Source organism: Micromonospora chokoriensis (assembly GCF_000718555.1).
GTDB classification, from domain to species: Bacteria; Actinomycetota; Actinomycetes; order Mycobacteriales; family Micromonosporaceae; genus Micromonospora; species Micromonospora chokoriensis_B.
Window position 1 is genome coordinate 681,942 of the sequence record NZ_JOAN01000001.1, and the last position, 57,472, is coordinate 739,413.

52 protein-coding genes, 1 tRNA gene and 1 pseudogene (2 of these 54 only partly in view) are annotated in these 57,472 nt (G+C 72.0%); 33 read left to right on the top strand and 21 right to left on the bottom strand.

The window, feature by feature from the left end; all coding sequences use genetic code 11:
* The 10 genes from IF46_RS0103220 to IF46_RS0103265 all read left to right on the top strand — a co-directional run.
* Positions 1–151, top strand: partial view of an HAAS signaling domain-containing protein gene (locus IF46_RS0103220; protein ID WP_030486743.1) — the end only. 875 nt of this gene lie to the left of the window's left edge; the window shows 151 of its 1,026 coding nt (coding positions 876–1,026); its start codon lies beyond the left edge, outside the window; it ends in the stop codon at positions 149–151.
* A gap of 130 nt (positions 152–281) precedes the next feature.
* Entirely contained in the window at positions 282–842 is a 561-nt protein-coding gene (locus tag IF46_RS0103225; protein ID WP_084597731.1) for an LppU/SCO3897 family protein, read from the top strand.
* A gap of 199 nt (positions 843–1,041) precedes the next feature.
* Complete coding sequence (locus tag IF46_RS0103230; RefSeq protein WP_030486745.1) at positions 1,042–1,728, top strand: dienelactone hydrolase family protein; 687 nt, start codon at positions 1,042–1,044, stop codon at positions 1,726–1,728.
* Complete coding sequence (locus IF46_RS0103235; protein WP_030486746.1) at positions 1,721–2,461, top strand: uracil-DNA glycosylase family protein; 741 nt, start codon at positions 1,721–1,723, stop codon at positions 2,459–2,461. Before IF46_RS0103230 ends, IF46_RS0103235 begins: the two co-directional genes overlap by 8 nt.
* 22 nt (positions 2,462–2,483) lie before the next feature.
* Entirely contained in the window at positions 2,484–3,269 is a 786-nt protein-coding gene (locus IF46_RS0103240; protein WP_030486747.1) for a DUF4129 domain-containing protein, read from the top strand.
* The gene (locus IF46_RS0103245; protein ID WP_030486748.1) at positions 3,266–3,850 is read left to right on the top strand and encodes a hypothetical protein; all 585 of its coding nucleotides are present in this window, start codon (positions 3,266–3,268) and stop codon (positions 3,848–3,850) included. The genes IF46_RS0103240 and IF46_RS0103245 overlap by 4 nt, the downstream gene beginning before the upstream one ends.
* Positions 3,850–4,857, top strand: a complete 1,008-nt coding sequence (locus IF46_RS0103250) for an AAA family ATPase (protein WP_030486749.1) — start codon at positions 3,850–3,852, stop codon at positions 4,855–4,857. The genes IF46_RS0103245 and IF46_RS0103250 overlap by 1 nt, the downstream gene beginning before the upstream one ends.
* Entirely contained in the window at positions 4,857–6,299 is a 1,443-nt protein-coding gene (locus IF46_RS0103255) for a DUF58 domain-containing protein (RefSeq protein ID WP_030486750.1), read from the top strand. The genes IF46_RS0103250 and IF46_RS0103255 overlap by 1 nt, the downstream gene beginning before the upstream one ends.
* A 111-nt stretch (positions 6,300–6,410) precedes the next feature.
* Complete coding sequence (locus IF46_RS0103260; RefSeq protein WP_030486751.1) at positions 6,411–6,971, top strand: hypothetical protein; 561 nt, start codon at positions 6,411–6,413, stop codon at positions 6,969–6,971.
* A 102-nt stretch (positions 6,972–7,073) separates the two neighbouring features.
* On the top strand, positions 7,074–8,405 hold the full coding sequence (locus IF46_RS0103265) for an NAD(P)/FAD-dependent oxidoreductase (RefSeq protein WP_030486752.1): 1,332 nt from the start codon (positions 7,074–7,076) through the stop codon (positions 8,403–8,405).
* A gap of 67 nt (positions 8,406–8,472) precedes the next feature.
* Here the strand turns inward: IF46_RS0103265 and IF46_RS0103270 are convergent, their stop codons facing one another.
* A complete protein-coding gene (locus tag IF46_RS0103270) occupies positions 8,473–10,332 on the bottom strand; it encodes a hypothetical protein (RefSeq protein ID WP_030486753.1) in 1,860 nt (619 codons plus the stop codon).
* A gap of 103 nt (positions 10,333–10,435) precedes the next feature.
* Here IF46_RS0103270 and IF46_RS0103275 point away from each other — a divergent pair.
* From IF46_RS0103275 to IF46_RS0103290, 4 genes are all read left to right on the top strand, one after another.
* Positions 10,436–10,519, top strand: a tRNA-Leu gene (locus tag IF46_RS0103275).
* A 103-nt stretch (positions 10,520–10,622) separates the two neighbouring features.
* Positions 10,623–11,438 carry a Bax inhibitor-1/YccA family membrane protein gene (locus IF46_RS0103280; protein WP_030486754.1) on the top strand — a complete coding sequence of 272 codons (816 nt, stop codon included), beginning with the start codon at positions 10,623–10,625 and terminating at the stop codon, positions 11,436–11,438.
* Between the two features lie 137 nt (positions 11,439–11,575).
* Entirely contained in the window at positions 11,576–12,334 is a 759-nt protein-coding gene (locus IF46_RS0103285) for a Bax inhibitor-1/YccA family membrane protein (protein ID WP_030486755.1), read from the top strand.
* 46 nt (positions 12,335–12,380) lie between these two features.
* Entirely contained in the window at positions 12,381–12,701 is a 321-nt protein-coding gene (locus IF46_RS0103290; protein ID WP_030486756.1) for a hypothetical protein, read from the top strand.
* A 2-nt stretch (positions 12,702–12,703) separates the two neighbouring features.
* On the opposite strand, the gene IF46_RS0103295 is transcribed toward IF46_RS0103290, so the two are convergent.
* The 3 genes and pseudogenes from IF46_RS0103295 to IF46_RS0103305 all read right to left on the bottom strand — a co-directional run.
* Positions 12,704–13,966 carry an acetyl-CoA C-acetyltransferase gene (locus IF46_RS0103295; protein ID WP_030486757.1) on the bottom strand — a complete coding sequence of 421 codons (1,263 nt, stop codon included), beginning with the start codon at positions 13,964–13,966 and terminating at the stop codon, positions 12,704–12,706.
* A gap of 78 nt (positions 13,967–14,044) precedes the next feature.
* On the bottom strand, positions 14,045–14,857 hold the full coding sequence (locus tag IF46_RS0103300) for an SGNH/GDSL hydrolase family protein (protein ID WP_030486758.1): 813 nt from the start codon (positions 14,855–14,857) through the stop codon (positions 14,045–14,047).
* A pseudogene (locus IF46_RS0103305) lies at positions 14,843–15,906 on the bottom strand (SGNH/GDSL hydrolase family protein); the annotation flags it as partial. The gene IF46_RS0103300 and the pseudogene IF46_RS0103305, both read right to left, overlap by 15 nt.
* 150 nt (positions 15,907–16,056) lie before the next feature.
* Here IF46_RS0103305 and IF46_RS0103310 point away from each other — a divergent pair.
* On the top strand, positions 16,057–16,413 hold the full coding sequence (locus tag IF46_RS0103310) for a YkvA family protein (protein ID WP_030486760.1): 357 nt from the start codon (positions 16,057–16,059) through the stop codon (positions 16,411–16,413).
* Between the two features lie 72 nt (positions 16,414–16,485).
* On the top strand, positions 16,486–17,856 hold the full coding sequence (locus IF46_RS0103315; protein ID WP_030486761.1) for a cystathionine beta-synthase: 1,371 nt from the start codon (positions 16,486–16,488) through the stop codon (positions 17,854–17,856).
* Between the two features lie 40 nt (positions 17,857–17,896).
* Here the strand turns inward: IF46_RS0103315 and IF46_RS0103320 are convergent, their stop codons facing one another.
* The 4 genes from IF46_RS0103320 to IF46_RS0103335 form a co-directional block, all read right to left on the bottom strand.
* Complete coding sequence (locus IF46_RS0103320) at positions 17,897–18,406, bottom strand: GNAT family N-acetyltransferase (protein ID WP_030486762.1); 510 nt, start codon at positions 18,404–18,406, stop codon at positions 17,897–17,899.
* Positions 18,403–19,332 carry a ribonuclease Z gene (locus tag IF46_RS0103325; RefSeq protein WP_030486763.1) on the bottom strand — a complete coding sequence of 310 codons (930 nt, stop codon included), beginning with the start codon at positions 19,330–19,332 and terminating at the stop codon, positions 18,403–18,405. The genes IF46_RS0103320 and IF46_RS0103325 overlap by 4 nt, the downstream gene beginning before the upstream one ends.
* A 368-nt stretch (positions 19,333–19,700) precedes the next feature.
* The gene (msrA, locus tag IF46_RS0103330; RefSeq protein WP_030486764.1) at positions 19,701–20,363 is read right to left on the bottom strand and encodes a peptide-methionine (S)-S-oxide reductase MsrA; all 663 of its coding nucleotides are present in this window, start codon (positions 20,361–20,363) and stop codon (positions 19,701–19,703) included.
* 76 nt (positions 20,364–20,439) lie between these two features.
* Positions 20,440–20,862 carry an HIT family protein gene (locus tag IF46_RS0103335; protein ID WP_084597732.1) on the bottom strand — a complete coding sequence of 141 codons (423 nt, stop codon included), beginning with the start codon at positions 20,860–20,862 and terminating at the stop codon, positions 20,440–20,442.
* 102 nt (positions 20,863–20,964) lie between these two features.
* On the opposite strand from IF46_RS0103335, the gene IF46_RS0103340 reads away from it, so the two are divergent.
* The 3 genes from IF46_RS0103340 to ilvA all read left to right on the top strand — a co-directional run bounded on the left by IF46_RS0103340 (position 20,965) and on the right by ilvA (position 24,828).
* Complete coding sequence (locus tag IF46_RS0103340; protein WP_030486766.1) at positions 20,965–22,107, top strand: cystathionine gamma-synthase; 1,143 nt, start codon at positions 20,965–20,967, stop codon at positions 22,105–22,107.
* Positions 22,108–22,119: 12 nt separating this feature from the next.
* Positions 22,120–23,529 (top strand): amidase, encoded by a 1,410-nt coding sequence (locus IF46_RS0103345; protein ID WP_030486767.1) that lies wholly within the window; start codon positions 22,120–22,122, stop codon positions 23,527–23,529.
* Between the two features lie 78 nt (positions 23,530–23,607).
* Entirely contained in the window at positions 23,608–24,828 is a 1,221-nt protein-coding gene (ilvA, locus tag IF46_RS0103350; protein ID WP_030486768.1) for a threonine ammonia-lyase, read from the top strand.
* Between the two features lie 61 nt (positions 24,829–24,889).
* Here the strand turns inward: ilvA and greA are convergent, their stop codons facing one another.
* Positions 24,890–25,387 (bottom strand): transcription elongation factor GreA, encoded by a 498-nt coding sequence (greA, locus tag IF46_RS0103355; RefSeq protein WP_030486769.1) that lies wholly within the window; start codon positions 25,385–25,387, stop codon positions 24,890–24,892.
* A 156-nt stretch (positions 25,388–25,543) separates the two neighbouring features.
* Positions 25,544–25,984 carry a DUF4307 domain-containing protein gene (locus tag IF46_RS0103360; RefSeq protein WP_030486770.1) on the bottom strand — a complete coding sequence of 147 codons (441 nt, stop codon included), beginning with the start codon at positions 25,982–25,984 and terminating at the stop codon, positions 25,544–25,546.
* Between the two features lie 203 nt (positions 25,985–26,187).
* Between IF46_RS0103360 and mca the strand changes: the two genes are divergently transcribed.
* The 6 genes from mca to purE all read left to right on the top strand — a co-directional run bounded on the left by mca (position 26,188) and on the right by purE (position 34,033).
* Positions 26,188–27,069: a mycothiol conjugate amidase Mca gene (gene mca, locus IF46_RS0103365; protein WP_030486771.1), complete on the top strand. Its 882-nt coding sequence runs from the start codon at positions 26,188–26,190 to the stop codon at positions 27,067–27,069.
* Between the two features lie 48 nt (positions 27,070–27,117).
* A complete protein-coding gene (locus IF46_RS0103370; protein ID WP_030486772.1) occupies positions 27,118–27,411 on the top strand; it encodes a hypothetical protein in 294 nt (97 codons plus the stop codon).
* 179 nt (positions 27,412–27,590) lie between these two features.
* The gene (locus tag IF46_RS0103375; protein ID WP_030486773.1) at positions 27,591–30,122 is read left to right on the top strand and encodes a bifunctional diguanylate cyclase/phosphodiesterase; all 2,532 of its coding nucleotides are present in this window, start codon (positions 27,591–27,593) and stop codon (positions 30,120–30,122) included.
* Positions 30,123–30,174: 52 nt separating this feature from the next.
* Positions 30,175–32,211: a thioredoxin domain-containing protein gene (locus tag IF46_RS0103380; protein WP_030486774.1), complete on the top strand. Its 2,037-nt coding sequence runs from the start codon at positions 30,175–30,177 to the stop codon at positions 32,209–32,211.
* 122 nt (positions 32,212–32,333) lie between these two features.
* Entirely contained in the window at positions 32,334–33,509 is a 1,176-nt protein-coding gene (locus tag IF46_RS0103385; protein WP_030486775.1) for a 5-(carboxyamino)imidazole ribonucleotide synthase, read from the top strand.
* A gap of 32 nt (positions 33,510–33,541) precedes the next feature.
* Positions 33,542–34,033 (top strand): 5-(carboxyamino)imidazole ribonucleotide mutase, encoded by a 492-nt coding sequence (gene purE, locus IF46_RS0103390; RefSeq protein WP_030486776.1) that lies wholly within the window; start codon positions 33,542–33,544, stop codon positions 34,031–34,033.
* A gap of 79 nt (positions 34,034–34,112) precedes the next feature.
* Here purE and IF46_RS0103395 read toward each other — a convergent pair whose 3' ends face one another.
* Both IF46_RS0103395 and IF46_RS0103400 read right to left on the bottom strand, forming a co-directional pair.
* The gene (locus IF46_RS0103395; RefSeq protein ID WP_030486777.1) at positions 34,113–39,008 is read right to left on the bottom strand and encodes an SCO7613 C-terminal domain-containing membrane protein; all 4,896 of its coding nucleotides are present in this window, start codon (positions 39,006–39,008) and stop codon (positions 34,113–34,115) included.
* A gap of 150 nt (positions 39,009–39,158) precedes the next feature.
* A complete protein-coding gene (locus IF46_RS0103400; protein ID WP_030486778.1) occupies positions 39,159–40,586 on the bottom strand; it encodes a UDP-glucose dehydrogenase family protein in 1,428 nt (475 codons plus the stop codon).
* 250 nt (positions 40,587–40,836) lie between these two features.
* On the opposite strand from IF46_RS0103400, the gene IF46_RS0103405 reads away from it, so the two are divergent.
* A complete protein-coding gene (locus IF46_RS0103405; RefSeq protein ID WP_030486779.1) occupies positions 40,837–42,003 on the top strand; it encodes an acyl-CoA dehydrogenase family protein in 1,167 nt (388 codons plus the stop codon).
* Between the two features lie 44 nt (positions 42,004–42,047).
* Here the strand turns inward: IF46_RS0103405 and IF46_RS0103410 are convergent, their stop codons facing one another.
* The 5 genes from IF46_RS0103410 to IF46_RS0103430 are packed head-to-tail and all read right to left on the bottom strand — an operon-like array spanning position 42,048 to position 46,210.
* Positions 42,048–42,662, bottom strand: a complete 615-nt coding sequence (locus IF46_RS0103410) for a hypothetical protein (protein ID WP_051723590.1) — start codon at positions 42,660–42,662, stop codon at positions 42,048–42,050.
* Positions 42,659–44,047 carry an ABC transporter permease gene (locus IF46_RS0103415; RefSeq protein WP_051723591.1) on the bottom strand — a complete coding sequence of 463 codons (1,389 nt, stop codon included), beginning with the start codon at positions 44,045–44,047 and terminating at the stop codon, positions 42,659–42,661. Before IF46_RS0103415 ends, IF46_RS0103410 begins: the two co-directional genes overlap by 4 nt.
* Entirely contained in the window at positions 44,044–44,844 is an 801-nt protein-coding gene (locus IF46_RS0103420) for an ABC transporter ATP-binding protein (protein ID WP_157562545.1), read from the bottom strand. The genes IF46_RS0103415 and IF46_RS0103420 overlap by 4 nt, the downstream gene beginning before the upstream one ends.
* A complete protein-coding gene (locus IF46_RS0103425) occupies positions 44,844–45,662 on the bottom strand; it encodes a zf-HC2 domain-containing protein (RefSeq protein ID WP_198041334.1) in 819 nt (272 codons plus the stop codon). The genes IF46_RS0103420 and IF46_RS0103425 overlap by 1 nt, the downstream gene beginning before the upstream one ends.
* On the bottom strand, positions 45,659–46,210 hold the full coding sequence (locus IF46_RS0103430; RefSeq protein WP_051723592.1) for an RNA polymerase sigma factor: 552 nt from the start codon (positions 46,208–46,210) through the stop codon (positions 45,659–45,661). Before IF46_RS0103430 ends, IF46_RS0103425 begins: the two co-directional genes overlap by 4 nt.
* A gap of 256 nt (positions 46,211–46,466) precedes the next feature.
* On the opposite strand from IF46_RS0103430, the gene IF46_RS0103435 reads away from it, so the two are divergent.
* Positions 46,467–47,759, top strand: a complete 1,293-nt coding sequence (locus IF46_RS0103435; RefSeq protein ID WP_030486785.1) for a multidrug effflux MFS transporter — start codon at positions 46,467–46,469, stop codon at positions 47,757–47,759.
* Positions 47,760–47,821: 62 nt separating this feature from the next.
* On the opposite strand, the gene IF46_RS0103440 is transcribed toward IF46_RS0103435, so the two are convergent.
* Complete coding sequence (locus tag IF46_RS0103440) at positions 47,822–48,493, bottom strand: hypothetical protein (protein WP_030486786.1); 672 nt, start codon at positions 48,491–48,493, stop codon at positions 47,822–47,824.
* A gap of 23 nt (positions 48,494–48,516) precedes the next feature.
* Here IF46_RS0103440 and IF46_RS0103445 point away from each other — a divergent pair, with 23 nt between their 5' ends.
* Positions 48,517–49,035 carry an acyl-CoA thioesterase gene (locus tag IF46_RS0103445; protein ID WP_030486787.1) on the top strand — a complete coding sequence of 173 codons (519 nt, stop codon included), beginning with the start codon at positions 48,517–48,519 and terminating at the stop codon, positions 49,033–49,035.
* A 143-nt stretch (positions 49,036–49,178) separates the two neighbouring features.
* On the top strand, positions 49,179–51,212 hold the full coding sequence (locus IF46_RS0103450; protein WP_030486788.1) for an acetoacetate--CoA ligase: 2,034 nt from the start codon (positions 49,179–49,181) through the stop codon (positions 51,210–51,212).
* 31 nt (positions 51,213–51,243) lie between these two features.
* Here IF46_RS0103450 and IF46_RS0103455 read toward each other — a convergent pair whose 3' ends face one another.
* Entirely contained in the window at positions 51,244–51,933 is a 690-nt protein-coding gene (locus IF46_RS0103455; RefSeq protein WP_030486789.1) for a TIGR03089 family protein, read from the bottom strand.
* A gap of 154 nt (positions 51,934–52,087) precedes the next feature.
* Between IF46_RS0103455 and IF46_RS0103460 the strand changes: the two genes are divergently transcribed.
* Both IF46_RS0103460 and IF46_RS0103465 read left to right on the top strand, forming a co-directional pair.
* The gene (locus tag IF46_RS0103460) at positions 52,088–53,233 is read left to right on the top strand and encodes a glycosyltransferase family 4 protein (protein WP_030486790.1); all 1,146 of its coding nucleotides are present in this window, start codon (positions 52,088–52,090) and stop codon (positions 53,231–53,233) included.
* A 63-nt stretch (positions 53,234–53,296) separates the two neighbouring features.
* On the top strand, positions 53,297–54,388 hold the full coding sequence (locus IF46_RS0103465; RefSeq protein ID WP_030486791.1) for a mannose-1-phosphate guanylyltransferase: 1,092 nt from the start codon (positions 53,297–53,299) through the stop codon (positions 54,386–54,388).
* Here the strand turns inward: IF46_RS0103465 and IF46_RS0103470 are convergent.
* Positions 54,357–54,962, bottom strand: a complete 606-nt coding sequence (locus IF46_RS0103470; protein WP_420063544.1) for an NUDIX hydrolase — start codon at positions 54,960–54,962, stop codon at positions 54,357–54,359. The genes IF46_RS0103465 and IF46_RS0103470 overlap by 32 nt on opposite strands.
* A 39-nt stretch (positions 54,963–55,001) precedes the next feature.
* On the opposite strand from IF46_RS0103470, the gene IF46_RS0103475 reads away from it, so the two are divergent.
* On the top strand, positions 55,002–56,036 hold the full coding sequence (locus IF46_RS0103475) for a hypothetical protein (RefSeq protein WP_030486793.1): 1,035 nt from the start codon (positions 55,002–55,004) through the stop codon (positions 56,034–56,036).
* Positions 56,037–56,313: 277 nt separating this feature from the next.
* The gene (locus IF46_RS0103480; protein WP_030486794.1) at positions 56,314–57,312 is read left to right on the top strand and encodes an ArsR/SmtB family transcription factor; all 999 of its coding nucleotides are present in this window, start codon (positions 56,314–56,316) and stop codon (positions 57,310–57,312) included.
* 16 nt (positions 57,313–57,328) lie between these two features.
* Here IF46_RS0103480 and IF46_RS0103485 read toward each other — a convergent pair whose 3' ends face one another.
* Positions 57,329–57,472 carry the end of a coenzyme F420-0:L-glutamate ligase gene (locus tag IF46_RS0103485; protein ID WP_030486795.1) on the bottom strand. The gene runs 942 nt beyond the window's last position, so only the last 144 of its 1,086 coding nucleotides appear in the window; its start codon lies off the right edge, out of view; its stop codon occupies positions 57,329–57,331.

Sequence of the window (57,472 nt, forward strand, 5' to 3'; positions counted from 1 at the left end):
GACGAGCACGCCCGACCCGACGAGCACGCCGGACCCGACCAGCACGCCCGACCCGAGCGGCACATCCGCGCCGACCGGTACGCCGTTGCCGACTGGTACGGCCACCGGCCTGCCGCCGAGCGGCACACCGACACCCACCCCGACGAGCTGAACCACGGTGTGAATTGGATCATGCAGGCGATGCTGGGAAATAACTGAACGGACGAGGCGAGCGGGACGACACCGGAAATCAATGATCGTTACGGTGTCGTCTGCTCATCAACCCCTCGGAAGGAACCCCCGTGCCAGAGCAGGTCGCACCGCCCCCCGCGCCCGACGCCGCAACCCCTGAGCCGGCCGTCGAGACGCCGCAAGCGGCCGCGCCGCAGCAGCCCGAGTCGCAGCAGACCGAGTCGGACCCGGCCGAGCAGGAGGCGGCCGAGACTCCGCAGGCGACCGAGCCGAAGGCGGAGAAGTCCGGTGCCAAGAAGGCCCTCGGCATCGTCGGTGCGATCCTCGCCGTAGTCGTCATCGCCGGTCTGAAGTTCGGCGTCGCCTCGGCGATCGGCGACTACTTCAACAAGGACGAGACCGCCGATGCCAAGACCGGCGACTGCATCGCCGAGCTGCCCGAGGTCAAGGGCAACGAGCAGGAGGAGGTCGACGGCGCCAAGATCGTCGATTGCACCTCTACCGAGGCGGCGTACAACGTGGTCGGTCGGGTGGACGGCCAGACCGCGGCTCAGGCCAAGGCCGACACCGCCTGCACCCAGTTCTTCAAGGAGGGCGAGGAGGGGTACATCTTCTCCAGCATCGAGCCGGGCAAGACGGGCTACCTGCTCTGCCTGACCAAGAAGGCCTGAACCAAGCGGTAGATCGGCATCGATGGCGGCGGGAGCAGGCCCCGCCGCCATCGGCGTACCTGGAGTCACCAGAGGGCGAACAGGAGGTGAATGCCACTGTTCCGGCGTCTTCCCGAGGGCCGCGTGGCGTGGCAGGCTACCGGCACGTAGGACCACTGGGCGACCAGCCAACGATGACTGACCGCTAGGAGGACGGCCCATGGGCGAAATGGTGAGCTACCGCAGCAACGGGGGCACGAGCGAGGGGTATCTCGCGATACCCGCCCGCGGCACGGCCAGCCCCGCCGTCATCGTCATCCAGGAATGGTGGGGCCTGGTCCCGCACATCCGGTCGGTGGCAGACCGGTTCGCCGAGGCCGGTTTCGTGGCCCTCGCCCCGGATTTCTACCACGGTGAGACGACAAGCGAGCCGGACGAGGCGCAGCGGCTCCTGCTGGCGATGCGGATGGACGAGGCGGCGAAGGACATCGCTGGAGCGGCCGACTATCTCGCCGGGCGGCCCGAGGTCACCGGCAAGGTCGGCGCTGTGGGCTTCTGCGCCGGCGGCAGCCTGGCCCTATGGTCGGCCACCATCTCCGAGCGGATCGTCGCCGCCGCTGGCTTCTACCCCGTGCTGCCCTGGGAATCGATGCGCCCCGACTGGGCGGACTACGCCGGCAAGGCAGCGGTCATCCACTGCTCCGAAGAGGACGGCACCTCCGCCGACGAGGGCGTACAGACCGCTCGTCGAGCCATCGAAGAGGCCGGCGGCGACTGCCACCTCTACGACTACCCGGGCACCTCGCACGCGTTCTTCAACGACGACCGGCCGGAGGCGTTCGACCAGCGCGCCGCCGCCAGCGCCTGGGCCCGCACCCTGGAACTCTTCCGGGCCAAGCTTGGCTGAGACGCGTACCCCCGATCAGGTGGTCGCCCGCGCAGCGCGGGCGGCCGACCTGGCCGACCTCGACGCGGCCGTGAGCGACTGTTTCGCCTGCCCACGGTTGGTGCAGTGGCGGGAGGAGGTGGCCCGCACCCGCCGGGCCGCCTTCCGCGACCAGGAGTACTGGGGTCGACCGGTGCCGGGCTTCGGCACCGCTGACGCGCGGATCGCCATCCTCGGGCTGGCACCCGCCGCGCACGGCGGCAATCGCACCGGCCGGATCTTCACCGGTGACCGGTCGGGTGACGTGCTCTTCGCCGCGCTGCACCGGGCCGGGCTGGCCAACCAGCCGACAAGTGTCGCCGCCGACGACGGGCTCACCCTGCGGGACCTGCGCATCTTCTCGGCCGTCCGCTGCGCGCCGCCGGACAACAAGCCGATCCCGTCGGAACGGGACACCTGTGCGCCCTGGCTGCACCGCGAGGTCACGCTGATCCGGCCCACCCTGCGCGTCGTGGTGGCGCTTGGCGCGTTCGCCTGGGCCGCGTGGTGGCCGGTGCTCCGCGAGGTGTACGGGCAGCGCCCGCCCAGCCCGCGACCGGCGTTCGGTCATGGGGCACACTGGTCCGGCACGGCCGCTCCGGACTTGCTCGGCTGCTACCACGTCAGTCAGCAGAACACCTTCACCGGGCGGTTGACACCAGAGATGTTGGACGACGTCTTCGGCCAGGCCAAACAGCTGGCCGGAGTGGACTGAGGCGACGCGTGGGGTGGTGGCGATGACAGACGGCACACGCCCGCCCACGCCGTTACCGTCCGCCGAGCCGGGTGTGCTGCGCCCGGTGCGCGGCCTGCTCCGCCGGTGGTGGCCGGTCGGCGTGGTCGCCGCCCTGCTCGCCGGTGCCGCGCTGGCGTCCGCGCACTCATCGATCGGGGCCAGTCGGATCCCGCCCGCCGCGGACAACGTTCCCTGGGTTCCCGAGTACCCGACCGCCGAGCCGTCGCGGTCGATTCCGATCGAGCCGCGCGACGCCGGTGAAGCCACCCAGGCGCACATCCCGCAGTGGGTCTCCACGGTGGCGATCGTCCTGCTTGGGCTGGCCATCCTCGCCGCGCTCGGATACCTCTCCTGGATGCTGATCCGGGGCGCGCTGCGCCGCACCACCCGGGCGCTGCCGGCGCAGCGGGCCCGTCGTACCGCCGAGGGCACTGCCCGCGAGGTGGTCGCCGCTCTCGACGCCGGCCTGGTGGAGCTCGACGACCGCGACACCGACCCCCGGGTGGCGGTGATCGCCTGCTGGGTGCGCCTAGAGGAGACCGCAGCCGGGGCCGGTGTGCCGAGGCTCGCCGGGGATACCCCCACCGACCTGGTCAGCCGGCTGCTGCAGGGTGACCCGGCGGCGGGAGTGCCGGCGATCGCAAGCACCGACGTGCTGGCCGAGTTCGCGCACGTCTACCGGGAGGCCCGGTACGCCACCCACCCGGTCGGCGAGCGCACCCGGGACCAGGCCCGCGCCGCCCTTGGCCGGTTGCGCGGAGAGCTCACCGCGGCGGTGATCTCGTGAGTAGCACCAGCATCGACGATCTGCTCGCGTTCGAGGAGGAGGCGGCGCCGGCCGGTCCGCAGGCCCGCCCTTCCCGGTGGCGTCCGGTGCTGCGCGCTCTCGTGTGGGCCGCCGCGTTGGTCGCGGTGCTGCTCGTCGGCCTCCGCGCGGTGGGCCTGCAGGTCTCACTGCCAGTGCTGATCGCCGGGGTGCTCGCCGTGCTGGCGGTCCGCCGGGTCACCGCCCTGCTCGCGCCGCCACCTCCGCCGCCGCCGGCTCGCCGGGCCGGCACGGGTGAAGAGGACGGCAGCTACAACTGGGGCGCCCGGGACGCGCTGCGTGGCGCGATCAACCAGTGGGAACGGCCCCTGGACTGGTCCTCGAACCGAACCGAACGTTTCACCGAGGTGGTCCTGCCCCGGATCGGTGAGCTGGCCGACGAGCGGATGCGTCTGAAACACGGCGTCACCCGTGAGTCGGATCCCGCCCGCGCCCGCGTCCTGCTGGGTGAGCGCCTGTGGACGTTTCTGGAGACCCCACCTCGCCGCACCCCGTCGCCGCGCGACCTCGCGGTGATCGTCGCCGAACTGGAGCAAATTTGATGAAGGACGTGGACCGGAGCATTGCCCCCGCCGAGGTCGGGCACCTGGCGCGGGCGGTCCTGGACGCGGTCGGCACCGTGGTGGTCGGCAAGCGGGACGCGTTGGAGCTGGTCCTCGCCGGCATCCTGGCGGGCGGGCACGTGCTCCTGGAGGATCTGCCGGGGCTCGGCAAGACGCTCACCGCACGCTCGTTCGCCCAGGCGCTCGGGTTGGACTTCCGGCGGTTGCAGTTCACCCCCGACCTGCTCCCCGCCGACGTCACCGGCTCGTTCCTCTACGACCAGCGCAACGGCGACTTCACCTTCCGGGCCGGCCCGGTCTTCACCAACCTGCTCCTCGCCGACGAGATCAACCGGACGCCGCCGAAGACCCAGTCCGCGCTGCTGGAGGCGATGCAGGAGAAGCAGGTGTCGGTGGAGGGTGTGACCTACAAGCTGGACGAGCCGTTCCACGTGCTGGCTACCGCCAACCCCATCGAGTACGAGGGCACCTATCCGCTGCCGGAGGCGCAGCTGGACCGGTTCCTGCTGCGGGTCTCCTTCGGTTACCCGCAGCACGAGGAGGAGTGGGAGGTGCTGCGCCGGCGGATGAGCCGCCGCCGCGAGGAGGCGGAGATCAAGGCGGTGGTCGACGCGGCAACGCTGCGGGCCATGCAGGCCGCCCTGGAGGACGTGGTGGTGGAGGACTCCATCGGCCGCTACATCGTGTCGCTCACCGCGGCCACCCGGGAGCACCCGTCGGTGCTGGTTGGCGCCTCACCTCGCGGTTCGCTGGCGCTGCTGCTGCTGGCCCGGGTCCGCGCGGTGTTCGGCGGACGGGACTACGTGGTGCCGGAGGACGTCAAGGCGGTGGCGGCACCCGCGCTGGCCCACCGAATCACCCTGCGCCCGGAGATGTGGTTGCGCCGGGTCGACCCGGCGTTCGTGGTGGGCGAGGTGCTGGAGGCGACCCCCGCTCCGGCCAGTGGCGCCCTGCCCAGCTACGCAGCCGGCGGGCCCCGGCACTGATGACCGGACCGACCGTGCCGAGAGCCACCGAGGCGGAACCGGCTGCCGGCTGGGCACCAACCCCGGCGCTCGGCCGTGCGGTGCTGCTCACCGGTCTGCTGCTGGTGGCAGGGGTGCTGCTGGGGCGGGTCGACCTGATCGTGCTTGCCGCCCCGTTCGCCCTGGGCACCGCGTACGCGCTGCGCCGACGGCCCACGGCGCTGCCCCAGGTGTGGATCACCCAGGGTGACGACGGGCCGCTTGTCGAGGGCGGTGAGGTGACGGCGGCGGTGACCGTCGGCAACCCGGACACGATCGACTACGACCTGGTGGTGATGCGTTCCCGGGTGTCGCCGTGGCTGCGGATCGACCGGGCCGGCTTCGCCCACGACCAGGCCGTCGATGACGCGCCACCGAGCGCCGCTGCGGTGACCGGCGCAACGGCTCCGACCAACGGCACGGGCCGCTCCGGGGCGGACCGGCCGTTCGTGACGTCGGTGCCCGTCGGCGCCGCCGTCGACCTGGAGTTGGCCGGCAACGCCCTGCGCTGGGGCCGGCACCCGATCGGCCCAGCCGGTGCCCGGGTCGCCACGGCGGGCGGCCTGCTGGTCTCCCGGGCGGTGATCACCGAGCCGACCCTGGTGCGGGTGTACCCGCGTACCGAGCCGTTCGAGGCGGTGGAGGCGATGCCCCGTGCCGCCGGCCTGGTGGGGGCGCACCACTCCCGGCGGCCCGGAGAGGGCGGCGAGTTGGCCGGCGTACGCGTCTTCGCCCCCGGGGACCGGCTGCGCCGAATCGACTGGCGGGTCTCGTTGCGGGCCCGGCAACTGCACGTGGCCGCCACCCTCTCCGACCGGGATGCGGAGGTGGTGGTGCTGCTCGACGTACTCGCCGAGGCTGGCCGCTCCGGTGGGGTGGGTGGCGCGGCCTCGGTGCTGGACACCACCGTCCGGGCCACCGCAGCGATCGCCGAGCACTACCTGCACCGCGGCGACCGGGTCTCCCTGCTGGAGTACGGGCCGGCCGCCCGCCGGCTCCGGCCGGCCGCCGGGCGTCGGCAGTACCTGACCGTCCTGGAGTGGCTGCTCGACGTCCGGGTCCACGCGTCCGCGCACGAGCCGTACGACCAGGTGTTCGGCCCGCAACTGCTCTCCTCGGACGCGTTGGTGGTGGTGCTCACCCCGCTGTTGGACGAACGGTCGGCGCAGATGCTCGCCCGGCTGGCTCGCGGCGGGCGGTTCGTGGTGGCGGTCGACACGTTGCCGACCGACCTGGCGTCGCCGAAGGACCAGGGTTGGGCCGAGGTGGCGTACCGGCTGTGGCGGCTGGATCGGGAGATCATGATCGGGCAACTCCGGGAGCACGGCGTACCCGTGGTGCGCTGGGCTGGCGCCGGCAGCCTGGACCAGGTGCTGCGGGACGTGGCCCGGTTGGCGACGGCCCCAAGGGTGGGTGGCAGGTGAGCGCGAGGAGTGAGCTTGCGAGCCCCGCAGTCGCGAACGGAAGGCGGGCTCGGTGAGCGCGAGGAGTGAGCTTGCGAGCCCCGCAGCCGCGAACGGAAGGCGGGCCCGGTGATCAGTGGCGTCACGGAGCGGGTTCGGGCGGCCCAGAACGCCGTCACCCGGATTAGCGCGGCCCCGCTGTTGGTGCGGGCCGCGATCTTCGTCGTGGTTTTTGCCGGGTTTGTCCTGGCGTTCCCCGCCGAGGTGCTTCCCGGTCGGCCGATCCTCTTCCTGGCGGTCGCTGCCCTGCTGCCCGCGTTCGGGCCGCGTCGGATCTGGGCGACCTTCACGGCGTTGGTCACGGTCGGCGGTTGGCTGTTCGCCACCGACGGGTACGGCCGTCCGGTCGCCCTCTGGCGGCTGCTCGCCATCGCGGCCCTGCTCTATCTGGGCCACACCCTCTGCGCGCTGGCCGCGCTGTTGCCCTACGACGCGGTGGTGGACCCCGAGTTGATCACCCGTTGGTTGGTGCGCTCGGCCGCCGTGCTGCTGGGAGCCGCCGTGCTGGGAGTGCTGTTGTTGCAGGCCGCAGGCTTGGGTGGGGAAGCCGGATATCAGTGGGTCACCGTGCTGGGGCTGCTGGTGGCGGTGGGGACAGCAGCGTTGCTGGGCTGGCTGCTGCGCCGCCGGTGACCGCTGCGACGTGAGGGTTACGCAGGTCACATGGGTTGTGCTCCGTCACAGATGGGGGGCGCGAGCGGGATTACCTGAGCCGGCCGGGGAAAGATAGTCGACGTGAATCCGAAGCGGATCCTTGTGGTTGGTGCCGGGCACGTCGGTTTGTACGCCGCCCTGCGCCTGTCGAAGAAGCTCAGCTCCCGTGAGGCTGAGGTCATGGTTGTGGACCCCCAACCCCACATGACCTATCAGCCGTTCCTGCCCGAGGCGGCAGCGGGCAACATCTCCCCGCGGCACTCTGTGGTGCCGCTGCGGCGAGAGTTGCGCCGGTGCAAGATGGTGGCCGGCACGGTCACGCGGATCGAGCACGACCGCAAGGTGGCCACCGTGCAGCCGATCAGCGGCCCGGCCCGGGAGATCACCTACGACCACGTGATCGTGGCCCCGGGGTCGGTCTCCCGCACCCTGCCGATTCCCGGCCTGCACGAGCAGGGCATCGGGTTCAAGACCATCGGCGAGGCGATCTACCTGCGCAACCACGTGCTGGATCGGCTCGACGTGGCTGCCGCCACGCCGGATCCGGACGTTCGCCGTTCGGCGCTGACCTTCACCTTCGTCGGCGGTGGGTACGCCGGCATCGAGGCGCTCGCCGAGATGGAGGACATGGCTCGCGACGCCCTGCGCTACTACCCGGAGCTGAGCCAGGACGAGGTTCGCTGGGTGCTGGTCGAGGCCACCCAGCGGGTGCTGCCCGAGGTCGATCGGGACATGGGCGCCTACACGGTGCAGCAGCTGACGAAGCGGAACATGGACATCCGGCTGGACACCCGGCTCGAGTCCTGCGTCGACGGGGTGGTCAAGCTCTCCGACGGTGACAGCTTCCGGTCCGACACGATCGTCTGGACGGCCGGTGTGAAGCCGTCGCCGATGCTGGACGCGACCGACTTCCCGCGCGACGACCGTCGCCGGGTCACCTGCCTGCCCACTCTCCAGGTGGTCGACGGCGACCAGGTGGTCGAGGGTGCCTGGAGCGCCGGCGACTGCGCCGCCGTGCCGGACCTGACCAAGGAGCCGGGCAACTTCTGCTCGCCGAGCGCGCAGCACGCGGTGCGCCAGGCCTCCCGGATGGCCGACAACATCGTGGCCGTGCTTCGGGGTCGCGAGCCGGTGGACTACAAGCACAAGCACGCCGGTAGCGTCGCGAGCCTCGGCCTGCACAAGGGCGTGGCCCAGGTGTACGGGATCAAGATGACCGGCTGGCCGGCGTGGGTGATGCACCGGACGTACCACATGAGCCGGATCCCCTCGTTCAACCGCAAGGTCCGCGTGGTGGTGGACTGGTCGTTGGCGTTCTTCCTCAAGCGTGAGGTGGTTGCGCTGGGCCAGCTGCACGACCCGCGCGAGGAGTTCGTCGAGGCCTCCCAGCCCGTCGGTGCCCCCCGCGTCTGACCGTTAGCCCACTGACCCCGCCGATCTTGCACCAGAAGTGCAGGATCGGCGGGGTTTTGGGTTGTTGTCAGACGCGCCAGGTCCAGGCGTCGGCTACTCGAGTTGCTGGGCCGTAGAGCTTCTCTAGGGTTGCTCGGAGGGCCTCGGCGTGGGGGGCGTCGTCGGTGAGCGCCACGCAGGAGGCGCCCCAGAAGTCCGCGTCGCGGGTGGCCTGGCGGCGCTGCTCGTCACCGATGGCCGGTTGGTCGCCGCGCCGGGCGACATCCGCCAGCAGCGCGGAGGTTGGCTGCTTGAAGGTGCCCATCGCCGCGGTGCCACCCCTGCCGTACGGGCCGATGAAGAAGCCCTCCGGCAGCCCGAACCCGGCATCGGCGGCGGTCGCCCAGCGCATCGGCCAGGGCTCCTTCGGCGTGGGCAGCGGCACGGGGACCAGCACCCCGCCCGGGGCTACGCACTGTCGCCAGTGACCGCCGGTGATGAATTCCGGCACCGCCGGTCGTCCGGTGGTCGGCAGGGGGGTCGGAAAGATCGGCAGCAGTGCCACGCCGACGGCCAGTGGCACCAGCCGCCGGGCCCGACCGGAGCTACGCAGGGCCCGGTCGACCGCGATCACCAGCAGCGTCGCGACGATTGGCAGCAACGCCAGCGCGAACCGCATCGGCAACGCGCCGTCCACCACCGGTAACCCGCCGATCAGGGCGTACGGGCCGGGTAGCGCGGTCCTGGTGCCGCCGAGCACCACCTCCGGGCCGAGCGAGAGCGCACCCATCACCAGGCCCGCCACGACACAGGCGAAGACCAGCCGGCGTCGCCCGACCCAGATCGCGCAGGCCACGGCGACCAGCAGCAGTGGCCAGCCGAGGAACGTGTTGTACTCGGCCGGGCCGGTGGTCAGCCGGGCGGATTCGTCGCTGCCGGCCACCGACAGCGGGGAGACCGTCCACCAGCTGCTCAGGTCGGCGGAGAAGTAGGCCGGGGTGAACATCCCGTCGGCGACTCCCTGTGGCCCGGCGAACTGGAACCACAGCGGATAGCCGAGCACCAGCAGGGCGAGCCCGGCGGCGATCGCCAACCCACCGGCGAAGCCGGGGAGGGCTCTGCGGGCCAGGTCCCGGTCTGCCACGGCGTAGCTGATCGCCATCACCAGCAGCGTGATCGCGGCGAGGAAGAGCACCTCCTCGCCGATGAAGACCTGCGCGGTGACCGCGCCGGCCAGCCCCGCCGCGGAGGTGAACAGCCGACGCCGATCCAGCCCGCTGGGTCGGGTGCGGCCAGTCTCGTCGGGTGTCCCGAGCCCCGGGTCAGACGCCCGCAGCAGCCGGACCACCAGCCAGACGATCACCGGCACCAGCCATTGGGCGGTCATGTGCAGGTGGCTGTTGGTCTGCGAGACCATGCCGGGCCCGAAGCCGCACAGGCCGCCGCCGAGCGCGGCGGCGAGTCGGCGAGCGCGCAGCGTCCGGTGGAACAGCAGGTACCAGGCGAGGGCGGTGCCGGCGAGATTGGCGGCGGCGAGCAGCGCGAAGGTGACCGGCGCGCCGAGCAGCAGGGTGACCGGCGCGAAGAGGACGCCGAGTGCGATCACCGTGGTGTTGGCCATCAGGTTGACGCCGTCGGGGGCGTTGAGCCGGTCGGTGAGCAGGTCGAAGTCGCCGAGCAGCGCGCGGGCGTCCACCGCCAGGAACCACTCGTAGAGGGCCTGGTCCTCCGGGTTGAGCGCCAACGTGCGGCCGCCCGGGTCGGGCCACATCCCGTGGGTGAGCCAGCCGGCCAGCGCCGCGAAGATCAGAGCGGCCAGCAGGTCCACCCGGTGACGGCGGACGGCAGCCAGCAGCCGGGTGGCCCGAGGTCGGCGGTTGACCTGATCGGCGAGGCGGAATGCCTGCTCAGGGGCGGCGTCGGGGGCCGTGGGGGCTGCGCTGCTCACGGCACCGACCCTAATGTGGCCGGGCCGGCGGGGTACGCCGGGTCGCCGCAGACCAGCTACGGTGTCACTGCATCAGGCGTGTCGGCGCGCGCCGGTGCCACTCGCCCGGGTGGTGGAAAGGCAGACACGGCCGCCTTAAAAGCGGCTGCCGAAAGGCGTGCGGGTTCGACCCCCGCCCCGGGCACCAGTCGGCATACACATTCTCATTCGTGATCTCCAGGACTTGGCTGTGCCGTTTACTCTTGGAGGGCACGTTCACGTGCAAACGACCCCCTGAGGGAGGCCAGACAGTGAAGACCTCGAACCCGGTGCTCGCCCGGCTCGGCCAAGCGGCCGAGCGGGAGCGCTCCGCCGGGTACGCCCCGGCCGGGCCGTACGGACAGCCCGGCATTCCCCAGCAGTATCCGTCCGAGGCCGGCTACCCGGCCGCGCCGCCGACCGTGGCGCCCATGACCGTCGACGACGTGGTCGTCAAGACGGTTGCTCTGCTCGGCATCCTGGGCATCACCGCCGCAGCCGCCTGGGTGCTCGTGCCCGACGCGCTGGTCGGTACCGCCTGGATCGGTGCGGCGGTGGTCGGCCTGGTCCTCGGCTTGATCATTTCGTTCTCCCGGATGGCCAACCCGGCGCTCGTGATCGCGTACGCGGTCGTCGAGGGTGTCTTCGTCGGCATGGTCAGCAAGGCGTTCGAGACGGCCTACGACGGCATCGTGCTCCAGGCGGCAGCAGCCAGCTTCGGCATCTTCTTCCTGATGGCGATGCTCTACAAGGCGAAGGTCATCCGGGCCACCCCGGCCTTCGTCAAGGGCATGATCGCGGTGATGACCGGCCTCTTCGCGGTCATGATGATCAACCTGGTGCTGGCGCTGTTCGGCGTCAACACGGGCCTGCGCGACGGCAGCCCGCTGGCCATCGGCTTCAGCCTGGTCTGCATCGTGGTCGCCTCGCTGAGCTTCGTGCTCAGCTTCAAGGAGATCGAGGACGGCGTCCGGATGGGCCTGCCGCAGCGCTACTCCTGGGTGGCCGCGTTCGGCATCCTGGTCAGCCTGGTCTGGCTCTACATCGAGATCCTGCGCATGCTGAGCTACTTCCAGGGCGACGACTGACCTCGTCCGCACTGTCGACCGGCGCCCGTCCCCACTCCGGTGGGGGCGGGCGCCGTCGTCCGCGCCGTTTGCCCGCCGCCGCCGGTCCGCCCGGGGCAGAGTGACTGCGAGGGGGTACGCGGGCGAAGGAGGCGGCGGTGCGCAGCAACAACCCGGTGCTCAACCGGCTGGACGAGACCGGCCGGGTGGAGGCCCGGGTGCTCGGTGCCCGTGACGTCGAGCCGATGACCGTCGACGACGTGGTGGTCCGTACCGTCGGGTTGTTGCTCGTCACCGGCGCTACCGCGGCGGTGTCCTGGGCGGTCATCCCCGACGCCGGGTGGCTGGGAGCGGCGCTGGCCGGCAGCGCGCTCGCCTCGATCGCGCTGGTCCTGGTCATCTCGTTTCGGCGGATCACCAACCCGGTGCCGATCGTCGGCTACGCCCTCCTCCAGGGACTGCTGCTGGGGGTGGCGAGCCGCGCCTTCGAGCAGGTCTACCCGGGCATCGTGGTGCAGGCGGTGGCCGGCACCTTCGGCGTCTTCCTCGGCATGGCGGCGCTCTACCGGGCCCGGGTGATCCGGGCGACGCCCCGGCTCGCTCGCCTGGTGATCGGCACCCTGCTCGGCATCGCCGTGCTGAGCGTGGTCAACCTGGTGTCGTACCTGATCTCCGGGCGACCGGGCCTGGCGGTCTACAGCGTCAGCGGGGAGGTCGGCTGGCTGCCGTACGTCTTCTCGGTGGTGGCCATCATCGCCGGGGCGTTCAGCTTCATCCTCGACTTCGACCTGGTCGAGCGCTCGGTGCGCGACGGTCGACCCCGCCGGTACGCGTGGCTGAGCGCGTTCGGCCTGCTCACCGGGTTGGTCTTCCTCTACTGGCAGCTGCTGCGGCTGCTCAGCTACCTGCGCCGCTGACGGCGGCGACCCGGCATGGTCGGTGCCGGCCGTAGACTCGACGGCGATGAGCGCAGCGGAGTTGGACAAGGCCGTGCAGTTGTTGGTCGGTCAGATCGCGCACTGGCAGCAGCCACGGTGGGCGGCGGTCGCGACGGCCGGCAACGTGTCCCGTGCCGACCTGGTGCACCGCCTGGCGCAGGAGATCGCCAACCTGGCCGCCGACGCCGAGGGGGCGCCTCGTCGGGTCGTGCCCCGGCTCGACAACGACCTGGCCCTGCCCGACCAGCTGCGGGTGGTCACTGCGGACCTGCTCGCCGCCGACCCGGGGGCCGAGGCGTTGACCCGGGCCGCCGCCGAGGTGACGGCGACCCGCAGCGCGCTCTGAGCTCAGCTCAGCCGTTCGAGCACCATGGCCATGCCCTGGCCACCGCCCACGCACATGGTCTCCAGACCGATGGTCTTGTCGTGCCACTCCAGCGCGTTGAGCAGGGTGCCGGTGATCCGGGCACCGGTCATGCCGAACGGGTGACCGACCGCGATGGCGCCGCCCATCACGTTCAGCTTCTCCTCCGGGATGCCCAACTGGCGGTAGGAGGGGATGACCTGTGCGGCGAACGCCTCGTTGATCTCGACGAGGTCGACGTCGCCGATGGTCATGCCGGCTCGGCGCAACGCCTGCCGGGACGCCTCGACCGGCCCGAGACCCATGATCTCCGGCGACAGGGCGGTCACCCCGGTCGAGACGATCCGGGCCAGCGGAGTGAGCCCAAGCTCCTCGGCCCGCTGGGCGCTCATCACCACCACGGCAGCCGCGCCGTCGTTGAGCGGGCAGCAGTTGCCGGCGGTGATCCGACCGTCCGGGCGGAACACCGGCTTCAGGCCGGCGACCGCGTCGAGGGTGACGCCGGCCCGGGGCCCGTCGTCGGTGCTCACCACGGTGCCGTTCGGCGTGGTGATCGGGGTGATCTCGCGGGCCCAGAAGCCGTCCGCGATGGCTTTCTCCGCGAGGTTCTGGCTGCGTACGCCGAACTCGTCCATGTCGGCGCGGGTGACGTCGTACACCTGGGCCAGGTTTTCCGCGGTCTGCCCCATGGTCAGGTAGATGTCGGGCAGCTCACCGGCCTCGCGCGGGTCGGTCCACACCTCGGCGTCGCCCTGGGAGCGGCGCTTCGAGCGCGCGCGGGCCGACCCGAAGCGTGGGTTCTCCCAGCCGCCGCCGACCAGGGCCTGCGCCTCGGGCGGTAGCCCGTCGGAGCTGCCCCGGGCATAGCGGGAGACCATCTCCACACCGGCGGAGACGAACACGTCGCCCTCGCCGGCCCGGATCGCGTGCATCGCCATCCGGGTGGTCTGCAACGACGAGGCGCAGTAGCGGGTCAGCGTGGCGCCGGGCACAGTGTCCAGACCGAGGAGGGTGGACACCACCCGGGCCATGTTGAAGCCCTGCTCGCCGCCGGGCAGGCCGCACCCGAGGTAGAGGTCGTCGATCGTGGTCGGATCGAGCGCGGGGATCTTGTCCAGCGCGGCCTGGACGATTGTCGCGGCGAGGTCGTCGGAGCGGACATCGCGCAGAGACCCCTTGTGCGCCCGGCCGATGGGGGAGCGGGCGGTGGCGACGATGACAGCGTCGCGGGACGACTCAATCGGCATGGACCAACGTTAACCCGCCGGTAACATGGCGCGGAAGAAGCCGGCGCGGCGGGAAATGTCACCCTGGCCGGGGGTGATCTAGCGCCGGGTCGTGGCCGCCGCAGCGGCGACGACCGCGGGCAGCAGCGCGTGCGCCCACACCCGGTAGCCGTCGGCGGAGGGGTGGAACCCGTCCGGGCAGAGCGTCCCCGCGTCGGCCCGGAACACCGGCCCGGTCTCGGTGCCCAGGTCGACAACCGAACCGCCCGCCTCCAGCACTGCCGTGGTCTGCGCGCGGGCCACCCGACGCCCGGCCCAGCCGACCACCTGGCGCAACGGAGGCGCGATGGCACGCGCCGCGCCGAGATCGGGGCAGGTGCCCACCACCACCTCGACGCGCGCCTCGCGCAGCCGGTGCACCGCCGCACCGAGATAGGCCGCGGCGTCGGAGGGGCGGCGCAGCCCGGTGGCGTCGTTCGCGCCGATCAGGATCAGCGCCACGTCGGGCCGTTCGCCGAGCAGGGCTCGGGCCACCTGGGTGGCGAGGTCCGTCGAGCGGGACCCGGAGACGCCGACGCTGGACAGGTGCACCCGGCGGCCGGCCGGGCCCTCGGCGAGCAGGTTGGCCAACTGCCCGCCGATGGTGTCCGTCAGGCGGTCGACACCCACGCCCAGCGCCGACGAGTCGCCCAGCAGCACCAGCCGCAGCGGGGGAGCACCCGCCCGGCCGATGGTGGCGCGCAGGGCCAGGCCCAACTCCGGTTGGGCGTAGCGCCGGTGCCGGGCGACGAACGCCTCACCAGCGAGGACGGCGGCACCACCAACGGTGCCGGCGAGCAGCGAGAACGCCGCCGCCCGACCCAGTCGGCCGGCAAGGCCGGAGGTCACGCCCCGCCCGCTGCGCTCGTTCATGCCAGTCCCTCCACTGTCGAGGTGTCCGAGGCGGACCCGTGCTGCGGCACCGCGCCGACACCGAAGAACGCCCGTCGGCGCAGCTGCGCCCACCGGCCGGCCGGCCCTCGGTCGCGGCCCCGGACCTGGACGCCACTGACCTCCGTGCCGGCGTGTCGGGCCGCCTCCTGCGCGGCCTCCGGCAGCGACCGTACGCCTCCGGCGCGCGTCGGTGTGGCCCGTCGCTCCGGCGTCGCGCCGAGAGCGGAGAGCATCGTCGGCAGGAGCGCGGCGGCGGCCATCGCGTACCCCTCGGCGGAGGGATGGAACCGATCCCAGGCGAACATCCGGGTCGGCTCGGCCGCGAACCGGGGGCCGAGCAGATCACCGAGGGAGACCGTCCAGCCGCCCGCCTCGACCACGGCCACCGTCTGGGCCGCGGCGAGTTGCCGGCTCCAGCGGCGGGCCAGCCAGCGCAGAGGCGGCTGGATCGGGCGGATCGCGCCCAGGTCGGGGCAGGTACCGACGACCACCTCGCAGCCGGCGTCGCGCAGGGTGTGCACCGCCTCGACCAGGTAGCGCACCGCCAACCCGCGCGGGGTGCGATTGGTGATGTCGTTGCCGCCGATGAGGATCACCGCGACATCGGGTCGGCACTCCAGTGCCGCCTCCACCTGGTGGCGCAGTGCCGCCGAGATGGCGCCGACCACCGCGAAGCGATGCAGTCGCACCGGCCGGTGCAGTCGACGGGACAGGCCGGTGGCGAGCAGCGCCCCGGGCGTCTCCCGACGGCGGTGCACGCCGTAGCCGGCCGCCGACGAGTCACCGAGCACGACCATGGTGAGCGCGGGACCGGGGAACTTCGCGCCGTACATCCCATCGCAGCGCGGCGGCGGCGCCTCGGCCATCGGAATGGTGCGTCGAGCCTGGCGGGCCTGACCGAGCAGCACCCCAGCGGTCGCCGCCGCGGTCGCCGCCGTGGCGCCCGTCCCGATGGCAGCCACGAGGGCGAAGCGCCGGGCCTGCCGCCAGCGCTCACCACCGGGTACGACGGAATTAGCCACCCCCATACCGCGACATTATCGCGCGGGCCCGACACGCCGCTGTCGTCGTGACGGCACCCGGGTGCCTGGAAACCGACGCGACGGGGTACCTGTGCTCCAGAGGCCGGCCGACTTGCGCCGACCCGCCATGCTGATCCGGCGGAGAGGAGCACGACGATGGGTAAGACACTGAAGCGCAGCGCGGCGTTCACGGCCCTGGCCCGGGCCTTCGCGGCCGGGGCACGCAATGGGCCGTCGATGGGCACGCGGTTGGCCGCGCTGCCCCGGATGATCCGAGCCACCGCCAAGGGGGAGTACGACGGTGGCCTTCGGCTGGCCCTGATGACGGCGGCGACGGCGTACATCGTCTCGCCGATCGACCTGCTCCCGGAGATCCCGCTGGCGATCTTCGGGCTGGCGGACGACGCCGTCATGATCACGTGGTTGGCCGGCAGCGTGCTCGCCGAGACCGAGCGCTTCCTGGAGTGGGAGACCCGCCGCAGCTCGGTCATCCCCGGGGGGCTGGTGCCCTGACGACACGTACGCTGGGCGGCGAGGAAACGTCTTCCCGGCCGCCACCGCCGGCGCCGCAACGAAGGGCACACCGTGCAGTACTACGACAACGTCGTCGACATGATCGGCAACACCCCGCTGGTGCGTCTGCGTAACGTCACCGAGGGCATTCAGGCCACCGTGCTCGCCAAGGTGGAGTACGTCAACCCGGGCGGCTCGGTGAAGGACCGGATCGCGCTGCGGATGGTGGAGGACGCCGAGGCCGCCGGCCTGCTCAAGCCCGGCGGCACCATCGTCGAGCCGACCAGCGGCAACACCGGCGTCGGGCTGGCCCTGGTGGCTCAGCTCAAGGGCTACAAGTGTGTCTTCGTCTGCCCCGACAAGGTCAGCCAGGACAAGCAGGACGTGCTCCGGGCGTACGGCGCCGAGGTGGTGGTCTGCCCCACCTCCGTCGCCCCGGAGGACCCGCGCTCGTACTACAACGTCTCCGACCGGCTGACCCGGGAGATCCCCGGCGCCTGGAAGCCCGACCAGTACAGCAACCCGGCCAACCCGCGCTCGCACTACGAGACCACCGGCCCGGAGCTGTGGAAGCAGACCGACGGCGGGCTCACCCACTTCGTGGCTGGCGTCGGCACCGGCGGCACCATCTCCGGCATCGGTCGCTACCTCAAGGAGGCTTCCGAGGGCCGGGTGCGGGTCGTCGGGGCCGACCCGGAGGGCTCGGTCTACTCCGGCGGCACCGGCCGGCCGTACCTGGTGGAGGGCGTCGGCGAGGACTTCTGGCCGGAGACGTACGACAGGGGTGTCGCCGACGAGATCGTCGAGGTCTCCGACAAGGCGTCCTTCGAGATGACCCGGCGGCTGGCCCGCGAGGAGGGGCTGCTGGTCGGCGGCTCCTGCGGGATGGCGGTGGTCGCCGCCCTGGAGGTTGCCCGTAAGGCCGGCCCGGACGACGTGGTCGTGGTGCTGCTGCCCGACGGCGGCCGAGGCTACCTCTCGAAGATCTTCAACGACTCGTGGATGGCCCGGTACGGCTTCCTCGACAACTCCGGCGCCGAGCCGACGGTGGCCGACGCGCTGGCCAGTAAGCCGGGCGGGCTGCCCGAGCTGGTGCACGTACACCCGACCGAGACGGTCCGCGACGCGATCGACTACATGCGCGAGTACGGCGTCTCGCAGTTGCCGGTGCTCAAGGCCGAGCCGCCCGTGGTGACCGGTGAGGTCGCCGGCTCGATCGCCGAGCGGGACCTGCTCGACGCGCTGTTCACCGGTCAGGCCCACCTGCACGACACGATCGAGCGGCACATGGGCGACCCGCTGCCGATGATCGGTGGCGGTCAGCCGGTGAGCGAGGCGGTGGGCCTGCTGGAGAAGTCCGACGCCGCCCTGGTCCTGGTCGACGGCAAGCCGAAGGGCGTCCTCACCCGCCAAGACCTCCTGGCCCACCTAGGCGCCCACTAACCCGCCCTCTGCCCCACTCCCACGCCCGGGGGTGGGGCGCTCAGAGCGGGCGGGTGTAGCGGAGTTGGGGCGTGAGGGCCGCGCCGATGTGCTCCTCGCGCTCCACTCCGGTAGGTGTCCAGCCGCCGCGCTCGTAGAAGGCGCGAGCGTGAGCGTTGTCCCGGAGCACCCAGAGCACGGCCCGCCGCCATCCTCGGGCCCGCATGGCGTCCAGGGCGTCCACCATCAGCGCGCGGCCAACGCCGCGGCCCTGCTCGGCCGGGTCGAGGTGGATCGCGTTGAGCAGCCCGGTGGTCGGGTCGTCCTCGTCGTCCGGGCCCAGGTGGCTGAAGCCGGCCAACACCCCGGCCCGCTCGGCCACGGTCATCCGGTGGGTGTCCCGCTCCCAGATCCACCGCTCGACCCAGTACCGGCCCATCGCCTCCGGTGTCGGGTCGGCCAGCGCCTCGGCCGGCAGGAAGGCGGAGTACGCGGCGACCCGGGAGCGCTGGTGCAGGGCACCCACCGCCATCAGGTCGCCTTCGGTCGCGGTGCGGAGCGTGACGATCATCCCGACGAGGCTACCCGGCGTGGCGGTAGCTGCACCGTGGTCAGATCCTCGGCGATGATCAGCTCACCGTCGAAGTGCGCGCGCGCCTCGTCGTGAAACCGGCGCGGGTCGGGGTAGCGCTGGGAGAAGTGGGTGAGCACGAGTCGGCGTACCCCGGACTCGGTCGCCACCCGAGCGGCCTGCGCCGCGGTCAGGTGGCCGACCTCGGCGGCCAGCGCGGCCTCCGACTCCAGGAAGGTCGACTCGATGACCAGCAGGTCGGCGTGCTCCGCTAGGGCGTACACCCCGTCGCAGAGGCCGGTGTCCATCACGAACGCGAACCGCTGCCCCGGCCGGGGTACGCTCACCTCGGCCCGGGTGACGCGGCGGCCGTCGAGGTCCAGGTGCCCGTCGCGGATCAGCTCGCCGACAGCCGGCCCGGCGATGCCGTACGCGGCCAGCTTCTCCGGCAGCATCCGGTGGCCGTCCGGCTCGACCAGTCGATAGCCGTACGTCTCGATGGGGTGCCGGAGTCGGCGTGCCTCCAGCGTGCCGCAGCGCAGGGCGATCTGCTGTCCGTCGGCCTCGATGGGCTCAACCTGCAGCTCGGCGGTCTCGTAGAAGGACGTGGCGTACCGCAGCCGGGTGAAGTATTCGGCACCGCCAGCGGGGAAGTGCACGGCGACCGGGTGCGCCACCCGGTCCAGGGAGAGCCGTTGGATGGTGCCGGGGAGGCCGAGGCAGTGGTCGCCGTGGAAGTGGGTGACGCAGATCCGGGTCAGATCGGTGGCGGTGACAGTGGTGTGCAGGAGTTGACGCTGACTGCCCTCGCCCGGGTCGAAGAGGATCACCTCGTCGTCCCAGCGCAGCACGTACCCGTTGTGGTTGCGTTGCCGGGTCGGCGCCTGACTGGCCGTCCCCAGCACCACCAGCTCGCGCATGGACATCGCCGGTCCTCCGGATATGGAGCGACCCCCGGGGCGCTCCGCGCTGGTGCGCGGGCCGGCTGGACTTGGCCGGCACCCCGGGGGTCGGGTGGCTGTCGTGGATTCGCCGCACCGCTGCCACACGGTCTCGACGATGGTGCTGGTGCCCGCCTTACGGCGAGCCGTTCACTGTCGAGGACAGCGGCTAGCTGACAGCCACCTCACGAGTCCGATTGCTATACAAGTCTGGACCACCTCCTTTCACGTGTACGGTCACGCTATCGAGTTCTCGGCGGGGTCTGCAACGGATTTCGATCACAGGCCCAAACGGGAATGCCCGGCCACCTCGTCGGCGGCCGGGCAATCACGACTGTGCAGGTGGGCGGCGGTCAGCCCGCGACTCGGGCCACGCCGACCGGGCAGCTCAGCCCGTTCGGGCCGTGGTTGCAGTACCCGTTCGGGTTCTTCGTCGGGGCCAAATATTGCTGGTGATAGTCCTCGGCGAAGTAGTAGCTGCCGAGCGGGGCGATCTCGGTGGTGATCTCACCCTTGCCGGCCCGCGTCACGATCGGCTGGAACGCGTCCCGGGACGACTCCGCGATGGTCCGCTGCTCGTCGGTGGTCGTGTAGATCGCCGAGCGGTACTGGGTGCCCACGTCGTTGCCCTGGCGCATGCCCTGGGTCGGGTCGTGGTTCTCCCAGAAGACCTTCAGCAGGTCCTCATACGTGATCTTGCTGGGGTCGTACACCACCTGGACGACCTCGGCGTGCCCGGTCCGGCCGGAGCAGGTCTCCTCGTACGTCGGGTTCTTGGTGATGCCACCCGCGTAGCCGGCGGAGGTGGTGTAAACCCCGGGCAGCGTCCAGAACAGCCGCTCGGCGCCCCAGAAACAGCCCATGCCGAAGACCGCGACCTGAAGGCCCTCCGGGAACGGGCCCTTCAACGGGGTGCCCAGCACCTCGTGGCGGTCGGCGACCGGCATGGCGATCGGGCGGCCCGGCAGGGCCTGGTCGGGCGAAACCATTTCGGCGTTCGTACGGCGCAAAAACACGGTGGGGATCTCCTCTCGTACCTCTCCCAGCGTGTAACACCGGAGGGTCTTGCTTCCTTACCCGTGTCGCCGTGACTCAGGCCCTACCCGGGAACTCGGCGGCGACCCGGTCTGCGTACGTCTGGGCCTCGGTGTCGTCGTGGTAGCGGGTGCGTGGCCAGAAAAAGCCCCGCAACCCGTCGCCCTTGGTCCGCGGGACGACGTGAGTGTGCAGGTGCGGTACCGATTGGGACACTTTGTTGTTCATCGCCACGAACGTCCCACCAGCGCCGAGGGCGGTCTCCACCGCCACCGCCAGCCGCTGCACCAGTGCGAAGTAGCCGGGCAGCAGGTCGGCTGGCAACTCTGCCAGGGTCACCAGGTGCACCCGGGGCACCACCAGCAGGTGCCCCTTGAACACCGGCCGGGTGTCCAGGAACGCCACCCCGTCCGGGGTGTCGGCCACCCGGAACGCCGGGACCTGACCCGTCACGATCCCGCAGAACACGCAACCGCTCATCGGCTCAGGCTATGCCGGCGACCACCCCACACGTCCTGGACGTGCCGCCGGGAGCGCGGGTTCCGCTCCAGCCCTCTCCGACGGGGCACTAGCCTCACCAGAATGAGTCACGGCTTCGAGACGCTCGCCATCCACGCCGGTCAGGACCCTGAGGCCCGGACCGGTGCGGTGATCCCACCGATCTACCAGACCAGCACGTACGCGCAGGACGCCGTCGGCGCGCCTCGCCTCGGCTACGAGTACAGCCGCTCGGGCAACCCGACCCGTGACGCGCTCCAGGAGTGCCTGGCGGCGCTGGAGGGTGGGCCGGTGGGGCTCGCGTTCGCCAGCGGCCTGGCGGCCGAGGACGCCCTGCTGCGGACCGTCTGCCAGCCCGGCGACCACGTGGTGATCCCGGACGACGCGTACGGCGGCACGTACCGGCTCTTCGCCCGGGTCGCCCAGCGTTGGGGCCTGGAGTTCACCCCGGCCAAGGTCTCCGACGCGGACGCGATCCGGGCAGCCGTGCAGCCCGGCCGCACGAAGATCGTCTGGGTGGAGACGCCGACCAACCCGCTGCTCGGCATCGCCGACATCGCCGCCCTGGCCGCCGTGGCACACGACGCGGGCGCCCTGCTGGTGGTGGACAACACCTTCGCCTCGCCGTACCTCCAGCAGCCGATCGCGTACGGCGCAGACGTGGTGGTGCACTCCACCACCAAGTACATCGGTGGGCACTCCGATGTGGTGGGTGGCGCGCTCGTCGTCGCCGACCCGGCGCTCGGCGAGGAGTTGCGCTACCACCAGAACGCGATGGGCGCGATCAACGGCCCGTTCGACGCCTGGCTCACCCTGCGCGGCATCAAGACCCTCGGGGTGCGCATGGACCGGCACTGCGACAACGCCGAGCGGCTCGCCGCGTACCTCGACGGGCACGCCAAGGTGGCCCAGGTGATCTATCCGGGGTTGCCCTCGCACCCTGGTCACGAGGTGGCCGCCAAGCAGATGCGCCGGTTCGGCGGCATGATCTCCTTCCGCGCTGCCGGCGGTGAGGACCACGCCGTGGAGATCTGCAACCGCGCCAAGCTCTTCGTGCTCGCCGAGTCGCTGGGCGGCGTGGAATCCCTGATCGAGCACCCGGGTCGGATGACACACGCAAGTGCTGCCGGCTCGCCGCTTGAAGTTCCCGGCGATCTCGTGCGACTGTCTGTCGGCATCGAGACGGTCGACGACCTACTCGCTGATCTGGAGCAGGCGCTGGGCTGACCGCTGGGAAGGATGGCCGTGCAGGACATCATGGCGACCTGGGTCGGAGCGACCGCCAAGCAGATCGCCCGGGGCGTACGCCGAGGTGACGTCTCGGCGACCCAGGTCGTCGCCGACCACCTCGAGTACATCTCCCGAGCCGACCGTGAGCTGGCTGCGTTCCGTGTCGTGCGCGGCGGCGAGGCGATCACCGAGGCGGAGAAGGTCGACGAGCAGGAAGACCTGGCCAACCTGCCGCTGGCCGGGGTTCCGGTGGCGGTCAAGGAGAACACCCCGGTCGCCGGCCTGCCCACCTGGAACGGGTCGGCGACCGCCCGCACCGACGTCGCGGAGACCGACCACGAGGTGGTGCGTCGGCTGCGCGGCGCCGGCGCGGTGATCCTCGGCGTGACCCGGATGCCGGAGTTGGGGCTGTGGGCACTCACCGACGACGACAGCGCGGTGACCCGCAATCCGTGGGACAGCACGCGTACCCCGGGTGGGTCCTCCGGTGGTGCGGCCGCCGCGGTCGCCGCTGGGCTGGTGCCGATCGCGCACGCCAACGACGGTCTCGGCTCGATCCGGATTCCCGCGGCCTGCTGCGGGCTTGTCGGGCTCAAGCCCGGTCGGGGTGTGGTCCCCTGCCAGCTCGGCGCGGACGACTGGTTCGGCCTCACCGAGCACGGCATGTTGACCAGCACGGTCGCCGACGCGGCGGTCGGCTTCTCGGTGCTCGCCGGTCGGCCTCCCGAGAAGCTGGTCCCCCCGCAGCGGCTGCGGGTGGGCGTCTCGCTGCGCTCTCCGGTGCGCGGTGTCGCACCGGACGCGCCCAACCGGGACGCGGTGGCCGCCGCCGGTCGGCTCCTCGCCGCCGCCGGGCACGACACGGTGCCGGCCGATCCGGTCTACCCCACCGCGCTCGGCCTGCAGGGCATCGCCACCTGGCTAGCCGCCGCTGCCGCCGACGTCCGGGCTTCCGGGCTGGACCGGCGTGGCCTGCAACGGCGTACCCGACGGCACGTCGCGCTGGGCGAGTGGGCGCAGCGTCGCGGCTACGTGCGGGAGGCGGACCGGGCCGCCTGGCGGCAACGGTCGGTCGACTTCTTCACCGACCACTCGGTCGACCTGCTGCTCACCCCGGCGCTGGCGACCGCGCCACCGGAGGCGGCACGCTGGTCGGAACGGCCCTGGCGGGCGAACATGAGCGCCAACATCCGGTACGCCCCGTACGCCGCACCCTGGAACATCGCCGGTCTACCGGCGATCGTCGTGCCGGTCGGCCGCCGCCCGGACGGCCTGCCGGTCGCCGTGCAACTGGTCGGCCCGCCCGGCTCGGAGTTGCTGCTGCTCGGTGTGGCCGGCCAGTTCGAGATGGCCGCCCCGTGGGCGCGCCATGCTCCCGGCTATCCGCGGGTCGGCACGGGGTCACCGGCCACCGCCTGATCGTCGGCGGCGGCCGGTGAAGCCGCACACTCCGGTGTCGCCGCCGAGGGCTCCGGGGGCGGGTGGCACGATCGGGGCATGACGGATTTGGTCGGTCTCGACGACGTGCGGGCCGCACGGGAGTTGCTCGCTGGCGTCACCCGCACCACCCCGCTGGAACCGTCACGCCCGCTCAGCGCGGCGCTGGGCGGGCCGACCTGGCTCAAGTGCGAGAACGTGCAGCGCGCCGGCTCGTACAAGGTGCGGGGCGCGTACGTGCGGATCTCCCGCCTGTCGGCGGCGGAGCGGGAGCGCGGCGTGGTCGCGGCGAGCGCGGGCAACCACGCGCAGGGCGTGGCCCTCGCCGCCGGCCTGGTCGGCACGCACGCCACCGTCTTCATGCCGGTCAACGCGCCGCTGCCGAAGGTGGCCGCCACCAAGGGGTACGGCGCACAGGTCGAGTTGGCCGGGAACACCGTCGACGAGTCGCTGGTCGCCGCGCACACCTACGCCGAGCGCACCGGTGCGGTGCTGATCCACCCGTTCGACCACCCGGATGTGATCGCCGGGCAGGGCACGGTGGCGTTGGAGATCCTCGAACAGTGCCCGGACGTGAAGACGATCATCACCGGGGTGGGTGGCGGTGGTCTGATCTCGGGCATGGCGGTGGCCGCGAAGGCGCTGCGACCGGACGTCCGGATCATCGGCGTCCAGGCGGCCGGCGCGGCGGCGTTTCCGCCCTCCCTGGTGGCCGGGGAACCGGTCCGACTGCCCGTCTTCTCCACCATCGCCGACGGCATCGCGGTCGGTCGGCCGGGGGAGATCACCTTCAACCACGTGCGCAAGCTGGTCGACGAGATCGTCACGGTCTCCGAGGAGGACATCTCCCGGGCCTTGCTGATGCTGCTGGAGCGCGGCAAGCAGGTGGTCGAGCCGGCCGGAGCGGTCGGTGTCGCCGCGCTGCTGGCCGGCGTGGTCGAGGTGGAGACACCGGTGGTCGCGGTGCTCTCCGGCGGCAACATCGACCCGTTGCTGATGCTGCGGGTGATCGAGCACGGGTTGGCCGCGGCGGGTCGCTATCTGCGCGTGACCGTCCGCTGTTCGGACCGGCCGGGGCAACTCGCGTCGCTGCTCAGCCAGATCGCCGAGCACCGGGCCAACGTGGTGGACGTGGAGCATCAGCGGGCCAACCCGCACCTGCGCCTCGGCGAGGTGGAGGTGGCGCTGTCGGTGGAGACCCGGGGGGTGGAGCACTCGGACACGTTGATCAGCGCGTTGCGGGCCAGCGGCTACCAGGTGGTCTTCGCGGCCGAGGCGTGACACCGGTAGGTGCCACGCCTCGGGTGCGCTGTGTCGGAGCGGGTGTTGCGGCCGGCGAGGGTCAGCCGGAGAACGGCTCGAAGCTGACCACCGTCACCTTGATGTCGGCGCCGCTCGGCGCCGTGTAGGTGCAGGTCTGCCCGGACCGGCCGCCCAGGATCGCCTTGCCGAGCGCGGACTCGGGGCTGTAGACGGTCAGGTCGGTGGTGGCCGCGATCTCCCGCGAACCGAGCAGGAAGGTCTCGGTGTCGCTGGTGTCGTCGTCGAAGTAGATCGTCACGACCATGCCGGGCGACACCGCGTCCGCCGTCGGCGCCGTGCCGACCTTCGCAGTGCGCAGCAGCTCCTGGAGGTAGCGGATGCGGCCCTCGGCCTTGCCCTGCTCCTCGCGGGCGGCGTGGTAGCCGCCGTTCTCCTTCAGGTCGCCCTCCTCGCGCCGAGCGTTGATCTCGGCTGCGATCACCGGGCGGTTGGCGATGTGCTCGTCGAGCTCGGCCTGGAGGCGGTCGTGCGCATCCTGCGACAGCCAGGTGGCGGGCGCCTCGTTGCCAGTGGACACAGGCGTACTCCTCAGTTGTGCGTGGCTGGCTGACAGGTGAATTACCAAGTTACCAGTGCGGTACGACACACCCTGTCGGCCATCACCGCCGGTGTCCGGATCCGACACCCGCGGTAGGCGCTCAGTCAGCCCTGCTGTCGATGCTGTTCGGGCAGCTCAGGACGGTGCTCGGCAGCGCAGAACCTCGCCGATGAACGGCCGCGCGGTGGTGGCCAGACGGTGCCGGGTCGTGACGTGCCGGTCGCCAGGACCGGCGGTCACGGTGACCTCTTCCCGGGCCACCTCGGCACCGGCTCGGTCCCGGGCACGCAACACGCAGACCGCCGATCCACCCGGCGGGACGGTCACCCGAAAGTCGACAAGCACCTGGTTGTCCGTGATGTCGGTGTACGTGATCACCTGGGCGTCGTAGACCGGGTCGCCGTACTGGCGGTAGAGCCGAACCGAGATCACGGTCAGCGTCGCCACGAGCGCCAGCAACGCCAGCGCGGCCAGCAGCGTACGGCGGCGCTTTCCGCCCGGTGCCCGACGGCGGCCGTAGCGCCCGGCCGGGAATACCGGCGCGCCTGGTGAAATTGTGGCGTGCGTCTCGGTCACCGGCGGGTATCTCCTGGCGTTGTTGTCGGCGGCATCGGCAAGAATGACAGAGCCCCATCCTCCCACCCGGTCCAGCGGCAGGAATGGCAGGTCATGCCCAACGCTGGTGGCCGACGACAGGGTGCGGTGAGAAAAGATCCCGGCAGGTCAGCCGGGCGAGCCCGGTCGGGTCCACCGTCCGGCACAGACGAGGAGCGCCGAAGTTGGCAGAGCAACTGCGTCTCATGGCCGTGCACGCGCACCCGGACGACGAGTCGAGCAAGGGCGCGGCGACGACGGCGAAGTATGTCGCTCAGGGGGTGGACGTCCTGGTCGTGACGTGCACGGGCGGCGAGCGCGGGAGCGTGCTCAACCCCAAGCTCGACCGGCCCGACGTGTGGGCCAACATCGCCGAGATCCGGCGTGCCGAGATGGACGCGGCGCGGGCCATCCTCGGCGTCGACCAGGCCTGGCTCGGCTTCGTCGACTCGGGTCTGCCCGAGGGCGACCCGCTGCCGCCGCTGCCCGAGGGCTGTTTCGCCCTCCAGGACGTCGAGGTCGCCGCCGGCCCGCTGGTGCGGCTGATGCGTGAGTTCCGTCCGCACGTCGTGACCACGTACGACGAAGAGGGCGGCTACCCACACCCGGACCACATCATGTGCCACAACGTGAGCGTGGCCGCGTTCGAGGCCGCCGGTGACCCGGAGCGCTACCCGGAGCTGGGTGCGCCCTGGCAGCCGCTGAAGCTCTACTACGACATCGGCTTCTCCAAGGGCAAGATCATGGCCCTGCACGAGGGCATGCTCGCCGCCGGCCTGGAGTCGCCCTACGAGGAGTGGCTCAAGCGGTGGGAGGATCGGCCCGACAAGGGCCCGCGGATCACCACCCGGGTCGAGTGCGCCGAATACTTCCCGGTCCGCGATGACGCGCTGCGCGCCCACGCGACCCAGGTCGACCCGGACGGCTTCTGGTTCCACGTGCCAATGGAGCTACAGCAACGCGCCTGGCCGACCGAGGATTACGAGCTGGCCCGCTCGGTCGTCGACAGCCCGCTGCCCGAGTCCGATCTCTTCGCGGGAGTCCGGGAGACGGCGCACGCGCGCTGATTCCCGGCGGGTCTACCCTGGTTACCAACCGCACATCGGAGGAACGCCATGCTGACCGCTGCCCAGGTGCTCGCGGAGAACAACTTCGGGGACACCCGCACGGGTGGTCTGGCCGGGCCGATGGGCCTTTTCCTCATCCTGCTGCTGGCCACCGCGACCATCCTGCTGATCCGTAACATGAACGCTCGGCTGCGCCGCCTGCCAGAGCGGTTTCCCCAGCAATCCGGGCCGACCGACCCCACCAGGGCTGATGCGGCAGTCGTCGATCCGACAGACGGGACCGCAGGGCGTGATTCATCCACGCCCGCTCCCAACGGGCACCAGCAGCACCTGAACGGGTAGTCCGCGCATGAATCACGCCGAACCGGTTGGTCGCCCCCTGTTGCGGCCACCCGGTTTGGCTTAGCCTTCCGCCGGGGGGACCAAAAGTCCCCGAGCCGTGTGCGGAAGGGGGCGCCGATGACCAGCACAGCAACGGCCGCCCGTCGCGACGTCGGTCGGTCGGCTGACGGGGGAGGTCGATGACCTCCGGTCCGGCCGCCGACCCGTTCGATCGGCTCGGGGTGCGCGGCACACCGGGCCGGCTGCTCGTGCTCACCGCCGCCGTCACGCTGACCGCCCTGGCCGCCGCCGCGGTCGGGATGACCCTCCCGGTCCGGCTGCCGGCCGACGACCCCCTCGGCGGTCCGGCCCGCTTCGGCATCGCCATCGCCGTCCTCGCCCTCGCCCAACTCGCCCGGCTGCGGTTCCGGTCGGCCGCGGGCATGGTCAGCATCACCTGGGGCGAGGCGGCCCTGATCGTCTGCCTCTACCTGATTCCAGCCGGTTGGCTCCCGTCCGCCACGCTGCTCGGCACCGGGCTGGCCTGGACGGTGCTGTCGCTGCACAACGACCGCCGCCCGGCCCTGGAGATCATCCGGATCGCCGCGTCGGCGGCCGCCGCGTCGGCACTGGCCGTGTCCGTGACCACTGCGCTCGGACGGCCGCTGCTCTCCCCGCCCACCCCGATGCTGGCGCTGGCCGTGATCGCCGGTGCGGTCACCTACCTCCTGGTGACCGCCTGGCTGGGCGGGGTGACGCTGAGCCTGCAGCACGGGCTGCCGATCGGGCCGCCGCTGCTCGCCGCGCTGCGCGGCAAGCTGCTGATGTTCGTCGGCAACGTGGCGGTCGGCCTCGTGGTGGTCGCGCTGCTGGAGCTCGACCCGCGCTGGTTGCTGTTGCTGCCGCCGCTGCTGTGGCTGCTGCAGCAGACCTACCGTTACCGGCTGCGCTCCGATCAGGAGCGCCGCACCTGGCGTGCCTTCGCCGAGGCCACCGCGGCCCTCAACCAGCTCGACGAGCGGGGCGTGGCCAGCGCGGCGGTCACCGGAGCGCTGACGCTGTTCAGCGCCGAACTGGTGGACGTCTACGTGGCTCGGTCCGACGGCCGGTGGCACCGCTACCGGGGCGATGCCAGTGGTCAGCTCGCCGACCGTGAGACGGGCCCACCGGACCAGCACGAGCCGGACGAGCACGAGCTGAGCCGGGCGCTGTCCGTCGGTGCCGTGCCGGTTGGTCGGCTGCGGGTCCGGTTCCCCCGCTCGGCCCCGCCCACGGCCCGGGAACGCGACGCGGTGGCCGCGTTCGGCGACGCGCTCGCCGCCGCGCTGCACGACGCCGCGACGCACCACGAGCTGCGACTGGTGACCGCCCGTTCGTCGTACGAGGCGGTGCACGACCCGCTCACCGGGCTCGCCAACCGGGCGGCGATGCTGAGCAAGGGCGATCAGTCGTTGCGACAGCTTGCCCACGACCACCCGGTGGCGCTGCTGCTGCTGGACATCAACCAGTTCAAGGAAGTCAACGACACCCTCGGCCATGCCGCAGGTGACCAGCTGCTGCGGCTGACCGCGAACCGACTCCACGCGCTGGTCCGCCCCGGCGACCTGCTCGGCCGGCTCGGCGGCGACGAGTTCGCCCTGCTGCTCACGGCGGCGCCGGTGCTCGGTGACCGGGCCGCCCCGATGGCACACGCGTTGCGCCAGGCCCGCGAGATCGCCGAGCGGCTGGCCGCGCCGACCGAGGTGGCCGGCGTACGGATGTCCATCGAGGTCTCCGTCGGGGTGGTGGTGGCCGCCGCTGGCACCGCGGACCTGACCGAGCTGCTGCGGCGGGCCGACATCGCGATGTACCAGGCCAAGGAGGGCGGCGGCAACGTCGCCGCGTACGACGGCACGCGCGACGCGGCCAGTACCGACCAGCTCGCCCTGCTGGCCGAGCTGCGGGAGGCGTTGAAGGTCGACGATCAGCTGGTGCTGGCCCTGCAGCCGGCGGTCGACCTGGCCACGGGTGCGCCCACCGGGGTGGAGGCGCTGATCCGTTGGCAGCACCCCCGGCGTGGGTGGCTGAACCCGGCCGACTTCATCCGGCCGGTGGAAAACAGTGAGCAGCTCGGCACCTTCACCCGCTACGTGCTGAACAAGGCGCTGAGCGTGGCCGCCAGTTGGGCCCGGGAGGGCTTGGACGTTCCGATCTCGGTCAACCTCTCGGCGCGCAGCCTGCTCGACCCCCGGTTGCCGGCGGAGATCGCCGACGCGTTGCGCCGCCACCAGGTGCCGCCGCACCGGCTCGTCCTGGAGATCACCGAGACGGTGGTGATGAGTGAGCTTGAGGTCATCGACGAGGTGCTGGCGACGCTCCGGTCGATGGGCGTGCAGCTCGCGGTCGACGACTTCGGCACGGGCTTCTCGTCGCTGACCTTCCTCACCCGCATCACGGTGGACGAGCTGAAGGTCGACCGCTCGTTCGTCATCCGGATGGCCGACTCGCCGGAGGCCGCGGCGATCGTCCGGACGACAGTGGGCCTCGCCCACGAGTTGGGGCTGCGGGTGGTCGCCGAAGGGGTGGAGACCGCCGAGCAGCGGATGGCCCTGGCCGAGCTGGGGTGCACCTCCGCGCAGGGCTACCACTTCTTCAAGCCGATGCCGGCGGACAAGATCGGCGCGGTGCTGGGGTCGCTGCGCGACTCGGCGGAGTCGAACGTGTTCCGGCTCCGCGCCGACGGCGCATCCTGACCGTCCGGGTGGAGCCCGCGCGGTCCGCGCTGGGGCTGGCTATGGTCGTCAGGTGAATCGACTCGCCGACGCCACCAGCCCGTACCTGCTCCAGCACAAGGACAACCCGGTCGACTGGTGGCCGTGGTCGGACGAGGCGTTCGCCGAGGCCAAGCGGCGCGACGTGCCGGTGCTCATCTCGGTCGGTTACGCGGCTTGCCACTGGTGTCACGTCATGGCGCACGAGTCGTTCGAGAACGAGCAGGTCGGCGCCCTGCTGAACGACAACTTCGTGTCGATCAAGGTGGATCGTGAGGAGCGCCCGGACGTGGACGCGGTCTACATGACCGCGACCCAGGCGATGACCGGCCAGGGTGGTTGGCCGATGACCGTCTTCGCCACCCCGGACGGCACCCCGTTCTTCTGCGGCACCTACTTCCCTCGTCAGAACTTCGTTCAGTTGCTCCAGTCGGTCGCCACCGCCTGGCGGGAGCAGCGCGAGGAGGTGCTGCGCCAGGGCGCCGCGGTGGTCGAGGCGATCGGCGGCGCGCAGGCCGTGGGTGGCCCCACCGCCCCGCTGGACGCGCCGCTGCTCGCCGCCGCGGCGGCCAAGCTGGCCAGCGAATACGACGCGACGAACGGCGGGTTCGGTGGCGCCCCGAAGTTCCCACCGCACATGAACCTGCTCTTCCTGCTGCGCCACCACCAGCGCACCGGCGACCCGACCAGCCTGGAGGTCACCCGGCACACCGCAGAGGCGATGGCCCGGGGCGGCATCTACGACCAGCTCGCGGGTGGCTTCGCCCGGTACTCGGTGGACGCGCACTGGACGGTGCCGCACTTCGAGAAGATGCTCTACGACAACGCGCTGTTGCTGCGGGTCTACACCCAGCTGTGGCGACTCACCGGTGACCCGCTGGCCCGCCGGGTGGCCCGCGACACCGCCCGGTTCCTCGCCGACGAGCTGCACCGGCCGGGGCAGGGGTTCGCCTCCGCGCTGGACGCCGACACCGAGGGCGTGGAGGGGCTCACCTACGCCTGGACTCCCGCCCAACTCGTCGAGGCGCTGGGCGAGGAGGACGGCCGGTTCGCCGCCGACCTGTTCACCGTCACCGACGGGGGCACCTTTGAGCACGGCATGAGCGTGCTCAGGCTGGCCCGGGACGTCGACGACGCCGCGCCCGAGGTCCGCGCTCGCTGGCAGCAGGTGGTGGGGCGGCTGCTCGCCGCCCGGGACACCCGCCCGCAGCCGGCCCTCGACGACAAGGTGGTGGCCGCCTGGAACGGCCTGGCGATCACCGCCATCGCCGAGTTCCAGCAGGTCGCCGCCGTGTACGCGTCCCCGCAGGACGAGGACGCCAACCTGATGGACGGCGTCACCATCGTCGCCGACGGTGCGATGCATCAGGCCGCCGAGCACCTGGCCAGCGTGCACCTGGTGGGCGGCCGGCTGCGCCGGGTCTCCCGGGATGGCAAGGTCGGCGAGCCGGCCGGTGTCCTGGAGGACTACGGCTGTGTGGCCGAGGCCTTCTGCGCGCTGCACCAGCTCACCGGCGAGGGCCGTTGGCTCACCCTGGCCGGCGAGCTGTTGGACACTGCCCTGACGCACTTCGCCGCGCCCGGTGGCGCCTTCTACGACACCGCTGATGACGCGGAGCGGCTGGTCGCCCGCCCGGCCGACCCGACCGACAACGCCACTCCGTCCGGCCGGTCGGCGTTGATCGCCGGGCTGGTGGCGTACTCGGCACTGACCGGGGAGACCCGCTACCGGGAGGCCGCCGAGGCGGCCCTCGGCACGGTCGCGCCGATCGTCGGTAAGCACCCTCGCTTCACCGGGTACGCGGCGATGGTCGGCGAGGCGTTGCTCTCCGGGCCGTACGAGATCGCGGTGGTCACCGACGACCCGGCCGGCGACCCTCTGGTGGCCACCGCCCGCCGGCACGCCCCGCCCGGGGCGGTGGTCGTCGCCGGGCGTCCGGATCAGCCGGGTGTGCCGCTGCTCGCCGACCGGCCGCTTGTCGAGGGGCGCTCCGCCGCGTACGTCTGCCGGGGTTTCGTCTGTCAGCGGCCGGTCACCTCGGTCGAGGAGTTGATCGCCGAGCTCGGCTGAGCGTACGGCCACTCCCGGTAGTTGCCGGTGCCGCACGTCGGGCGGTCTCTCCAGCGCCTTCGGAGGCGGGTCGCCGGCCCTCCGGGTGGGCACGTCGGCGGCCCGGATAGGCTGGCCGCGCTATGGATTCCCGTACCGGTCTGCCAGTTGTCGGCATGGTGGGTGGTGGCCAGCTGGCCCGGATGACCCACCAGGCCGCGATCGCCCTCGGCCAGTCACTGCGTGTGCTCGCGACCGCCCCTGACGACGGCGCGGCGCTCGTCGCCGCCGACGTTCAGTACGGCGATCACACCGACCTGGCCGCCCTGCGCACCTTCGCCAAGGGCTGCGACGTCGTCACCTTCGACCACGAGCATGTGCCGTCCGAGCACATCCGCACGCTGGTGGCGGAAGGGGTGTCCCTGTACCCGCCGGCGGACGCGCTGCTGCACGCCCAGGACAAGCAGGTCATGCGGGAACGTCTGACCGAGCTGGGTGCGCCTAACCCGGCGTGGCGGCCGGTCGGCGAGCCCGCCGACCTCGTCGGCTTCGGCGAGCAGGTCGGCTGGCCGGTGGTGCTCAAGGCGGCGCGCGGCGGCTACGACGGTCGGGGCGTCTGGATGGTCGACGACGCGGCGCAGGCCACCGAGCTGGCGACCACGCTGCTCGCTGGCGGCACCCGGCTGATCGTCGAGGAGCGGGTGCCGCTGCGGCGGGAGTTGGCCGTGCAGGTGGCCCGTTCGCCGTTCGGTCAGGTGGCCGCCTACCCGGTGGTCGAGACGGTGCAGCGGGACGGCATCAACGTGGAGGTGCTGGCCCCGGCGCCCGGCCTGGACGAGGAGTTGGCGGTCTCCGCTCAGCAACTCGCCATCGACCTGGCCACCGCGCTCGGTGTGGTCGGCCTGCTGGCGGTGGAGCTGTTCGAGGTGCGCGACGACGCCGGCCGGCCCGCGATCGTGGTCAACGAGCTGGCGATGCGTCCGCACAACTCTGGGCACTGGACCATCGAGGGTGCCCGGACGTCGCAGTTCGAGCAGCACCTGCGGGCGGTGCTGGACTACCCGATGGGTGACACCGCGCTGACCGCCCCGGTGGTGGTGTCGGCGAACGTGCTCGGCGGCGAGCCGGGCGGCATGTCGATCGACGAGCGGTTGCACCATCTCTTCGCCGCCGAGCCGGGTGCCAAGGTGCACCTGTACGGCAAGCAGGTGCGACCTGGCCGCAAGATCGGGCACGTCACGGTGCTCGGCGATGACCTGGACGATCTACGGGAACGGGCCGCACGGGCCGCGCGCTGGCTGCGCGAGGGGCACGAGTGAGCCACGGTTTCGGGAACGACGAGAGGACCGCAGTGAGCACGGTTGGCTTGATCATGGGCAGCGACTCGGACTGGCCGACCATGCGGGCCGCCGCCGAGGTGCTTGACGACTTCGGTGTGGCGTACGAGGTGCGGGTCATCTCGGCACACCGGACTCCGGTCGCGATGATCGAGTACGGCCGCGACGCCGCCGACCGGGGCCTTCAGGTGATCATCGCCGGGGCGGGGGGTGCCGCCGCGCTGCCCGGCATGGTCGCCTCGGTGACGCCGCTGCCGGTGATCGGCGTGCCGGTGCCGCTGAAGCACCTCGACGGCATGGACTCGCTGCTGTCCATCGTGCAGATGCCGGCCGGGATCCCGGTCGCCACCGTGTCGATCGGCAACGCCCGCAACGCCGGCCTGCTCGCCGTACGGATCCTCGGTGCCAGCGACGAGGCCCTGCGCGCCAAGATGACGACCTACCAGCAGGACCTGGAGAAGTTGGTGGCAGAAAAGGAAGCCGCCCTCCAGGCAACACTGAGCTAGCCCCACCCGCCCGAGGTAACGCGAGGCCGCGCCAACTCACCGTCACCACTCACCCAGGCCGCAGGGACCCTCCGGTTAGTCATCTCATGCCGCGTAGGGCGGTCTGTAGGCGTTCCTGGGCGCGGCGGCGGCGCTCGTTGCTCGCGCCGAGCACCAGCAGCAGGATGCCCATCGGGATCAGCGCCAGCCACGGGCCGAGGCTGAACAGCGCGTGGATCGCGGTGATCGCGGTGACCGACGCGCCGACGATCACTGGTGCCTGCTGTCGACTGGACGAGCCGAAGATCAGCACCGCGACCGCGCCGAGCAGCAGCAGCATCTGCCGCATCGTGCTGGACTCGGTGGCCAGCACGATGGCCAGCGTCGGCACGAAGGCGGCGACCAGTGCCGGCCCGTACGCCACCCAACTGCTCAGGTCTGGTCGGTGGCGCAACTCCAGGACTCCGACGAGGAGGGCCAACGCGGCGAACGGCAGCGTGTACGCCTCGGGCAGTGCCACGTCGGCGACTCGCATCAGGATCCACCAGGCGGTGATCTCGCAGACCACCACCGCCCAGAACAGGATCCGGCGTTCCACCGGCCGGCGGCCAGGTCGGGTCGCCGCCACGCCGAGGACCGCACCCCAGGCCGCCAGCAGTGCGGCGATGTGTCGAGGTGAGTCGAAGGCGAGGGCCAGCGCGATCAGTGCGGCTGCGTACCCGCTCCACTGCACCGTGGCGGCCTCACGTTGGGCCTCCGGTTGCCGCAACCGGGGCAGGACCGCTGCGAAGACCTGGAGGGCGGCCCCGACCGCGAGCACCCCGAACGCGGACCAGACCGCGGCCAGCCCGGCGATCAGGCCGGCGGTGAGCACGAAGAGTTGCGCCATCAACGAGGCGAAGAGCCAGCCGAGGATGCGGGCCCGCTGGGTGGTCCCGAACAGGGCCGCCACCACGCCCACGCCGACCGCCCCGCCGAGGGTGAACAGGGTCAGCTCTCGGGCGGCGAGACTCCCGGCGAGCCCGGCGCCACCCGCGGCCAGCCCGATGACGAAGACCAGGACCCGGGCCAGCCGCAGCGAGCGGGCCGGCTCGACCAGCGGCGGTGGTGGGGTCAGCGCGAGGCCGAGCATCGCGATGGTGAAGACGGAGAGCGCCGCGAGGGTGCTCGCCGGCCAGCCGCTGCCCAGCGCGATGGGCGCGATCAGCAGCGTGACGGCGGCCCCGGGCAGCACCACCGGCACGGCACGGGATCGTCGTCCACCGCTGAATCCGGTGGCGGCGAGTGCCGCGGTCGCGGTGAGCAGCAGCGCCGTGAGCACGTGGGTGGGGTCCACCACGTCCGGCGGTGGGGTGAGCAGCTCCGGTGGTGGGCCCTGCCAGATTCGGGTGAGCGTGCGGTGCGGCTCGACCAGAGCGGCGACCAGCGCGGGTGCGATCGAGGCGAGGGCCAACGCGGTCGGGACCGCCGCTGCGGCCAACGCGCCCGCGGCCGGGTTGACCCGCCACCGCCGTCGCTCCGGGTCATCCGGCAGCCGCCGTAGGGCGCCGTCGAGCCGTACCGCCCAGCGCCGGACCGGCGCAGCGGAGATGGTGGGCGGCACGGTGGCCGCTCGGATCAGCTCGGCCAGCACGCCGAGCAGGCCGGCCGCCGCCGCGTAGACGCCGGCAGCAAGGCCGGTGGGGATGGCGGCGAGGGCGCTGATGGTGGCCCCGCCGACCACCGCCACGCTGACCCAGGGCAGATATTGCGGCACCTGCCGACGGACCGCGGCCACGGCGGCCAGGCCGAGGCTGGTCGCGGCCAGCGCGGCGGTCAGCACCACCTGCGCCGAGTGTTCGAACTGGGCGGCCAGTGCCGCCACCGCACCGGGGAGGGCCAGCAGGGCGGCACCAATCGCCGCTCCGCCGATCTGCGCCAGGTGCGGCGGCATCCCCTCGGTGTCGATGTCGGTGACCTGTGGGCCGGCGAGGACGCGGGCCAGCGTGGCCACCACCACGCCGATCAGAGCGATGCTGCCCAGCGCCAGCGCTGTCGTCCATGGTCGGACCAGTCCGGCTCCGGCGGCGTGCAGCGCGACAACCCCGGCCACAGTGGCCCGGGACAGCCCGGCGCGCGCCTCCTCGGTGGCCACTGCGGCCATGCCGAACACGGTGGCGACCATTCCGCCGACCAGCACCGGCGCCCACCAGGCCAGATCGAACGCGGCCGGCGCGCCGATCGTGGCGAGCACGGCCGCCACGCCGGACACGTCCCAGCGCCAGGGCGGCGGGAGCAGGATGCCGGCGGCGACGGCCAGCAGCGCCAGCGCGACCGGTGCCTGCCAGGTCGCCCCGCCGACGGGAGCGGCCGGCCAGTCGCTGAGGTCGCCCCTCCAGATCGGGCCGGGGGTGGCCAGCACGCCGACCCCACCGCGCACCGCCGACCAACCGGCGAGTACGCCGATCAGGGCACCTCCGACGGCGAGACCGAGGATCGGCCCGCGTCGCCACTCCTCCGGCATGCTGCGGGCGCCCACGGCGACCACCAGGAGTAGGGCGGCCGCCACCGCCAGTTGGCCGCCCGGGGCGAATACCGCCCCGATCCGTACCAGCGTGGCGATCAGGGCGGTGGTGACCGCCGCGGCGGCCAGGTCCGAGCCGTCGAGGGTGAGGTCGGCCCGACGGCCGGCGTCGATCGAGGGGGCCAGGAAGAGCAGCACCGCCGCGACCAGCAGGAGCGCCCCCACCCAGGCGTCGGCGACTGTCGCACCGGGCGCCCCGAACGCGGCGGCGGTGACCATCAGCGCGCCCAGCCCGGTGCCGACCGACAGTGGTGCGGGGATGCGGCGCTGGGAGACCTGCACGACGGCGGCGTAGCCGAGGGTCACGCAGACCGCCAGGAAGCTGGCCGCCAGGACCGGGACGGTCACCTCGCGGAGGCTGGCCGGGGTGGGGGTCGGGTCGCTGGGCATGCTGGCGGCCACGAACGCGGCCACCGCCCCGGGCAGCGCGAACGCGGCGCCTCCGGCGGCCCAGGCGGTGACCGTGTCGGAGGCAGCCGAGGCGATCCGGATCCGGGGCGCCAGCGCGACAAGCGTGCCGGCCACGAACAGGGTGATCAGGACCGCGGCGGTGAGGGTGGGGCTGGCCAGGCTGGCACCCGCGCCGAAGAGGCCCACCACGGCCGCCCCGATGGCGTGCGCGACCGCGGCTCGGTCGGTGCGGGCGGAGAGCCCGATGACCCCGATGCCGATCGCGGTGATCACCATTGGCCAGGGTGCCGTCGCCCAGCCGAGACCGAACGAGGCCGGAACGGCGAGCGCGGTCAGCGCCGCGCCGGCGACCGCGAACTCGCGGCGGATCTCGGTGGGCAGGGCCAGCACAGCCGCGATGGTGAGCAGGAACGCGGCACCCGCGAGCTGCCAGGTGGTCGGCCCGACCGCGGCGGCCAATTCGCTCGGATACCGGCTGAGGTCGGCGTCCCAGGCGGGCAGCGCTGCCCGGACCGGTGCCACCCCGGCGCGGAGCGCGCCGCCAGCGACCATCAGACCGCTGACGGTCAGCGCCACCGCCGAGGCGATCTGTGGGCCACGTCGGGCCGCCTCCGGGACCGCGCGTACCGCCAGCCCGGTCACCGTGATCACGGCTGCGATCAGCAGCAGCGCCCGGCCTGGGAATGCCACCGAGGCGATTCGGCTGAACGCGCCGATCACAGCCAGGGTGACGATGCCGGCCGCCACGTCGGGCAGCGGCGGGCGACGCAGCACCAGCGCGCCGGCCAGCCCAACCGTCGCGGCCAGCAGCAGCACCACCCCGGCGCCGGTCGCGGTCGGCACGGTCTGCGCCCGCAGCAGGGCGGTGACCGCGTACGCCAGGGAGACGGCGACGGCCACCGCGTGCAGCAACCAGGTCAGTTGGCGCAGGCCGGGCACCGGGCGGGCCGGCTGTCGTTCGGTGGAGCCCGCGCTGGCGTCGATCAGCTCGGCGGCCTCCTCCGGGTCGCCCTCCGGCCGGCTCTCGGCATCGCGTTCGCGAGGCGCGGACGGCGTGCCCGACGGCGTCAGGTCCTGCCGGACGGGGCGTTCGACGGCAATGCCGGAGCGGGCCAGGCCGAGGTTGACGAGGGCGACCAGGGCCAGCACCAGCGCCCAGCCGCCCGGACCGGTGATCCGGTCGTACGCCAGCAGCGGCAGCACCGGCTGCGCGGCGAGCACGGTGGCGAAGCGAGGCGCGCGCAGACCCGTCCAACCGGCGTACGCGAGTGCGACGGCGGCGGTGACCGCGAAGATCACCCCAGCGAAGATCGTGGCGGAGGTGCTGCCGGCGCCGATCCGGTCCACCGCCCAGAGGGCGTTGCCGGCGAGCGGCACCAGCAGCAGACCGACCGCGGCGATGGTCTCGGCGGTCGAGGTGAGCCCGCGCCGGGCCAGTGCCGGCGGTGCGAGCAGCATCAGCACGGTGGCCAAGAGCAGGATGCCGAGCCGGGCCAGCGCGTCCATCGAGCTGGTGGCGACTGCGGCGAAGACCACCGCGGCCACCCCGAGCAGCAGCGCACCCAGCCCGAGAGGGATGTTCTGCACCTCGCGCGAGGAGGCCTCCGGCGGGTGCTCCGGGTCGTCCACGTCCAGCCAGGTGGCCCGGGGCGGGGGCGGTGGCGGGTCCTCCGGGGCGTGTGGGGTGCCCTGGCGGGGCACCCGGGGCGGTGCCGTGGTGGTGGCGGTCGGTGGCCGCCGGCCGGGGCGGCGACGCAGCACCCGGCGTGGCCGGGTGGCCTGCTTGAGGCGTTCCTCGCCGGCGTGGGCGAGGATGTCTCGCTGGAAGAGCGCGGCCTGCATCTTGGCGGCGATCTGCCGCTGCTCGCGTGCGATGGCGGCGTCGCGCGCCTTCATCTCCGCGATTGAGCGCTCAATGTCCGCCAGGTGCTCGACCCACTGTGGTTGATCTGCCCCACAGTTCGGGCATCGGACGGCCGGCTTGATCTCCCGGCCGCACGAGGAGCATTGAAAGGTCGCCACGACACCCCTCCACCCGCACTGTGGACTCCCACTGTCGCAGCATGCCCAAAGCTGGCGCGGATTTCGACTCTTGTCGGCGGGTCCGGGGCAAACAACGACACCGGCCGGCCATCCAGATGCTCGATGACCGGCCGGTGGGCGTCGAATTCGTCAGGGGCGACCCATGCCCCGGTACTCCCAGCCCGCCTGGGTCCACAGTGCCGGGTCCAGGCAGTTGCGGCCGTCGACGACCTTGCGGCCGTTGACCAGCTCGCCGAGGGCGACCGGGTCGGCGTTGCGGAAGTCGGCCCACTCGGTGAGGACGCAGACCAGGTCGGCGCCGCTGACCGCCTCGTTGATGCCGCTCTCGTAGGTCAGCTCGGGGACCGCGCGGCGGGCGTTCTCGGTGCCCTGCGGGTCGTACACGTGCACGTCGGCGCCGGCCTTGTGCAGCAGCGCGGCGACGGCGAGCGCCGGGGCGTCGCGGACGTCGTCGGTGTTGGGCTTGAAGGTGGCGCCGAGCACGGCGATCCGAGTGCCGGAGAAGTCCGGGCCGGCCGGGCCGGAGCGGCGGCCGAGCAGGTCCGCGGCGAGCTGGAGCACCCGGGTGCGCCGACGCAGGTTGATCAGGTCGACCTCGTGCAGGAAGCGCAGCGCCTCACCGGCGCCCAGCTCCTGCGCGCGGGCCTGGAAGGCCCGGATGTCCTTGGGCAGGCAGGCGCCGCCGAAGCCGAGGCCGGCCTGGAGGAACCGGTTGCCGATCCGCGGGTCGTAGCCGATCGCGCGGGCCAGCTGGGTCACATCGCCACCGGAGGCCTCGCAGACCTCGGCCATCGCGTTGATGAAGGAGATCTTGGTGGCGAGGAAGGCGTTCGCGGCGACCTTGACCAGCTCGGCGGTGGAGAAGTCGGTGACCACCAGGGGCACCTCGCGGTCCTCCGTGGCGGCCAGGTCGAAGACGCCCTTGTGCGCGGCGTAGAGCATGCCGTTGGCCCACTCGCTCTTGACGCCGACCACGATCCGGTTGGGCCGCAGGACGTCGTCGACGGCGAAGCCCTCCTGGAGGAACTCGGGGCTCCACGCCACCTCGACGTCCAGGTCGTTGGGGGTGTGCTTGCCGACGAGCTGCTCGACCCACTCGGCGGTGCCGACCGGCACGGTGGACTTGCCGACGATCAACGCCTTGCGGGTCAGGTGCTGCGCGAGGCTGGTGACCGACGCCTCGACGTACGACAGGTCGGCGCCCATGCCGTCGGCCCGCTGCGGGGTGCCGACGCAGATGAAGTGCACGTCACCGAAGTCGGCGGTCTCGGCGATGTCGGTGCTGAACCGGAGGCGGCCGGCGGCGAGGTTGCGCCGGAGCAGCTCGTCCAGGCCGGGCTCGTGGATCGGCACCTGACCGGCGTTGAGCATTGCGATCTTGTCGGCGTCGACGTCGAACCCGAGTACCTCGTACCCCAGTTCCGCGTAGCAGATGGCGTACGTCGCACCGAGGTAGCCGGTCCCAAGGAACGTCACCCGCGGCCGGGGTGCGCCCGAGGGCGGGGTCACCGCGGCGATCGCGGGGGTCGGCTGGATGGTGGGGTAGGGGATCGTCACGCCTGTCTTCTCCGCTCGCACTGGCGTCGCGTCGTCGCGGCGCATTCTGCTGCGGCGCCTGGGCGGGGCACCGGAGGGTGGCTCACTGTCTCGGTCTCCATCATCGCCCAGCGCGTGAGGTGCACCATCCTGCCCATACCTACGCGCCGGTAACATCACCTGAACTGCAGTCGCTAGTCTTCAGTCTGCGCGGTCGGCGGTCAGGAGTCGTCACAGACTGCGCATGATAGCGGTGAAGGGGAGGGCCGAGATGGCCGCAGGGGAGTCGTTCGACGTCTACCGGTTGCCCGAGGAGCACCAGGCGATCCGGGAGGCGGTGCGTGCGGTCTGCGCCGCCAAGGTGGCTCCGCACGCCGCCGAGGCCGATGAGACCGGGGAATTCCCGAAGGCGTCCTACGACGCGCTGCGGGCGGCCGACTTCCACGCGCCGCACATCCCCGAGGAGTACGGCGGCGCGGGCGCTGACGCGCTGGCCACCGCCATCGTGATCGAGGAAGTGGCCCGTGCCTGCGCGTCCTCTTCGCTGATCCCGGCGGTGAACAAGCTCGGCACGATGCCGCTGCTGTTGTCCGGATCCGCCGAGATCAAGAGTCGTTACCTGCCGCCGGTCGCGGCCGGCGACGCGATGTTCTCGTACTGCCTCTCCGAGCCGGAGGCGGGCAGCGACGCGGCGTCGATGACCACCAGAGCCGTACGTGACGCAGATCACTGGGTGCTCAACGGGGTGAAGCGCTGGATCACGAACGCCGGAGTGTCCGAGTTCTACACCGTCTTCGCCGTCACCGACCCGTCCGCCCGGTCCCGGGGCATCTCCGCCTTCGTGGTCGAGAAGTCCGATCCAGGGGTCAGCTTCGGTGCGCCGGAGAAGAAGCTCGGCATCAAGGGCTCGCCCACCCGCGAGGTCTACCTCGACAACGTACGGATCCCGGCCGACCGGATGATCGGCGCGGAGGGCACCGGCTTCGCCACCGCGATGAAGACCCTGGACCACACCCGGGTCACCATTGCCGCGCAGGCCGTCGGGATCGCGCAGGGCGCGCTCGACTACGCCAAGGGGTACGTGGCCGAGCGTCGGCAGTTCGGCAAGGCGGTCGCCGAGTTCCAGGGGATCCAGTTCATGCTCGCCGACATGGGCATGAAGCTGGAGGCGGCCCGGCAGCTCACGTACGCGGCAGCCGGCAAGTCCGAGCGCGGCGACGCGGATCTCACCTACTTCGGCGCGGCGGCGAAGTGCTTCGCCTCGGACGCCGCCATGGAGATCACCACGGACGCGGTGCAGTTGCTCGGTGGTTACGGCTACACCCGCGACTACCCGGTCGAGCGGATGATGCGGGACGCCAAGATCACCCAGATCTACGAGGGCACCAACCAGGTGCAGCGGATCGTCATGGCCCGGCAGTTGCTGGCCGACGTCTAGGACGGGTTCCGGTGCTCCGGGATCCCGGAGCACCGGAACGTCCGTCACCGATCGGGGCCGGTCTCGCTCACCGGCCGCACGGGGCAACCCCGCAGGGCGTACGCGAGCAGCCCGGTCACGGCCAGGATGACGGCACAGACGGTGGCGGCGGTGGTCCCGGCGGGTTGGATCAACCAGCCGGCAACCTGCATCTTCAGATCCCCGCTTGGCCCCATCATCGGCAGTACCGCGATGAGGGTCCAGGTCATCGGGGCGATCCAGGCCAGGGCGGCACCCAGCACCGTGGCGCCGAGCGCGGTGAGCCCGAGTAGCCCGGCGGTGTTGCGCAGCACGAGGGCGAACGGCTCGTAGCGCGTGTCGGTGATCGTGCTGAGGGACAACAGCGCGGTGATCACCCCGGCGGCGAGCAGCAGGTGCCCGGCGCGGCGTACCGGCCAGTTGACCGCCATGGTGTGGTCGAGGGCGTCGTCGGCACCGTTGAGGGTGGTGCCGACCGCGACCGCCGCCAGCATGATGGCGAGGCTGGCCGTCCGGGCGCTGATGGTCGTCGAGTCGGTGTAGGCCAGCGACAGCGCCCACATCAGCACGATCAGAGCGGTCACGGTGGCCAGGGCGAGGGGGACGCGGCGCGAGCGCAGGTGCAGCTGGAGCCACCTCACGGCTGGTCCGCCGGCAGGATCGACACCAGCTCGTCGTCCCGGCAGGCCAGTGCGCCCTCGCGGGCCGCTCCCATCCGACGTTGCTGCTCGGCCTCCGGAAGGCTCACCAGCGCCTGGTACGCGCTCTGCAGCCGTGCCATCTCCGTGGGATGCCAGCCGGACTGCGGGGCGGGTGGGCGACCAATCAGCCAGGCGGCGGCGACCATCCGGGCCCGGTACACCTCGCCGCTGATCGACTGCTCGGCGCACTCCTGCTGCCAGGCAGCCTCCAGCAGGGACGGCAGGAAGTAGTCGCCGGACAGGTCGGCGTGCCCGCCGCGGTCGATCGTGGGAGTCTCGAAGACGATCGTGTCGGGGGAGTGCCGGGCCGGTGCCGTGTGCGGGTCCAGCCGCGCCCAGTAGTCGACCTGTCGGGTCTCCACCGCCCGGGCGGGTGCGTTGGGCAGCTTCGCCGCCATCATGGCGAGCGCCTGGCGGGCGGGGCCGACGACGTCGGGCAGCAGCGCCGCGTGCGCCCGCGTCACGCAGACCTGCGGGCCGTCGTCGTCGCAGACCAGCTCGATGGCGACCGGGTCGACGACCGCCGCCCCGCGGGCTCCGCCGACGGGCAGGAGCGGTAGGGCGACCGCGACGCCGAGCACCGCCGGGAGCAGGGCGAACGCGATGGCGCGGCGACGGCCCGCGCCGAGCAGCAGCAGGCCGGTCGCGGCCAGGGACACCAGCCACAGCGCCTGGAGCAGGCTGACCGACGTCGCGACCGTCTGGAAGTCGTCCAGGCCGGTGAAGGTCGGTACGAGTAGCACCGCTGCCGGTTCCGGCCGGAAGTACGTGAGATCCGTGCTCATCGCGGGCGACGTGACGAACTCCGGAACCAACCCCACCAGGACGAAACCGACCACGGCGAGGATCGGTGCGGTGATCACCCGGGGCACGGCCCGGCCGGCGGCCATGCCCAGCCAACCCGCGGCGATCAGCGCCAGCACGCCGACCGCGGTGACCGCGATCGTCGCGCTCGGGAAGTATCCCGACGTCGGCACCACCCATCCGGCCGCGATGAGGAAGACCAAGAGGTACGCGGTCACCACCGAGACCGCGAGAGCGCTGGCGCTCGGGATGACGCGCTGCCACCGCGGCCGGACGGTGCTGGCGAACAACTCGTTGACGCGGTAGCGCGCGTCGCGCTGCCCCATCCACGCCCCACCGGCCAGCGCGAGCGGCAGCAGCACCATCAGCATGGACCGGCCTATCACCGCCAGCTGCATCCACCGCCCCGCGAAGAACTGGGTGGACGACAGCAGCAGCGCTGCGCCGGTCACCAGCAACAACAGGGCGGTGCCCAGCGCCGCCGAACGGCGCAGCTCGATGCGCAGGATGCGTCCCGTCATGCCGACACCCGCCCACGGTAGGCGCGCAGCAGCGACGAGTAGCCGCGTTCGGTGGCGCTGTCGCCGGCGTCGCCGGCCCCGCCCTGCTCGGTCAACTGCCCGGTGGTGCCCTGCCACACCAACCGGCCCTCACTGATCAGCACCACGTCGGAGCAGGCCACCGCGACGTCCTCGACCAGGTGAGTGGAGACGAGTATGCAGCTGTCCAGGCCGATCTCCCGCAACAACTCGCGGAAGTCGAGGCGCTGCTCCGGGTCCAGGCCGACCGTCGGCTCGTCGAGCAGCAGCACCGCCGGGTCGTTGACGATCGCCTGGGCGATGCCGGCGCGGCGCAGCATTCCGCCGGAGAGCGTCTTCATCCGGGAGTCGGCGCGGTCGGTCAGGCCCACCCGTTCGACGGCCCGCTGCACCGCGCCGGGGATGGCTGCCTTCGGCATCTCCTTGAGCCAGGCGATGTACTCGACGAACTCCCGGACCGTGAAGCGCGGGTAGAAGCCGAAGTGCTGCGGCAGGTAGCCCAGGCCGCGGCGCACCTGACGGAGGTCGGCGTTGCCGGTGACCTCGCCGCCGAGCAGGGTCAGCCGCCCACCGGCCGGCTTCAGCACCGTGGCCAGGGCTCGCATCAACGTCGTCTTTCCGGCGCCGTTGGGGCCGAGCAGCCCGTGCACACCGGTGCCCAACCTCAGGTCGAGCTCGTTGACCGCGAGGTGTCGGCCGGCTCGGACCTGCAACTTCTCGGTGTGCACCGCCCACGGATAGGTGGACGGCGCGGTCTCCGCCACGCTGACCGTACGCATCATGATCTCTCCATTCGGCCCTGGCTCGATGTCGTGTTCAGAAGGTGCGGCCGTCGTCGGGCTTGCATGAGCACGACGGCCGTCAACGCCACGGTGGTGAGCGCCCACCCGGGCAGGCTGTTGCCGGTGAGGATCGCCGGGAGTCGTCCGTCGGCGAGGCTCGGCGCGACGACGCCGGCGCACCAGGTGAGCGCCAACGCGAGCGCGGCGCGGTCGACCCCCACCACCGTGCCCAGCGCCAACGTGCCGGCGGTGAAGCCCAGGACTGGCAGCAACCAGAGCCCGGGGGAGTGCCCGGTGACCCAGCCCGCCACCGCCAGCACCGGCATGACCGCCGACAGCACCCCCAGCGTGCGGCGCATCAGCAGCGGTAAGCCGGTGCGGGGCATGGTGGCCGTCAGTTCCCAGGCCGGGTCGACACGCCGGCTCCAGACCGCTGCCACCGGCAGCAGCGGCGCCACCGGCGCGACAAGCAGCACCAGCGACGGCAGACTGTCGAAGGTCCACTCGAACAGGGCTGCGGCAAGCATCAGCCCGGTGGCGGTGACCAGCCAGGGCAGGACCCGTGCGGCGACCCCGGTGCGTCGCAGCCGGTGGCGGCGTACCGGAGCAGGGCCGGCGGCGATTCCGCTGGCGATCCCGTCCGCAACCCGGTCCAGCAGGTTCTGCGTACCCGGGTCGACGGCGTCGGCCAGCACCGCTCGGCAGGCCGCGCAGGTCTCCAGGTGCGCCTCGACCGCCCAGATGGTCGTGTCGTCGACGACGGCACCACCGGAGGCGTACCGGGAGATGAGGGCGGGTGTCGGGTGAGTGGTCATGACAGCGCCTCCCGGAGGGCGATTCGGGCCCGTCGGGCCCGGGTCTTCACGGTCCCCTCCGGCATGCCGAGCAGCAGTGCGGTCTCCCGCGCGGTCAACCCGTCGAGGACCATCGCGCGCAGCACCTGACGCAGCTCCGCCGGCAGCGCGTGCAGGGCCTGCTCCAGGTTGGCGTCCATCCCGTCGGCCAACGCCTCGTCCTCGGCCGCCGGTGCCACGGTCTCGAAGGTCTGCACCGACGGGATCCGCTCCCGTCGGGCCCGGTGGCGGAACGCGTCGATCAGCCGGTGCGCGGCGATCGTCCACAGCCAGCCCACCGCGCTGCCGGAGGTGGAAGACTGCGCCTGGCTGCCGGCCGACCGCCAGACCGCCAGGTACGTCTCCTGCAGCACCTCGGCCACCACGTCCTCGTCGGCGCAGCGCCGGCGCAGTCGCGCGGTCAGCCAGGGTGCGGTACGCCGGTACAACGCGTCGAACGCGCGCCGATCGCCCCGAGCGACGCGGCGAAGGAGTTCACCCTCGTCGAGCCCGTCCAGACTTCGTTTCACACCAGGCAAGACGACACGTACCTCGGCTCTGGTTCTGACTCCACTGTGACTTCGGTCACATGTTGCCTGGCCAGCCGAGGCTGCGTGACTCCCCACACAACGGGAACGTCACACGCCGCCGAGGTGTTGCCGAGCGAGAGGATCACCCTCGGATGATCGCCCGCACCCGGCCACCCCCGCCACGACCCCCTGCCTCGTCACGTTCACGCTGCGCCGCCGCTCGTGACGACGCACCAGCTTCCGCAGAGAGATCGAGATGATGAAGCAGTTGGTGGAGAAGACCGGCCCCGATGATGCCGTCGCGCCAGAGGTGCTGCCCGGCGACCTGATGACCAACCGCCAGCGGGCGCAACTCGTCCTCGTGCTGGGTGCCCTGATCGCGATCGGGCCGTTGACCATCGACATGTACCTGCCCGCGCTGCCCGCCATCACGGCGGGCCTGCAGACCACCGAGACCGCGGTGCAGTTGACGCTGACCGGCACGCTCGTCGGCCTCGCGTTGGGCCAGTTGCTGATCGGCCCGCTCTCCGACGTGGTCGGGCGGCGGATGCCGCTGCTGGCTGGGCTGGCCGCGCACATCGTGGCATCCGTGCTGTGCGTCTTCGCGCCTAACATCGAGGTGCTCGGCGGGTTGCGCGTACTCCAGGGGCTCGGCGTCGCGGCCGCCACCGTGGTCGCGACGGCCGTGGTCCGCGACCTGTTCAGCGGTGCCTCCTTCGCCCGGATCTTCTCCCGGCTGATGCTCGTCATGGGCCTGGCGCCCATCCTCGCGCCGACCCTGGGCAGCGGCCTGCTGAGCTGGACCGAGTGGCGGGGCGTCTTCGCGGCGTTGGCGGTGCTGGGCGTGCTGCTGATCGTCGTGGCCGCGTTCCGGCTCCCGGAGACCCTTCCGGTGGCGCGTCGGCGACACGGTGGAGTGAGCGCCACCCTGCGCGACTACCGGGGGTTGCTCAACGACCGGGCGTTCGTCGGCCTGGTGTTGGTCGCCGGGCTGGCGATGGCGGCCCTGTTCGCGTACGTCTCGGGTTCGTCGTTCGTGCTCCAGCAGGAGTACGGCCTCGACGAGCAGCAGTTCGGCATCGCCTTCGGGGCCGGCGCGGTGGGTCTGATCGCGGCCACCCAGTTCAACGTGCGGCTGCTGCGCCGCTACACCCCGCAGCAGATCCTGGTCAGCGCCCTGATCGCCGGAACGGTGGCCGGCCTGCTGCTGGTCATGTTCGCGGCGACCGGAGTCGGTGGCCTGGGCACCCTGCTCGCGTCACTGTGGCTGGTCCTGGCCGCCGCAGGCCTCGCCCTGCCGAACGCTCCGGCGCTGGCCATGAGCCGGCACAGCGAGGCCGCTGGCACTGCCGCGGCGCTGCTCGGCGCGGTGCAGTTCGGCATCGGTGCGCTGTCGGCACCACTGGCCGGTCTGTTCGGCACCGGGAGCGTGCCGATGGCGATCGTCATCGCGGGCGGCATGGCCGCCGCGCTTATCGTCATGCTCCTCGTCGTCCCCCGTGCCCGCCTCGGCACCGTCGACCCGGAGCTCGCGGTCGCGCTGCACTAGTGACCTGGCGGTCACTGGTGCAGGAGAGAGAGGGCGGGCCGGTCACCCGGCCCGCCCGACGATCAGTGGTTCTCTTTGGTGTCCTCGGGACGCGGCTGACCGCGCGGTGGGGCGGACCAGGGCGATTCGCCACCCACCCGGCGGGGCAGCGGTTCGGTAGGTGTCGAGTCGGCTGGGTAACCCAGAGTGAGGGGTGCGGTGTCGCGCTCCGCAGGCGCGGTGGACGGCCAGTCGGTCAACGTGAAGTCGTCGTTGCGTGGGCCTCCGTCCGACGCGGGGGTGGTCGCGGGGGCCGAAACGGGCGTCGGGATCGGCCACTGCCGCCAACGCTGCTGGCTGAAGGTCGCCATCAGCAGCAGCAGGCCGACCAGGAAGAGCGTGCCGTTCTCCACGGGCAGCCGCAGCGGCAGCGGATCGCCGAACACCTTCCACTCGTGCGGGATCGCGTCCCGCACCGCGAAGGGTGCCACGAACATCCCGATGTACGGGGTGACCAGCAGCGCCCCGGCCGCCAGCGGGCCCAGCGGCGAGAAGCGCAGCGTGCCGAGCACGCCCAGCAGGATCCCGCCGACGCCGAGGTACACGGCCGGCTCGATCAGGTTGGCGGTGTTGAATGTGCCGATCTCCACCCAGCGGTCGACCGTCCGGCTCGACCCGTCCTGCCCCAGTGTGACGAGCACCCAGGTGATGGGCGCCACCACCAGCCCGGCGAGGAAGCTCCAGAGATGTCGCATCCGCGCACCGTACCGTTTTCGACATGACTGAGCACCTCTCCGCCGCTCCGAACGGCAAGCCGACGTCGTACTCGCGCGTCACTCTGAGCAAGATCATGACCGCGGTGGACGTGAACCTCTACGGCACCGTGCACGGCGGGGTTCTGATGAAGTTCGTCGACGACGTGGCCGGGGCCGCCGCCGCCCGACACAGCGGTGGCACCGCGGTGACCGCCGCGATCGACGAGATCGTCTTCTCCGAGGCGGTCCGGGTCGGTGACCTCGTGCACGCGCACGCCCAGGTGAACTGGACCGGTCAGACCTCAATGGAGGTGGGCGTGCGGGTGGTCGCCGAGCGGTGGGACTCGGCCGAGGACCTGCCGGTCCGGGTGGCCACCGCGTACCTGGTCTTCGTCGGCGTGGACGTGGGTGGGGCGCCGCGGACGGTCCGCCCGGTGCTGCCGGAGACGGCCGAGGACGAGCGCCGGTACAAGGAGGCGGAGATCCGCCGAGCGCACCGTCTCGCCCGCCGCCGCGCCATCCAGGCCCACCGCGCCGGCTGACCCACATGAGGTGGCGGGGTGGAGTGTGGGCCGGGCACGCGTCGGCTGGCGTACCCGGTGCGCAGAATGGCGCTTCGAGGTAGGGCAAGATGGCGCCACGGCCCAGTCACAGTGTCGTGTCGGGCCAGGGGGAGGGTAGAGCAGTGGGTGACATGCTGTGGGCGCCGCCGGCGGACGTACGTGAGCGGACCCGAATCGGCGCCTACCTGCGCTGGCTGCGGGAGCACCGCGGGCTGGACTTCGCCGACTACGACGCGCTGTGGCGCTGGTCCACCACCGACCTGGACGGGTTCTGGCGCTCGATCTGGGACCACTTCGAGGTGATCGCGCACACCCCGCCAACCGCCACCCTGGCCGAGCGGGGGATGCCCGGCGCCCGCTGGTTCCCCGGGGCCACGCTCAACTACGCCCAGAACGTGCTGCGGATGCCGGGGCGGGTCGACGACGACCCGGTGGTGATCTCACACGGGCAGACCCGAGCGCCGGTCACGCTGACCGCCGGGGAGCTGCGCGAGCAGGTCCGCCGGGTGTCGGCCGGGCTGCGCCGGCTCGGCGTCACCGCCGGTGACCGGGTGGCGGCGTACGCCCCGAACATCGCTGAGACGTACGTCCTGCTGCTGGCCACCGCGAGCCTCGGCGCGATCTTCTCGTCCTGCGCGCCCGAGTTCGGCACCCGCAGTGTCACCGACCGCTGGCAGCAGATCGAACCGACCGTGCTGGTCGCCGTCGACGGCTACCGGTACGGCGACAAGCCGGTGGACCGGCGCGCCGAGGTCGCCGCGATCCGGGCTGCCCTGCCGTCGCTGCGGCACACCGTCAGCATCGCGTACCTGGGCTCGGAGGGTGTGGCCGAGCACGGCCCGGCCTCCGCGTCTGCGGACGGCGCGTTGAGCTGGGCCGAGTTGGCCGCGCCCACCGACGAGCCGTTGACGTTCACGCCGGTGCCGTTCGACCACCCGCTCTACGTGCTCTACTCCTCGGGCACCACCGGGCTGCCCAAGCCGATCGTGCACGGTCACGGCGGCATCCTGCTGGAGCATCTGAAGATGCTCGCCCTGCACCACGACCTGGGCCCGGCCGACCGGTTCTTCTGGTTCACCACCACCGGCTGGATGATGTGGAACTTCCTGGTCTCCGGCCCGGCGGTGGGCGCGACCATCGTGCTCTTCGACGGCAACCCAGGGGTGCGGGCGGAGCCCGGCCGGCCGGCCGAGCCTGACCTCGGTGGGCTGTGGCGGTTGGCGGCGGAGACCGGCACCACCTACTTCGGCACCTCCGCGCCGTACCTGTTGGCCTGCCGCAAGGCCGGGCTGGTCCCCCGCGACGTCGCCGACCTGTCGGCGCTGCGGGGTGTGGGTTCCACAGGTGCGCCGCTGCCCGCCGAGGGCTTCCGCTGGGTGTACGAGACGGTCGGCGACCAGCTCCAACTTCAGTCGCTCTCCGGTGGCACCGACGTGTGCACCGGTTTCGTCGGCGGCGTGCCGCTGCTGCCCGTGTACGCCGGTGAGATCGCCTGCCGGGCGTTGGGCGCCAAGGTGGAGGCCCGCTCCGCCGACGGCACCCCGGTCATCGGCGAACTGGGCGAGCTGGTGATCACCGAACCGATGCCGAGCATGCCGGTGGGCTTCTGGAACGATCCGGACGGCACCCGCTACGCCGAGGCCTACTTCGGTGTCTACCCGGGCGTGTGGCGGCACGGTGACTGGATCACCATCAACGAGCGGGGTGGCTGTGTGATCACCGGACGCTCCGACGCCACGCTCAACCGTGGTGGGGTACGCCTCGGCACCGCCGAGTTCTACTCAGTGGTCGAAGGGCTCGACGAGGTGCTCGACTCGGTCGTCGTCCACCTGGAGGACGACGAGGGTGGCGCCGGGGAGCTGCTGCTCTTCGTGGTGCTGGCCGAGGGCCTGGAGTTGGACGACCCGATGCGCACGAAGATCTGCCGGGAACTGCGCACGTCGCTCTCACCCCGGCACGTGCCCGACGAGATCCATCAGGTGCGTTCGGTGCCCCGCACCCTCTCGGCGAAGAAGCTGGAGGTGCCGGTCAAGAAGATCCTGACCGGCACTCCGATCGATCAGGCCGCGGCCAAGGGCGCACTGGCCAACCCCGAGTCCCTAACGGCCTTCGCCGCCCTGGCCCAACGCCGATCCCCGAACAAAACCCCTGCCTAACCGGGGCGGTGCGGGGGGACGGGCGGCGGGGTTACTGGAGGGTTTGGGTGACCTTTTCGGTGGCTTGGCGGCTGGCCACCTTCGTTGAGTCGAGGTTGGCGCAGAGGACGACGGTGGCGGCCCGGGTCAGCGGGGCCAGCAGCCAGTCGACCGGGTCTGGGTATTGGGTGGCGTCGATAAGGACCCGGGCGCCGGGAAGAATGCCCAGCTCGGTGGCGCGGGCCTCGGCGCGGGCCAGCAGCTGCGCGTCGGTGGGGCCCGGACCGGGTTGCGGCGTGAAGTGGTCGCCGTGTCCGCGTACCTCGACGACGTAGTCGGCGAACCCGGGCGGCACCTGCCGTAGCGGGGCGGCCAGCGGGGCCAGCCCGAGGGCGTACCGCTCGTCGGCGGGCCAGGACTGCGCCTCGTCTAGTTGGTCGGCGGCGGCGAAGAGCACCTCCACGTCGCCGGGGGTGTCGACGACGCTCAGCTTCGCCGACCAGCAGCCCAGCAACACCGCAGCGGTCTGCCAGTGCGGTGGCAGCAGCACGCCGGCCGAGGTGCCCGGCGCGAGGCCGACCTCGTCGACGAGAAGGTTGGCGGTCTTCGCCGCCCAGTTCGCCAATGTGGTGCCGGAGAGTTCGGTGCGGTCGCCGGTGGCGTCGTCGTACCAGGTGAGCAGCGGTTGGGTCGGGTCGGTCGCGATCGCGTCGGCGAACACCCGGGCAATGTTGTCGGCCATCGGCGCGAACGATACGCCCCTGCGGGCCGTACTCCATGACGATGACAAGTCGGCGTACCGTCGGGTCGCAGTCAGCGTCGGCCCCGGGCCCCGGCGTAGGCTTGACCCCCGGAGTGTTGTTCCCCACAGACCCGCCAGTACAAGGAGTCGCCCCGTGACCGCCGGTCGCCCGCCCCGCGTGCTCATCGACGCCACGAGTGTCCCCACCGACCGTGGTGGTGTCGGTCGATACGTCGATGGTCTGCTCGGTGCCCTCGGCAAGGTGTGCGGGTCGGGGGTGGAGCTGGCAGTGGTCAGCCTCCGCACCGACCTGGAGCGTTACACCCGGATGCTGCCCGGCGCGGAGATCATCCCCGCCCCGGCCGCCGTGGCGCACCGCCCGGCCCGGCTCGCCTGGGAGCAGACCGGCCTGCCGCTGCTCGCCCAGCAGGTGGGCGCACACGTGCTGCACTCGCCCTTCTACACCTGCCCGCTGCGGGCCGGGTGCCCGGTCACGGTCACCGTGCACGACGCGACGTTCTTCACCGAGCCGGAGCACTACGACAAGTCGCGCCGCACGTTCTTCCGCAGCGCCATCAAGACCTCGCTGCGCCGCGCCAACCGGGTGATCGTGCCCAGCAAGGCCACCCGCGACGAGCTGATCCGGCTGCTCGACGCCGACCCGACGCGGATCGATGTGGCCTACCACGGCGTCGACCAGGCGGCCTTCCACGCCCCCACCGAGGAGGAGAAGGCCCGCGTACGCGCCCGGCTGGGGCTGGGCAACAGCAGCTACGTCGCCTTCCTCGGCGCCAAGGAGCCGCGCAAGAACGTGCCGAACCTGATCCGTGGGTGGGCGCGGGCGGTGGCTGACCGGGTCGACCCTCCGGCCCTGGTTATCGCCGGTGGGCAGGGGCACGACGAGGACATCGACCGGGCGGTGGCCGAGGTGCCGTCGCACCTGCGGCTGCTGCGTCCCGGCTATCTGCGCTACGGCGACCTGCCAGGTTTCCTCGGTGGCGCCCTGGTCGCCGCCTACCCGTCCTATGGCGAGGGGTTCGGGCTGCCGATCCTGGAGGCGATGGCGTGTGCCGCCCCGGTGCTGACCACGCCCCGGCTCTCGCTGCCCGAGGTGGGTGGCGACGCGGTCGCGTACACCTCGGAGGACCCGGAGCAGATCGGCACGGACCTGGCCGCGCTGCTCGACGACGAGCAGCGACGGTTGTCGCTGGCGAAGGCGGGGTTCGACCGGGCCAAGGAGTTCACCTGGGAGTCCAGCGCCGAGGTGCATATCGCCGCGTGGAGTCGGGCTCGTTCCTGACCCTGCGTGCCGCTGGCGGTGACCCGTGCCACTGGGGGCAGGCACGTCGGGCATGATGTGCGGATGCTCTATGCGGTCATTCCGGCAGGTGGCAGTGGCACAAGGTTGTGGCCGTTGTCCCGCGCCGGCCATCCCAAGTTCCTCCACCCGCTGACCGGCACCAGCGCGTCGCTACTCCAGGCGACCGTGGAACGGCTCGCGCCGCTGACCACACCGGAGCGCACCCTTGTGGTCACCGGTGCCGCGCACGTCGCGGCGGTGGCTCGGCAACTGGCCGGTCTGCCGGAGGAGAACATCCTGGTCGAGCCCTCGCCACGCGATTCCTGCGCGGCGATCGCGTTGGCCGCCGCGGTGATCGCGACCCGCGACCCGGACGCGGTGATGGGCAGCTTCGCGGCCGACCACCTGATCCGTGACCCGGACAGCTGGGTCCGCACGGTCCAGCAGGCGGTCCGTGGGGCCGAGCAGGGCATGCTGATGACCGTTGGGATCACCCCGACCCGGGCGGAGACCGGCTACGGCTACCTGGAGACCGGCGACCCGACCGAGGGCGTGCCGTGGCGGCCGGTGGCCGAGTTCAAGGAGAAGCCGGCCGTCGAGGTCGCCGAGGCGTACGTCCGTTCGGGCCGGCACCTGTGGAACGCGAGCATGTTCGTGTGGCGGGTGGACGTCTTCCTCGCCGAGCTGGCCCGCCAGCAGCCGGCGCTGCACGCCGGCGTCGCCGCGATCGCCGCCGCCTGGGGCACCCCGGAGCAGGACGAGGTCCTGGGCGCGATCTGGCCCACCCTGCCGAAGATCTCCGTCGACTACGCGGTGATGGAGGGCGCGGCCACGGCGGGTCGAGTCGCGACGGTGCCCGGCGACTTCGGCTGGAACGACGTCGGTGACTTCCACACCCTGGGCGACGTGCTGCCCGCCGACGACGCGGGCAACGTGGTGCTCGGCACGGATGCCAAGCCAGGCGTGCTGCTGCGCGACAGCGCCAACCTCGTGGTCGTGCCGCAGTCGGGTCGGTTGGTGGCCGTCCTCGGTCTGCGCGACCTGATCGTGGTGGATACCCCGGACGCGGTGCTGGTCTGCCCGCGCGACCGGGCACAGGACGTCAAGGCCCTGGTCGACGAGCTCAAGGAGCGAGGCGAAGAGGGCTACGTCTGAGGGCTGCGAGGGCCGGTGCGACAAGTTGCGCGGTCCCGCCGGCCAGCGGCTCGGGTAGCTGGTCCGGTGGGAACCAGCCCAGCTCCTCGGACTCGTCGCTGACCTGTTCCACCGCTGCGGGCGGGGCGAGCACGGCGAAGCGGACGTCGTAATGACGGGAGCCGCCCTGGCAGAGCACCTCGTGCACGTCGATGTCGATCGGCACCGGGTCGATGCGCAGGCCGGCGATGCCGGACTCCTCGGTGGCCTCGCGTAGCGCGGCGCCGACCAGGGTCTGGTCGACAGGCTCGCAGTGCCCGCCGAGCTGCACCCAACACCCGAACTTGCCGTGCAGGCAGAGCAGCACCCGGGAGCCGGTGGCGTCCAGCACCAGCGCGCTGGCCGTCACGTGCCCGGGGACGTGCTCCCGGGTCATCGCGACCGGCCCGACGGCGAGCAGTGCGAGGGCCTTCTCCCGCGCGCTGGCGGCATTCGGGCTGGTGGGCTGCCAGCCCTCAAGTAGCGCGGTGGCGTCGGCGTGCAGCGCCGCGTACGCCTCGGGGTCGGTCGGTCTGGTGGTCACGGTGTCAGGCACCCCGCCACTGTACGAGCGTGTGCTCCGTACGCTGGTCCGGTGACCTTGCAACTCGTCGAATTCGTGGTGGCTGGTAACGAGGCCAGCGATCTGCTGCCGGTGCGGTCGGCGGCGCTGCTGCGCGCGTACGGTGCCCGGCGGGGCTTCTGGACGGTGCTGGACGAGGGGCCGGTGGAGCGCTGCCTCGCGTTGCTGTTGGAGCGGGACGACGGCGAGTGGACGGCCGAGCACGTGTGGGCGGATGCCGGCGCGGAGAACGGGCGGACCGAGGATGGTGAGGCGCTCGCCCACCACGACGGCTGGGTGTACGTCTTCGGCTCGCACTTCGGCTCGAAGGCTGGCCCGCTGCGACCTCGGCGTGCCTTCGTGGCCCGGTTCCGCGAGGACGACGCGGTGGCCGGGCCGGTGCCGGTGCACGTGGTGCGCAACTCGTTCCGGCTGCACCGGGCGGTGAACGACGCGCTCGCCGCGTCGCCGCTGACCCTCCTGCCGACGGGGGAGCGGGTGCGGGCCCGGTTCATCGTGGAGACGTTGGCGCGGGGGACCGTCCGGGAGAAGAGCTGGGTGAGCCGGCTGGCCCCGGGTGACCTGCCGTTGAACGTGGAGGCGGCGACCTTCACCCCGGCCGGGACGGTGCTGCTCGGGCTGCGCTTCCCGGTCACCGACGCCGGAGAGCCGATCCTGGTCGAGGTGGCCGACGTGCCGGGCATGTTCATGGCCGAGCCGGCGTGGCCGCGAGCGTTGGGCGCGTACGTGTTGACCGGGGTCACCCCGCCGGGGCAGCTGACCGGCTTCCGCGCGATCACCCCGACGTCCGACGGCGGGTACGCGGCCGTGATCGGCTCGATCGACGCGCTGGGCAAGGGGTCGGTCCTGCTCGACGACCATCCGGGCGGGGGCGACGTCACCTCCCGGCACGTCCGCTTCCGGTTTCCCGGTGACGAGCCCTGGCTCGCCGGGGAGGTGGTGGCGGATCTGGCGCCGTTTCACCACGTCGAGGGGCTGGCCGAGTGGGACGGGCGAACGTTCTATGTCACCGACGAGGACCACCGGGTCGCACTCTGGGTCGGCTGAGCCGGTGCGAGGGGTGGGATGACCGGACGGCACCTCTGCGGAGCAAGGGCCGCAGACCCTCGTGGTGCCGTCCGATCTTTGGGGCCTCCCCGGTCCCGGTGCCCCGGCACCGGGCGTCCAGGACGCGCGGCACCGTGTTCGGGCATGGGAAGCATGCCGAACCGGCCCCGAAGGCGTCGAGGTTTTTCAGTCCAGGCTTAAAGATGGAGATTACTGCCGGCCAGGTAGAGTCGAACGGTCATCCGGCATCCCCCTGTCGGCGACACGGGAGCGCTCCATGCTGAAGATCCACTTTTCTGGGGAGGACGTCCTCCGGACGCGGGTGGCGCCGGCGGCGGACCCGGTCTGGGAGCTGGTCCTCAGCCTGCACGTGCTGCAGGGCCGCACCCGTGATCCGCTGACGGCCAACTGGCGGCGCAGCGTGGCCCGGGACCTGCGCCAGGACTCCGCCTCCGAGCAGCTCCGCCTGCTCTTCGCGTTGAACCCGCCGCGTGGCTACTTCCCCGACTTCCTTACCCCGTACGCCAGCGTCGACGGCTTCGAGGCCGGGCTGGACGCGCTTCGCCGTACCCCGGCCGAGCTGCTGCACCGGGACCTGAGCATGCTGGCCACCGAGAACCAGTTGCCCTCCTCGGCCGCCGCGCTGGCCCGGGGCGAGGCGGCGGCGCTGGCACACCTGGCCGAGTCGATGGAGCAGTACCGGTCGCTGGCGATCAGCCCGTACTGGGGTCGGATCCAGGCCGCGGTGGCGGCGGACCGCACCCGTCGGGCCCGGGCGCTGCTCGACGGCGGTGTCGAGGGCCTGCTCAACAGCCTCCGGCCGGCGATGCGCTGGGAGAGCGGGGTGCTGGAGGTCCGCAGCTACCCGCACAGCCGGGAGCTGCACCTGGACGGCCGTGGCCTGCTGCTCGTGCCGTCGTTCTTCTGCGCGGCCACCCCGGTCGCGCTGCTCGACCCGGCGTTGCCACCGGTGCTGGTCTACCCGGTGGACCGGCTGGGTGGGCTGGTGCCGGCCGATGCCGGCGCAGCGTCCGCATCGGGCGCTGCCCGCGACTCACTCGCCGCGCTGCTGGGCCGCACCAGGGCGGCGGTGTTGCAGGCCAGCGACGAGGGCTGCACCACCGGCGAGGTCGCCCGCAGGCTCAACATCTCCCCGGCGGCGGCGAGCCAGCACGCCACGGTGCTGCGCAACGCCGGCCTGCTGGTCAGCCACCGCGAACGCAACAGCGTGCTGCACACGTTGACCCCGCTGGGCCGGGCCATGCTGGACGCGTGACCCGGCCGGCCGTCTCTCAGAGGGCGAGCGCGGCGCTCGCCGGGCTGCCGGGGGGTGGCGGCAACAGGGTCGACCCGACGCCTTCGGCGGCCAGGGCGACGCGCAGTCGGTGCAGGTCGGCGCCGAAGCGAACCAGACCGAGCGGCTCGATGGGCGTCGG

Coding starts and splice junctions, on each gene's coding strand:
- IF46_RS0103230 (WP_030486745.1), top strand. CDS start 1,042: ATGGGCGAAATGGTGAGCTACCGCAGCAACGGGGGCACGAGCGAGGGG.
- IF46_RS0103240 (WP_030486747.1), top strand. CDS start 2,484: ATGACAGACGGCACACGCCCGCCCACGCCGTTACCGTCCGCCGAGCCG.
- IF46_RS0103250 (WP_030486749.1), top strand. CDS start 3,850: ATGAAGGACGTGGACCGGAGCATTGCCCCCGCCGAGGTCGGGCACCTG.
- IF46_RS0103255 (WP_030486750.1), top strand. CDS start 4,857: ATGACCGGACCGACCGTGCCGAGAGCCACCGAGGCGGAACCGGCTGCC.
- IF46_RS0103290 (WP_030486756.1), top strand. CDS start 12,381: ATGAGCGCAGCGGAGTTGGACAAGGCCGTGCAGTTGTTGGTCGGTCAG.
- IF46_RS0103295 (WP_030486757.1), bottom strand. CDS start 13,966: ATGCCGATTGAGTCGTCCCGCGACGCTGTCATCGTCGCCACCGCCCGC.
- IF46_RS0103300 (WP_030486758.1), bottom strand. CDS start 14,857: ATGAACGAGCGCAGCGGGCGGGGCGTGACCTCCGGCCTTGCCGGCCGA.
- IF46_RS0103310 (WP_030486760.1), top strand. CDS start 16,057: ATGGGTAAGACACTGAAGCGCAGCGCGGCGTTCACGGCCCTGGCCCGG.
- IF46_RS0103320 (WP_030486762.1), bottom strand. CDS start 18,406: ATGATCGTCACGCTCCGCACCGCGACCGAAGGCGACCTGATGGCGGTG.
- IF46_RS0103325 (WP_030486763.1), bottom strand. CDS start 19,332: ATGTCCATGCGCGAGCTGGTGGTGCTGGGGACGGCCAGTCAGGCGCCG.
- IF46_RS0103335 (WP_084597732.1), bottom strand. CDS start 20,862: ATGAGCGGTTGCGTGTTCTGCGGGATCGTGACGGGTCAGGTCCCGGCG.
- IF46_RS0103340 (WP_030486766.1), top strand. CDS start 20,965: ATGAGTCACGGCTTCGAGACGCTCGCCATCCACGCCGGTCAGGACCCT.
- IF46_RS0103345 (WP_030486767.1), top strand. CDS start 22,120: ATGGCCGTGCAGGACATCATGGCGACCTGGGTCGGAGCGACCGCCAAG.
- ilvA (WP_030486768.1), top strand. CDS start 23,608: ATGACGGATTTGGTCGGTCTCGACGACGTGCGGGCCGCACGGGAGTTG.
- IF46_RS0103370 (WP_030486772.1), top strand. CDS start 27,118: ATGCTGACCGCTGCCCAGGTGCTCGCGGAGAACAACTTCGGGGACACC.
- IF46_RS0103375 (WP_030486773.1), top strand. CDS start 27,591: ATGACCTCCGGTCCGGCCGCCGACCCGTTCGATCGGCTCGGGGTGCGC.
- IF46_RS0103385 (WP_030486775.1), top strand. CDS start 32,334: ATGGATTCCCGTACCGGTCTGCCAGTTGTCGGCATGGTGGGTGGTGGC.
- IF46_RS0103405 (WP_030486779.1), top strand. CDS start 40,837: ATGGCCGCAGGGGAGTCGTTCGACGTCTACCGGTTGCCCGAGGAGCAC.
- IF46_RS0103415 (WP_051723591.1), bottom strand. CDS start 44,047: ATGACGGGACGCATCCTGCGCATCGAGCTGCGCCGTTCGGCGGCGCTG.
- IF46_RS0103420 (WP_157562545.1), bottom strand. CDS start 44,844: ATGCGTACGGTCAGCGTGGCGGAGACCGCGCCGTCCACCTATCCGTGG.
- IF46_RS0103425 (WP_198041334.1), bottom strand. CDS start 45,662: ATGACCACTCACCCGACACCCGCCCTCATCTCCCGGTACGCCTCCGGT.
- IF46_RS0103435 (WP_030486785.1), top strand. CDS start 46,467: ATGATGAAGCAGTTGGTGGAGAAGACCGGCCCCGATGATGCCGTCGCG.
- IF46_RS0103440 (WP_030486786.1), bottom strand. CDS start 48,493: ATGCGACATCTCTGGAGCTTCCTCGCCGGGCTGGTGGTGGCGCCCATC.
- IF46_RS0103445 (WP_030486787.1), top strand. CDS start 48,517: ATGACTGAGCACCTCTCCGCCGCTCCGAACGGCAAGCCGACGTCGTAC.
- IF46_RS0103455 (WP_030486789.1), bottom strand. CDS start 51,933: ATGGCCGACAACATTGCCCGGGTGTTCGCCGACGCGATCGCGACCGAC.
- IF46_RS0103465 (WP_030486791.1), top strand. CDS start 53,297: ATGCTCTATGCGGTCATTCCGGCAGGTGGCAGTGGCACAAGGTTGTGG.
- IF46_RS0103480 (WP_030486794.1), top strand. CDS start 56,314: ATGCTGAAGATCCACTTTTCTGGGGAGGACGTCCTCCGGACGCGGGTG.